Here is a 57,671-nt window from a genome sequence, read left to right on the forward strand (position 1 = left end):
CGCAGGATGTACGTATCCTCTACCTTTTCGCACTGAAGCTCAGGCATTGGAACAGGATCCATCTTAGGTGGCGCAGGCTCTCCGTTTTTCAACAACTTACGGGTATTTTTACACTCAGTGCAACCGAAGTATTTACCAAAGCGACCGGTTTTAAGTTGCATCTCAGCTGAGCATTTATCACACTCTAGAACAGGCCCATCATATCCTTTGATACGATATTCACCCTTCTCAACTTCAAAACCGGAACAATCAGGGTTATTACCACATACGTGTAATTTACGATTCTCATCGATCAGATAAGAATCCATTGCTGAGCCGCATAGGTTACAACGGTGCTTCTTACGAAGAATGCGAGATTCTTCTTCATCATCGCCATCAGCACTAACAACTTCGTCACCAGAGACTAGGTTGATCGTACACTTACAACGCTCTTTGGGTGGCAAGCTATAGCCAGAACAGCCTAAGAACACACCTGTACTACCGGTGCGGATCATCATATCTCGGCCACAATCTGGGCAAGAGATATCTGTCTCTGTAGGAGAATTCGGGCGCATACCATTCTCAGCATCCTGCGCCTCTTCCAGCTTCTTAGAGAAATCAGCGTAAAACTGATCTAAAAGCGCTTTCCAATCAGCACTGCCTTCAGCCACATCATCAAGGCTTTCTTCCATACGTGCTGTAAAGCTGTAATCCATCAGGTCAGAGAAGTTCTCACCTAGACGCTCTGTAACAATATCGCCCATTTTTTGAGCATAGAAACGTCGGTTCTGAACTTCTACATAACCACGATCTTGGATCGTCGAAATAATCGCTGCGTATGTCGATGGACGACCAATACCTCGTTTCTCAAGCTCTTTAACTAGGCTTGCTTCGGTGAAACGAGGAGCCGGTTTCGTAAAATGTTGCTTAGGCAACAGATCGACTAAATTTAGATTATCGCCAGCTTGAACATCAGGCAGGATAATATCTTCTTCACCTTTGCCCTTCGCTGGCATAACGCGTGTGTAACCATCAAACTGTAGGATTCGACCTTTGGTAACTAATTCAAAGTCACCGGCAGACACAGTTACACGCGTGCTTAGGAATTTCGCAGGTGTCATCTGACAAGCTAAGAATTGACGACGAATAAGCTCGTATAAGCGCTCAGCGTCTCTGTCCATGTTTTTAAGAGCAGTCGCTTCAACATTAACATCAGATGGGCGAATCGCCTCGTGGGCCTCTTGAGCGCCCTCTTTGCTGCTATAGCTGTTAGGTGTATCAGGTAGGTATTTACTACCGAAATGATTACCAATGTACTCACGGCAGTTCGCAACGGCTTCTGCACTTAAGTTTGTAGAGTCCGTACGCATATAGGTGATATAACCTGCTTCGTACAAACGCTGCGCCATCATCATGGTTTTCTTAACACCAAAACCAAGGCGCGTACTCGCAGCCTGCTGCAGAGTTGATGTGATAAATGGAGCTGAAGGTTTACTGCTGGTCGGTCTATCTTTACGACTGATTACTTCAAATGAAGCCGAACGAAGCTGCTCTAAATGTGCATTAGTTTCATCTTCTGAACTTGGACGGAAAGTTTCGCCATTTATGCGATGCACCTGCAGTTTTAGTGGATCTTTCCCTTTCGTTAGCGTATCAGCCTGCACTTCCCAAAATTCTTCAGGAATAAATGCTCGAATCTCTTTTTCTCGCTCTACGACCAATTTAACAGCCACCGACTGAACTCGACCTGCAGATAAACCGCGTGCCACTTTTTCCCAAAGTAGTGGAGAGACCATATAGCCAACTACACGATCAAGGAATCGACGCGCCTGCTGGGCATTAACGCGATCCATGTCTAGCGCTGAAGGCTGTTCAAACGCTTCAGATATGGCTTTCTTGGTTATCTCATTAAAGACAACACGACGGTAACGCGTATCATCACCACCAATCGCTTCACGCAAGTGCCATGCAATCGCTTCCCCTTCGCGGTCCAAATCGGTTGCGAGATAGATTTCGTCAGCATTCTTAGCTAGACGTTTAAGTTCATCAACAACCTTCTCTTTTCCAGGAAGAATTTCGTAATGCGGATCCCATCCTTTGTCAGGATCGATCCCCATACGTCCAATAAGCTGTTCACGCGCCTTCTTCTTTTTATGTACAGCCTTTTGTTCAGGCGACATTTTACGCGTCAAAGCCGCTTGGCGAGCCCGTTCTTTAGGATCGCTCTTTTTAGTACTGCCACTGGTTGGCAGGTCGCGAATATGACCCACACTGGATTTTACAACGTACTGATTACCCAGATATTTGTTAATGGTCTTCGCTTTCGCGGGTGATTCCACGATTACCAGGGATTTTCCCATAGCGTCCTTCTTTCCTCGGGCTACATGGTTAAACGCTGACGAACTATCTATTTTTGCAACTTATAACGGTGTTTCTGTGCAAAAACTGCTCACATTTGAGTTTAGCGCTCAACTAACAATAATATTTGGGAGCATATATAAGTGTTGAGAATGCTATGGTCAAGCAGCAATTGCGATAAAAGTAGACCAATGGATCAACAAGAACTTTACCTATCAGCACTTACAAGCCACAATATTCACCATAATTAACAATAATTTAATCGTCCAGAAATTACTGATGCTTAACGATAATCTTTTATTTGTAATTCTTATCGCAGTGGTCGGCCTAGTCGCCATTACTGTGAATTTTGTAATTACGACTCGAGAGCAGCAGGAAGAAGCTAAAGATCAGCGTCTTACTTGGCTTAAAGGACAGGCAGAACACATTCTGCAGGCTATTGCTGTGCTGCGTGAAGCAGACTGCAAACCAGAAATTATTCAAAAGATTAATGAGCACGCCACCTCTCTTCTTGAAGAGGTTGCTATGCTGGCACCGGACTCAGAACTATTTAACTCTCTCACTCAGCAGAAAGATACCGCTGATAAAGCATTTGCTTCTGCAGACGTATTCGATAGTGATAAGGCTCTAAAGCGCGCTCAGATCTATATTAACTTCGCCGAAAAGCTCGTAGTTCAGCTGGCAAGAGGAGGAAAGATTACTCCCACCCTAGCTCAGAGCTATAAACAGGAACTTTATTGGTTACGCATTACAGTGGTTGCAGACGCTCATGTAAGCCAAGGCAATCGTTTTTTGCAGAACGAAGACTCCATGACGGCAGTTTCCCATTACCGTCACGCCAAAGCTTTACTAGTAAGGGCCAATATCCCTCATACGGTTAAAAAACCACGTCTTGATACAGTAGATAAACTAATTGAAGAGATCCAACCTAGAAAACCTCGCTCGCAAGGCACTCTAGCTGATTCAATGGATCGTCTTCTTTAATCGATCTTCTTAAATCGAGGAACAACTGAGCCGTCTTTTAGGGATACTGTCTCAACAAACATCTCTAAAGGGCGTACCCAAGTAGATTCATCCCCGTAACCCAGCTTGTAGACCACCAGCCACTCTTCAGTTTCAGAATGTCGCGCTACATCTAGAACAACGTATTCTGGCCCTTTGTAGTGCTGGTAACGACCTGCAGGTACTTCAACCGGTGGTAACATCAAAAATTGCCCTCACTAAATTCTTTAAGCTGTTGATAAAGAGATTCCATAATCTCTTCACCTTTATCACTATTTCCAGCCTCATCCCAATGAACACCGACATAAGCTGGCGTTGATTCTAAAGAGAAAACCCCCTTTGGAAGCTCCTCTAACAGCGTATTTAATTTATCTAATTGCAGCTCAGATAAAGTGCGCTCACCTTTAGCCCAGCACCACCCAGCATTTAAACCGATATTTGCGATGGACTCGACCCGGAACACTTGCCAAGTGTTGAAGCTATTTTTCTGCTCACGACTTAAACCTTCGCGCAAAATACGATAAGCAGTCATATTGCGCTCATCTGGTTCCATTTCGCCCTGCGCTCTAGGAGGCTGCATTTTTTCGAGTTGTATTTGGAAGCCAAGTGCTTTTGCCTTGAGCCTCAGAGATGCTTGGTATTTTTGCTTCTTGGTGGGCATAACCCACATCATCGAGCCTAACAAAGACATCATGATCAGGACGATTACCATCCACTCCATTACTAAACCCTCAGCCCTAATACCGTAAAGCACGGAATCGTTGAAAAAAGACTGTGCACGACTGCAGAAAAACACTCAGACGTAACACAACCTATTAAAATATTGATAGAAATCATCTGCCGCGATTTTACCAGAGTACGTACAGCAACGCTCTATGCTAATCTGTTAAAAGAGTCTGTAAGTCACTCTCAACAGCCTTAAACACTTTGCTAGTGGAGATGCAGTGATGGGAACTTATTCCAAGATACTTTTAGCCTTAGACCTCTCAAGCGAATCTGACCAGCTCAAAAGTAAAGCCTATGAACTTGCAAAAGCGAACGACGCGCAGCTCTATGCAGTTCACGTTATTGAACCACTCAGTTTTGCTTATGGGGGCGATGTTCCGATGGATCTAACCTCAATACAGGAACAACTAGATAAACACGCCCAGCAGAAGCTCAAGCGCTATTGTGAGACCCTAGACTATCCAGTCACTGAACAGTTAGTGGTCACAGGTCAAACCGAATCAGAGATCCACCGCCTTGCCGACGATTATGATATAGATCTGGTTATTGTAGGCAGCCACGGTCGTCACGGTATCGCCCTTCTACTAGGTTCAACCGCTAACGGCGTTTTACATGGTGCTAAGTGTGATGTTTTAGCAGTTAGAATTCTGGATCAAGACTAGGAAGGGGTTACTCCCCTTCCTGCAGCGCTTCTAACTCAACCCAACGGTCCATCAGCTGCTCGACCAGTGATTCCTGATCCTGTAACTCACTGAGTTTTTGACTCACGAATTCATGATCCTGCTGATAAAAGTCAGGAGCAGCTGTTTCCGTTTGCAACGTTTCCAGAGCCGCTTCCGCTTGTTCTAACTGAGCTGGGAGTTCATCTAATTCACGCTGCAGTTTGTAACTTAGTTTTTTCTTCTTCGCAGGCTGAGAAGGCGCTGCTTCTTTGACTTGAGGCTTTTCAACCTTAGACTGTTTACTCTCCTGTTTTACAGGTTCCGGGCGCTGCCTCAGCCAATCTTGATAACCACCAACATATTCATTCAGTTCGCCGTCACCTTCGAATACCAAGGTGCTAGTCACGACATTATCCAAGAAGGAACGGTCATGGCTTACTAGAAGAATAGTTCCATCAAAATCGAGAATAATCTCTTCGAGCAACTCTAGAGTTTCAATATCCAGATCGTTGGTTGGTTCATCGAGCACTAACAGATTTGCTGGCTGACTAAAGAGCTTGGCTAGCAATACCCTGTTTGTCTCTCCACCGGATAATGCTTTTACAGGCGTCCGCGCTCTTTCAGGCGCAAACATAAAGTCATTCAAGTAACTAATCAGGTGACGATCACGGCCATTAATACTGATACTCTCTCGACCTTCAGCGATGTTATCCATCACTGTTTTTTCAGGATCAACTTGAGCACGTAACTGATCAAAGTATGCAATTTTGAGATTCGTACCAAGCTTCACTTCACCTTGATCTGGAGATTGCTTACCTAAAAGCACACTTAGCAAACTACTCTTTCCGGCACCATTTGGCCCGATAAGACCAATACGATCACCGCGTTGTAAGACAAAATCAAAGTTACTAAACAATGGTTTGCCAGCATAACCCAACGACACATCTTTAAGTTCAGCAACTAGCTTGCCACTGCGAGCCGCTTCTTCTAAAGAGAACTTAGCCTTACCGCCTCGTTCACGGCGGTCCGCTCGTTCATTACGCATCTTTTTAAGGGCACGAACACGCCCTTCATTTCGGGTTCGACGTGCTTTAATACCTTGACGAATCCAAGTTTCTTCTTGCGCCAGACGCTTATCGAATAGAGCATTCTGCTTCTCTTCATCCTCAAGCATCTTCTGCTTTAAATCCATGTAAGCAGAATAGCTACCCGGGAACGATGACAGCACACCACGATCAAGCTCTACGATACGAGTCGCCAAGCGATCCACCAACGCTCTATCGTGAGAGATAATCAACAGGCCACCTTTAAATTCAAGCAGTTGCTGCTCTAGCCATTCGATAGTCTCGATATCTAAATGGTTGGTAGGTTCATCGAGTAATAAAAGATCAGGATTCTGAACTAAAGCAGCGCCTAACGCGGTACGACGACGCCAACCTCCTGACAACTCAGACATTAACTTGTCGCCAGGCAGATCCAACTGCTCAATCACGCGCTGAACACGCTGCTCTAAATGCCACCCATCAACCGCTTCAATCTGATGCTGAAGCTTATCCAGCACCTTCATGTCTGCATTTTCAGATGCAGCAAGCTCATCATAATCCTGACGTAGCTTTTGGATATCACCCAAACCTGCAGTAACTACATCACGTACTAAACGCTCATCTGCCGCTGGCATAGCCTGAGGTAATTCTGCGATTCGACACGTTGGCGAAACCCAAAACTCACCACCATCAGCTTTGTGGTGACCTGCAACCAGCTTTAATAGTGTTGATTTACCAGCACCATTCATGCCGACCAAAGCGACCCTTTCACCGGGATCAATTTGGAAATCAACGTTATCTAGTAGAGGTTTGGCACCAAAGGCCATGGATATTTTATCGAGTCGAATCAGAGGCATGGTAGGTCAGCTTTTGTTCATTGAGGCCGCTATTCTACTCATTTTCGACAGATATGCATGAAAATGCTGCATTCAGGTAAATTATTATTTAATTAAGCCGTTAATCTATCGTATAAAGTGGTAATGGATTATTCATAGGACTTGAAGATGAAACCTTTTTGGCAAACAACAACCGGTGTGTTCACTTTAACATCGCTACTTATTACAGCACCGATTTCTTACGCATCCATAGAACAACAACGCAAACAATTTTTGCAAGCTGAAACCTACTTAAAACAGAACAAAACCCAGTCTTTTAAGAAGGCTCGAAAAGCACTTAATGATTACCCTTTAGCACCTTATTTAGATTATCAATACGAGCTAAAACGGCTTTACAAATCCAATTCTGGGAACGTATCTGCATTTATCGAAAAATATCCAGAACTACCGATCGCTAACCGACTCAACCGCACTTGGTTAAATCACCTAGCGAAAAACAAAAAATGGACGACCTATCGTAAGCATTTTAGTAACCACCCAGTTACTAACGTGCGCTACGAGTGCCAACAACAAACAGCGCTACTCAATGGCAATTCTAAGCAGAAAAAAGCTGCACTGTATAAAGCGCGTGAGCTATGGATGGTAGGCAAATCCCAACCTAAAGCATGCGACCCACTGTTTAAAGCTTGGATGGCAACCGGTCGACCAACAACGAATGAAGCTTCCCAGCGTTTTTGGATGAGCGTTGAACAAAATGAGATCAAACTCGCTCGTTACCTAACCAAGCAGGTCAAAGATAAAAAACAGAAACAACAAGCTGAGCTTTTCTGGAAACTTTACAATTCTCCAGAACTGGTTGATGGCTCAACTATAAATAAAATTGATAAAGTTCAACGTCCTATAGCGGCATCTATCGCGTATAAACGCTGGTATCGTAAACAACCAATAACAGCCACTCAGTCTTGGCTTAAAAAGCGCGACGGGCTGATGCCACAGGTTGATCAAGACAAAGTTAGCCTATACATGGGCGAACGTCTGAATTGGACCTATAACAGCCAAGCGATCAAACTGAGTAAGCAGCTTGACCCTGAATACCGCATTGAAGAACTAACAGAGCGACGTATTCGTAATGCCTTAGCTAAACAGGATTGGAAGACGGTTGTAGAAGCAATTAGCCATCTCAGTGAAGAAGAGAAAAAAGATTCTAAATGGCAATATTGGTCTCTCATTGCTGAAAGGCACCTCAAGCCCAAAACCGACCAAAAAGAGAAAATCGCCGAAGTCGCTAAAGACCGGAGTTTTTATGGTTTCTTAGCAGCTGAGTTAAATCAAAGCCCTTTCCAACTAAACGCTAAATCAGATGCTGTAACTCAAGAGCAACTGGATGAGTTAGCCAAATTACCTGCTGCAGCCCGCGCAGGTGAGTTATTCAAACTAGGTCGATTGACCGAAGCGAATCGAGAATGGCGCCTCGCTCTATCTCAGATGGATGAACAGCAAAAGAACCTTGCAGGTTATCTAGCTAACTCTTGGGGTTGGCACCTACAAGCGATCATCAATGCTGCCAAAACAGAGCGTTGGGACCATATAGATCTTCGGTTCCCTTACCCTCATGCAAAACTATTTAAAGAGCATGCGGTTAAAAACGATCTCGATCTAAGCTTCCCTGTTGCTATAGCCCGCCAAGAAAGTGCGTTCCTATTCAACGCCACATCCCGTGTTGGCGCACGAGGACTAATGCAGTTAATGCCACAAACAGCCAAACTTACAGCTAAAAAGCATGAAGTGCCGTATAAGAAAAATGCAGAGTTAGATAAACCAGAGATCAATATTACCCTGGGTTCCGCCTACTTAGGTGATATGTTGAAGAAATTCGATAACAATCCAGCCTATGCAGCAGCAGCTTACAATGCGGGCCCTCACCGTGTAACTAAGTGGCTCAAACAACGAGGCGATCTGCCTTTAGACATCTGGATTGAAACGATTCCGTTTAAAGAAACGCGCAAATATGTTCAAAGTGTATTAGCATTCCGCGTCATTTATGATCGCCTAGAAGGTCGGCAAGCAAGCTTACTTAACGATAAGCAAATCGCCTTATTAGCCGTTAACCAAAGCAAAAAAACTGCTTTATAAACAAATAGTAAAAGAAGATATCTGTATGACTAATCCTTGCTGGATTGATATTGGCGTTAACCTTACCGACAGTAGTTTTAATAAAGATAGGGAAGATGTAATCCAGCAAGCATTAGAACAGGGTGTTGAACGTCTAATCATTACAGGCACAACACTCGAAGAGAGCCTCCAAGCTATCGAGTTATGCCAAAAATATCCTGAACATCTCTACTGCACAGCGGGAGTTCATCCCCATTACGCAAAAGATCACGCAGGCAATCAACTACAAGAGTTAAACGTACTGTTAAAACAGGACTGTGTCGTTGCAGCAGGTGAGATGGGATTAGACTTCAATCGAAACTTCTCTACACCAGAACAACAAGTCAATGCGTTTGACAAGCAACTTGAAATCGCATGCACGCACAAACAACCTCTATTTCTACATGAACGAGAGGCCCACAAAAAACAGTTGGAAATGCTATATAGCTACCGAGACCATATTCCAAACGCCGTAGCGCATTGCTTCACCGGCAGCAAAGAAGAGCTGTATAACTATCTAGATCTTGATATGCACATAGGCATTACAGGTTGGATCTGTGATGAAAGACGCGGATTAGATTTACAAAAGCTGGTCAAAGACATTCCTACCGATCGTTTGATGTTAGAGACAGATGCACCCTACCTTCTTCCTCGAGATATAAAACCGAAACCAAAATCTCGCCGCAACCTTCCTATCTATCTTCCGCATATAGCGAGAAAGGTTGCAGAACTAAGAGGCGTAGAGCTGGAACAGCTACAACAGGATGCTTATCAAACTACCTGCAAGTTCTTTGGACTCATTTAGATACGCGCTGAAGAAATTCTAGAAGTTGAGATTGGTCAAAAGGCCATTCCAGCTCTTCTTTACTCTCCAAATCCAACAACACTGGAATTTTCACACCATAGCGTTCAACTAAATCGTCGTCATCAGCAATATCAACCTGATAGATCGCATACTTCTGCATATCCACTGAAGACGCTATCAATTGCTCTGCCACATCACACAAATGGCAACCGACGGTTCCCATCAATTCCAACTCTCTCACTCTATTTACCCTTGCTAACTCGCTTTTTCAGACCGTTCGACCGGAGACCTGAGCTAGATCACAGAATGTCTTCAATCTGCATGCTAGAGTCCGCAGCCAATTAATCGCAACCATCAATTTATATAGCGAATGAAAAACCAGATCATACCGAAAAACGCCGAAGTTCGTTTAAACAATGATGAATTTATCGTGTCAAAAACCGACACAAAAGGACGTATCACCTACATCAATCGCGTCTTTATGCAGATTGCCGGCTACAACGAAGCTGAACTTTTAGGCAAACAACACAACATTATTCGCCACCCTGATATGCCACGCGGTGTATTTAAATTCATGTGGCAAACATTACAGCAAGAAAAAGAGTTTTTTGGTTACGTAAAAAACCTCTGCCGAGATGGCTCTTTTTACTGGGTCTTTGCCAACGTAACCCCCGATTACGATGCTCAAGGGCAGCTAACAGGTTACTACTCTGTACGCCGCAAACCTAGCCAACAAGCCATAAATACCCTTACCCCTATTTATGCTGAGATGCTAGCGCTAGAAAAACGCACGCCTGCTAGCCAAGCAGCCGAAAAATCTATCGAATTGCTCAATTCTAAACTGCAATCCTTAGGTAAAGGCTATTTCGAACTTGTTATGGGGCTGGACCAAGAATAATGCGAATGTCAGACAAACAATTTTCCAACGGCACCAGTCGCGGCGTTCCATTTTTACGGGCTCGCGCTAAGCGCTTAGTTATATGCTGGAACATATTATTGCTCGGCTCTTTAGTGGGCAGCATTTTTATTGCTGATACCCCCTATTGGCAAATCATCCCAGTTATCGCGGCAATAGCCTTAACCGTCTACACATTAAAATCTAATGCCTATGCAATAAATGCCTTGGAGCGAATCAACACTACATTGATAAAAGCCAATGATGGCGATTTTAGCACTCGTATCACATCTGTATCTGGGCTCGGCGAAGTAGGTAAAGTTGCCTGGGAACTAAATGATCTATTGGATCGAGTGGAATCCTACTTCAAAGAGGTCGACGCCTGCTTTAGCTATGTTGCTGAAGGTCGTTATGATCGAAAGGCCCTGTACAAGGGGATGCCTGGGCGCTTAAGGAAATCACTATCCCAAATCAACGCTTCTTTAGAGAAGATGGAGGAAGGTGCCAAATTCCTAGTCTCCAACCAACTTAAATCAGAGCTACATAATCTAAATACAAGTCATTTGATTGAAAACCTCCGACGAAACCAGTCCGATTTAGTCAAAATTTCTGAAGAGATGGAGCAAGTAGAGTCCATCGCGGCCAAAAATGGTCAGGCCGCTGCCAATAGTCAAAGCAGCGTCGATAATATGAGCGGCGCGCTCGCAAGTATTACGGCAAACATCACCAGTGTATCCGAGGTAACTAAAGCCTTAGAGGCCGACAGCACTAAGGTTTCATCATCCTTATCGATCATTACCGAAATCGCTGATCAAACCAGCCTCCTCGCGCTTAACGCTGCTATTGAGGCTGCTAGAGCGGGCGAACAAGGTCGTGGATTTGCTGTCGTTGCGGATGAGGTAAAAGCCCTATCCAATCGTACAAAAGAAGCTGCGATTGAAGTAACAGAAACCATCAATAGCTTCAGTGAACGGGTTGCTGACATGGTTCAGCAAGCCGAAATTTCCTCACAAGCAGCAGAAGAGATCAACACTCAAGTTCAGCAATTTCGAGAGCAGTTTGCAGACATTGCGACCTCCGCAGAGGATACTCAACGTTATATTGCCTATGCCAAAGACTGCACTTTTGGCTCCCTGATAAAAGCCGACCACGTTATTTTTAAACAAAATGGTTATGTTGCTCTAGATGACACAAAAGACCGCTCTGAAGAGTTAGAGGCAGTAAGTGTTTGCCATACTGATTGCCGTTTAGGTCAGTGGTATTTCGAAGGGGAAGGTTTTGAATCCTTTAAAAACACTAAAGCTTATAAATTAATGGATGCACCTCATGCAGCCGTGCATCAATCTGTTTTAAAAGCAGTTTCTTACCGTGACCAGAACTGGAAGAAAGACAAATCGATCCGCCAAGAGATTGTAGAGCAGATGCGAAATGCTGAAGAAGAGAGCTATAAAATTCTGCAACATATCGACGATATGATTGATGAACGTCATCGGATGACTAGTTAAAAGAACTACAGAAAACATGTGTTTTATCTACAATCGGTATGACATTTATTGAACCAAGGCCTTAACACCTTAGTGTGATCGACCAAGGAATACCTTGATACATTGCACCGCACAAGAATATGCTGGACAGATATATTCATAAAAACGCAATTAAAAGTTGCGATATTGTGAGTTAAACCGTAAAACTTGTATTTCCACGATTCCATAATCGTTACGAATATGTGAAGCACGCAAGATGGAAGGACGGATATGACAAAGAAAGGCGACCCTATGGACAACAATAGCAACCTACTTTCCAACCCTCAGGAGTTTATCGACTACCTGAATTCCGAAACCAAGAAAGTATTGGATATGTTCTCAGCTTCAGGCTGTGATGATATTTTCAGTAAGTTCACACAATCCTGGACAGAGTTAGCTAACCGCTCCTGGGAAGACCCTACTGTTTGGATCCGTGCAATTACTGATTATCAGCAGAGCCAAATGAGCCTTTGGACTAACTTGCTGACAGGTAAAAACAGCGAATCAGTTGCTGAACCTGCACGCGGTGACCGTCGTTTCCAAGCTGAAGAGTGGTCTCAGAACCCTGTTTTCGATTACATCAAGCAATCTTACCTACTAAGCTCTAAGCTTCTTCAGGAAATGGCTGCTAATGCAAATCTTTCTGACCAAGAACAGAAGAAACTTGAGTTTTACACGCAGCAATATATCGATGCGATGTCTCCAACCAACTTTGCAATCACTAACCCTGAAGTGCTTCAACAAGCGTTGGAAACTAAAGGTCAGAGCTTAGTTGATGGCCTTAAAAACCTTCTAGGTGATGCAGAGAAAGGCCGCATCTCTATGACTGACGAGTCTGCATTTGTTCTAGGTGAGAACATTGCAACGACTGAAGGTTCTGTCGTATTTGAAAACGAGATGTTCCAGCTTATTCAGTACAAACCAACGACTGAAGAGACTTACGCTCGTCCAACAATGATCGTGCCTCCTTGCATCAACAAGTTCTACATTCTTGACCTGCAAGAAAGCAACTCATACGTAAAATACTGCGTTGACCAAGGTCAAACTACGTTCATGGTTTCTTGGTTGAACCCATCGATCGAACAAGGTCACATCACTTGGGACGACTACGTAGAGAAAGGCATCCTTAAAGCGACACAAGTTATCCAAGATATTACTAAGAGCGACAAAGTTAACGCAGTAGCATGGTGTGTAGGTGGTACTCTACTAACAACTGCTCTAGCGGTAATGGCAGCGCGTAAAGATACATCTATCGCTTCTGCAACGTTCTTCACTACGCTTCTAGACTTCACTGATCCTGGTGATCTATGTGTATTCATTGACGAACAGCAGATTAAGAAGCTGGAAGACAAAGTAAATAATCAGGGCTACCTAAGTGGTCGTGAACTTGCTACGTCTTTCAACATGTTGCGTTCAAACGATCTAATCTGGTCCTATGTTGTTAACAACTACCTTAAAGGTCAGACGCCTCCTCCGTTCGATATCCTGTACTGGAACAGTGACTCTACTAACCTACCAGCAGGCATGTACACGTACTACATTAACAACATGTACATGGAAAACGGTCTAACTAAGAAAGACCAGTTAACTATCTGCGGTGAAAAGATCGATCTTGGCAAGATCAAGATCCCTTGCTACTTCCTATCTACAATCGAAGATCACATTGCTCCATGGAAAGGTACTTTCGAAGGGACTGAACTGCTTAAAGGCAAAAACGAGTTCGTTCTAGGTGCTAGCGGTCACGTTGCGGGGGTTATCAACCCAGCTTCTAAGAACCGTCGTAACTACTGGATCAACGGTGAACTAGGTAACGGTGCAGATAGCTGGTTAGAATCAGCTGAGCGTCAGGAAGGCTCATGGTGGCCTCACTGGGCTGAGTGGTTGAAGCGTCGTGCTGGTAAGAAAGTTGCGGCTCCAGCTGCACCAGGTAACGATGAGCACAGCGTTATCGAAGCAGCACCTGGTCGTTATGTCGCTGTACGTATCGACTAAGTTGGATTAGAAATAAAAAACGGAGCATCTGCTCCGTTTTTTTGTTTTAGTCAGTTATGCACATTAGACCGTGAAGATTATTCAACCTCAGAACGTAGCTGCTGGATATCTGCTTGAAGCTCCTGATCCTCAGTGAACCCCGCAAATTTTTCCGCTTTAGACAAAGCTTCAAGTGCATCCTCTTTTTGACCTTCTTCAAACAGGCGCTGAGCTAAAGAGTATTGAATTGAAGCCTTATACTCTGTCTCTTTTAAGTTATCGGCCACTTGATAAGCTTGCTGATAGAGCTTGATCGCATCTTGGTTTTCTTCTGAGAAATCAGCTAGTGTTTCCCAAAACACAGGGTGATCGTTCTTCTTGCCTTTATACTGCTCAGCTAAAGTTTCCAATTCAGCATAAACCGAATAAAACTCTTTTTCGTTATCCGCTTCAGCTGCTTTCATCATCGACTCAGCAAAAGCTTCAATTTGTTGAAAAATCTGTCTGTTCATTTATTAACTCTCCAACCAGACATCTTTGGCCCAGTTCCAGATCGATGGCCACTCATCTTCTATAGTGTCGCCGTGCTGCCAGAGCAAGATGGCTGCATCTTGAGTAATGCAATAGTAACCATTCGCATGCTCACAAATCGGAATGTACTCACGAGGCATACCAATATCCCAAGCGGTAGCGGCTAATTCAGGTAAAAACGTGTGCGAACTTGGATCAGCCACAGTCGCCGGTTCGATGGAGCCACAGACGATATCACTTACTTCAAGCAAAAAATGTTTATATTCATCTGGCAGCGAGATCAGAATCTGTTCTTCGATCTCAACAAGATCGTCTTCATCAGGTAGATCTAAAGGTACAGGAACTTCGACATTACGCTCTTGTAGTAATTCAATAATATCTTCCATATAGGCGCTCCTGTATTAGGCTTTTCAGATTCGCAGGCAGACTAGTCGAGCAGACCGGAGAAGTAAATAAAAGAGATCAGTTATATCCATCTTTAATAACTTTAGAGAATATTTATATACACAAAAACCGCAAACATTACTTCATACGACAGTAGCTATGCCAAAATATGTAATACTTTAGAATTAATCTAATCCGAATTGCTAACTCCTTTGGCCTTATTTCCCAAGACATTAGCGACAGAATCCGTATAATTCGCGCCAAACATCCTGCAACCTCCAGAAAATGTCATAAAATTATGTTCTAGGTGTTGCAGAACAAAGAAGTCTCGGGTGATAACAGCTGACTCACCAAAGTCATGACTGTTGCGGCCACAAGCCCCCATCCCCGCAGCTACTTCACAAACCATTATTATTATTAAAATGGCGAAGTTCCTATGACCACAAAATCAGTAGACGTATTGCTAGTCGGCGCGGGAGCTATGAGTACGACCCTTGGCGTCATGCTCAAGCAGCTAGATCCTTCCCTGAAAATCAGCATGATCGAGCGCCTAGATCATGTCGCCCATGAAAGTACAGATGGCATGAACAATGCCGGTACGGGCCACGCGGCATATTGTGAATTGAACTACACGCCACAAATGCCAGACGGCACGATCAATGCCACTAAAGCTTTCGCGATTAACGCCTCTTTCGAAGTTAGCTTGCAATTCTGGTCATACCTCGTAGAACAAAACGCCCTTCCTGAACCTTCTCAATTTATTAACCCTGTACCACACCAAAGCTTTGTATGGGGTGAGAAGAACGTAGAATTCCTTCGCAATCGTTATGAGACATTGAGTGCTACGCACCAGTTTGCGGACATGGAATACAGCGAAGATCACGCAGTATTGAAAGAGTGGATGCCACTGGTCATGGAAAACCGTGACCCAAGCGAGAAAGTTGCAGCCACTCGTGTTGCTTACGGTTCCGACGTAAACTTTGGTTCGCTTGCACGTAACATGGTGAACTTCCTAGAAGCTCAAGATGATTTCGAACTTCTACTAAGCCGTACAGTAAAGGATCTTAAGCAAGACCAAGATAAAAACTGGACTATTACGCTAAAGAATGACCAAACTGGCGATAAAGAAGTTATCAACGCTAAGTTTGTATTCCTTGGTGCGGGTGGTGGCGCGCTACCGCTTCTACAGAAAGCAGGCATCTCTGAAGGTAAAGGTTATGGCGGCTTCCCTGTAAGTGGTCAATGGTTAGTTTGCCGCAAACCAGAAATCGTTAAAAAGCACTTGGCTAAAGTTTATGGTACAGCACCTATCGGTGCCCCACCGATGTCCGTACCTCACTTGGATACTCGAGTCATCGGCGGTGAACAAGCCCTACTGTTTGGCCCATTTGCTGGATTTACGACTAAGTTCTTGAAGAAAGGTTCTATCTTCGACATGCCACTAAGCATCAACCTTGGCAACATCAAGCCGATGCTTTCTGTAGGCATGAATAACATGGACCTTACTAAGTATCTAATCAGCGAAGTAATGCAGTCTCACAGCTCGCGTGTAGACGCACTCAGAAACTTCTTCCCTGATGCAAAAGATGAAGACTGGGAGCTTTCCTACGCAGGCCAGCGCGTGCAGATCATCAAAGAAGATGAAAACGGAAAAGGTAAACTAGAATTCGGTACCGAAGTAATCTCGGCTGAAGACGGTACACTTGCGGCTCTTCTAGGTGCTTCACCAGGTGCTTCAACTGCAGTCCAGACAATGATTAACATCGTAGAGACATGCTTCGCGGATAAACTTGCTACACCAGAGTGGCAAGACAAAATTCATGCGATGATCCCATCTTACGGTCAGGATCTGACTAAAGATGCAGCGTTACTGAATAGCGTGCGTGAGCGCACTTTATCTACGCTGGGGCTTGATACTATAAAAAAGACTGAACTGCAGGCTGATAGCAGCCTGCAAGATCAAGGCACAGCAGCCTAGTCGAATACAACTATAATGATAAAGAGCCAATTCCAAAGCCGGTCTTATGACCGGCTTTTTTATTTCACCGCCCTTTTCGCTACAATAACCTTTTAACCTTTCCTGCCATTACTATGCAATGTAGAGAAAACTGCGGTGCCTGCTGTATTGCACCGAGCATCACCAGCTTGAACAAACCTGCAGGCGAACGTTGTAAGCATTTAGATCAGCAAAATCGATGTAAAATCTTTGGTACAGATCAAAGACCAAAAGCTTGTGCTAACTTTGCACCTGAAGAAGAATTTTGTGGTCAAAATAGAGAAGAAGCACTGCAGATTCTAACCCTTCTGGAAAGCAGCACTCATTAATCGATACAGCTTTTAGGTAATAAAAAAGCAAGCCCTAGGCTTGCCTTTCTATCGTGTGCAGGACGGGACTTTAACCCCGTAGCAACAGCTTAAACTTTAACGATGTTTTCAGCTTGTGGGCCTTTTTGACCTTGAGTCACAGTAAACTCTACTTTTTGGCCTTCAGCTAAGCTTTTGAAGCCTTCACCCTGAATTGCACTGAAATGTGCAAATACGTCTGGACCACCTTCCTGCTCAATAAAACCAAAGCCTTTTTCGTCGTTAAACCACTTAACTGTTCCAGTTGTTGCCATCTTTCAAAACCCTATTTTGGATAATTAAAATCAGCCGAAGCAACGAAAGATTTCCTGCTTAAAGCTGTTAAATAGAAAAAACCGACCGCATTGAAAGAGTTAGGCCAAGAGTTTCCTTGCCGCAACATTAAAGCAGCCATGTCTTTTCCGATCATCTGATCATAGCGCTGCTTTGTGTTAATTCAATTCCATTTGTGCGTTTTTTGATGTTTTTTTAACCAAAAAGGACTCTACAATAGTCTAAGACTCGACTAATCGGTAAGTGTTCTGCTGTCATATCCGCCTTTTTACACAACTTGTTAGCGCGATTAAGCTCTTAATTTTTAACATAAGATTTAATCTATCTGCGCTTCATCGCGGTATACTTAAAATCAATACAGGTTCGAGAAGAGCTATAACAACTTAACTCTGCCTCTTTCAGTTTTATCTAAGGATCATCCCCTGAAACGCCTAGAAGAAATCAAAATAATTCTTGCACTTGGCTTCCCTATAGCGATCGCTCAAGTCGCACAAACCTCTATGGGTTTTGTCGATACGCTGATGGCCGGACGTTACAGCGCAACAGATCTAGCCGCTGTGGCATTAGGGTCAAGTATCTGGCTACCCATTTTTATTGCTAGCCAAGGCATCTTAATGGCCACCACGCCTATGGTTGCGCATCTTGTAGGTGCCAATAAAGAAAATGCGAGCTCGGAAACACTGCATCAGGGCGTGATTATAGTCGCGATTTTAAGCTTACTTGCGATATTTACCCTGCATAACTGCGATCCAGTTCTTACCTTCATGGGCGTAGAAGAGGAGCTAGCAAGCTTAACCACACAATACCTAGCTGCTATAAGCTGGGGATTCCCTGCCCTTCTACTTTATCAACTTATCCGCAGCTATATTGAAGGTTTTGGTAAAACACAACCTGCGATGAAAATTTCCATCCTTGGACTTTTATGTAACATCCCACTTAACTATGCACTTATCTATGGCGAGTTTGGTTTTCCAGAACTAGGAGGCGTAGGTTGCGGCTGGGCAACAGCTATTGTTATGTGGATTATGTTCATTAGCGCGTTTATCTATCTGGCCAAATCACCAACCTTTATAACAATCAAGCCTTTCTCTGGCTGGTCTTTACCTGACCTGCCAGCACTTAAAAACTTTTTAAAGTTAGGACTACCTATAGGTATCGCTCTTTTAATCGAAGTCAGTATGTTTTCAGTAATTGCCTTGCTTTTGGCGGATCTTGGCGAAGTAATGATCGCCTCTCACCAAATCACAATCAGCTTTACTGGCCTGATCTTTATGCTGCCTTTAAGTATATCTCTGGCGCTCACTATACGCGTTGGCCATCAACTCGGGGCGCAAAAACCTGAAGCTGCGAAATTCAGTGCAGTTACAGGCTTGATTATCACTTTAACCCTAGCGATCTTCAGTTCTTCATTGATGGCACTATTTGCAACATCTATTGCCGAACTCTATACCCAAGAGCTTCAGATCATTGAAATCGCCAGCACTTTGATCATTATTGCGGCTCTTTTCCAGTTCTCAGATGCCATCCAGATAACATGCTCAGGCGCTCTTAGGGGTTACAAAGATACCGTAGTTCCTCTCATGCTTGTATTTATCGCCTATTGGCTGATTGGTCTACCTTCTGGTTATATCTTAGGTAAAACAGAGTTAATCACTGAAGCGATGGGCCCTAAAGGGTTCTGGGTTGGTTTACTTATTGGCTTAACCATTGGCGCTATACTGTTAATTACTCGATTACATTGGAAAAGCAACCAATTGCTCAGCCAAGCCCAACATCGTTAACCTAGTTATGCTAAAACGGCTCTCTATTCTTATCGTCCTACTTATATCCCTAAGCGGATGTAGCCGAGATACACCTGAACTGGTATTGGGGAATTACCTTTACCGCCTGAGTAACACCCTCGATCTAAACCAACCTCAGTCATACATCCCTGAAGCAAGGATACAATTCCCTCTTAAACGCGATCGAATACTTAAAACCACAGAGATCCGTGAAGGCCTTTTAGATGTATTGAAATTAAAACGTTGTGACCTGCTACCTTTAATCGCAGAACGCAATAGCTCTCTTGGCAAGGTCGCCAAGCCATCAGCAAAATTACAATATGAGCTAAATTTCTATTATTTATTAACTCAGTGCCGAGAATCTTTGCGCAATGCCAGCGCTATTGATACCGAACTACTAAAAAGAGTAAACGAAATCCATCGCGTTAAACGCGACAATTTACCTGCAGAATTATGGAATGGGATTTTTACTGCTTCAGAAATGGAAGCCAACTTCAGCCGTTCGCAAACTGCCCTACCTCTAGTTGATAACAGCAGTACTCAACAGAGCATCGAAGCCTTGCGAACCCTTGTAAATTTAACCGCAAATAACCTTGATCAATTTGGTTTGACAAAACCTAATGAAGATCGCTTAAATCAAGCATTCAAAGTCTTGCATAGCAATCGATCTGGCCCTGCAATTATTAGCTCACTTGAAATCCTGACTTACCATCTTGATCAAGCCGCGAACTTGTTAGATAAGCGAAATTCGCCTAATACCCCTCTATGTAGAAACGAAAGCCCAAATAAAACGGCACGCATCTTAGAAAACGTTTTTTATAAGTTTTATATAGGTGAAGTTCTACCTTATTTAGCACAAACTGACCGATATGCCTCCCAGTGGCTCGACCTTAATCAGCAATTACTGCAAAATTACACAACACTTTCTATAAGCATCCCACAATCAATGGAAACTTATTCAACCACAATACTGTCCAAAACAGCACCTCATAGTGTTTGGTTGAGTTATCAACGCGCTAGGGATAAACATACAGAAGCTTGGCAAAAAACCTTAAAAAATTGCGGCATGATGCCGACACAGAAAGACTAACCGCTTTTTGAGCTACGGATTGGACATTGAACCCAGCCTTTAAATCAAAACAGCACTGTAACAATTTATCGTTTAATACGGTATTTTTTGTATTGTTACTGTTTGCTTCAGCCCTTCTGCTTACCCAAGTAGATGCTGAAAGCGTGCGCCTGAGTAAAGCTGATATTGAAAAGCTAGGGAACAAATACGGCGCAAAAGCGAAGCGCAGACTCGAAACCTGGCAGAATCTTCTAACTGAATTAGCCAATGAGAGCGAAAGTAACAAGCTGGAACGCGTAAACGACTTTTTTAACCAAGTGCGATTTATCGATGACATCAAGCACTGGAAAAAGAAGGATTACTGGGCCACACCCGTAGAATTTCTAATCACCAACGGCGGTGACTGCGAAGATTTTAGCATCGCAAAATACTACACACTCAAAGAGCTGGGTGTACCCGTAGAAAAAATGAATTTAGCCTACGTTAAAGCCTTAGAGTATAACCAAGCCCACATGGTTTTAACGTACTACCCCAAACCACGTGCAACTCCTTTAGTTCTGGACAACATTAACGGCGAAATTTTGCCCGCGTCAAAGCGTACAGACCTGTTACACGTTTATAGCTTTAATGGTGATAAACTATGGCTCTCCAAAATGGGCCGCAGAACTACATTAGTAGGAACATCAGACAGATTAAAGCCTTGGGTAAAACTGCAATCTCGTATTGAAAACAATGACATTAACCTAAGGTAGGTTTAATGATGAGGAGTATCTATTATGTCACTGGTTAACCAACTTATCGCCGCGATCTTTGCGGTACTTATAGGTTTGGTTTCTGGCACCCTTTACATAATGTCAGAAAGCTCGCGCTCTGTTCTTCAGGATCAACTGGAGTCACATGCGCAGGATTCTGCCACCCATTTAGGCCTTTACCTTGCCCCTTATATGGCTGAAAACGATAGCGCGACTATTGAAACAGCCGTCAATGCTATTTTTGACAGTGGCTTCTACCAACGCATTATCGTTACCAATGCGGATGAAGAGATTCTGTTTGAGAAAAAAACTAAAGAAACCATCAGCGAAGAAGTGCCTGAGTGGTTCAGATCGATGGTGCAGATAACACCACCATCCATGTTCAGGGAAGTAACTCACCAGTGGCAACAAGTGGGTAAAATCTACGTACAAAGTAGCGCGGGTTATGCTTACGACAAGCTTTGGAAAGGTGCACAAGATAGTATCATTCTGTTTATCTCTTTATCGATTCTATGCCTACTCGCTATAAGCTCACTGATTAGATACCTACTAAGACCATTACACTCTGTAGAGCAGCAAGCTATCGCTCTTTCTGAAAAACGCTATCTAGAGCAAGAAAAGTTGCCGGGCACACGTGAACTTAAGCGTGTAGTACAAGCAATGAACCGCATGGTTAAGCAAGTGCAGGTAATGTTCGATGAGCAAGCCCGCAATATTGAAGAGTTACGTCGAAACGCCTATCAAGACAGTTTAACAGGCTTATCTAATCAACGCGCAACTGAAGCACAACTAGCCGAACGCCTTGATTACCGTAAAGATTTTGGTAGAGGCACTCTATTCAATATCCACCTATGCAATCTGCAAGAGACTAACCAGCAGATAGGCATGGATAAGACCAACAACCTACTGAAACACCTAGCCAGCCATCTAGAAGAATTTGCACGTGGCTCTGATCAAAGTGTACTTGGCCGTGTGACTGGTGCCGACTTCATACTGCTGGTTAATACAATCGATACCGACCAGTTGAAACTCAAACTGGAACAACTTGACCAAGAAATTCGGAAACACCTTGCTCAATTGATGGGACAAGATATCGAAGACTCAATCATCAGTATCGGTAGCTGCGAATGCAGTGATGAGAGTAATAGTTCACAACTATTGTCCGAAGCACGTATCGCCAGCAATGAAGCTGAGCAATCGAAAGTACTGTGGAAACAGTTCAACACATCAGAAAAAACCGCAACTCAGCCACAGCAATCTGACTGGAAACAACACGTTGCTAACACGATCAATCAGCGCCAAATCTTTTTACAGATTCAGAGCGTGTTTAGCAAAAAGCCTGGCTCTATGCCGATTCAAGATGAGATCTTTGCACGTATTCTTAATCAGGAAAACCAACCCGCTTCTGCCGGAGAGTTCATCAGCGTAGTAAAAGAGCTTGGCTTAATGCCTGAAATGGACCGAGCTGTAATCGAACTAGCGCTAGAACAACATGAGAAGATCGCCTGCCCGCTGACTATTAACTTGAGCCATGAGGCCGTCAGTAGCGAGAACTTTAGAACATGGTTACTTGATAAGCTAAAGACCATCAGCCCTAGCGTTAAAGTTCTGTTCGAGTTGGATGAAACCAGTGTACTGAACAACATTGAAGGCATTCTAGAGTTCCGTAAGGCTCTAAAGTCTATTGGCGCAGAGTTTGGTGTCGACCATTTCGGTATTCACCCTAGCGGCTTCTCTTACCTGTACTCAATACAACCTGATTACATCAAGATTGATGGGGCTCTAATCCGTAATATCGATCAGAACGATGAAGACCGCTTCTTTGTCAGCAGCCTGATCAGCGTAGCCCATAGCCTTGAGATCAAAGCTTACGCCGAGCATGTAGAAAGAGAAAGTCAGCTACAGATCCTTGAAGCGCTAAATGTGGATGGTAGCCAAGGTTATCTTCACGGCACGCCAAAACCCTTAAGCAAAGCTTAGGGGTTTGATAACCATACTCCAAACATAAAAAAACGGCGGTATAACCGCCGTTTTTTTGTATCTAGCTTAGGACTATGGCTTATTTACGACCCACTAGCATTTCAAGCTTTTTACTCATACGCTCTTCACGCTCTTGCTCTTTGCGCTTCTCTTGACGTACTTTGTTGATCTCTTTCAACTTGCCTTTTGCGTGATCTGACTCTTCTTTAGTCACTACACCAGCTGGCTCACCATTGATATCAATACGCTCAGCACCTTCACGCAGGGAGCGGTAGTAGTTCAGTGAACGAACATAACTCGCAAGAGCACGTTTGATTTTGTTCTTAGCGACTTTTTCGTCAGCAACAAGATCTTCTTGGATGCCTATTTTTAGAGGCCTAACGTTTTTACGATCAAAGGTTTTCGGATACGCTTCCATCAACTGCTGCAGAGCAGCCATATTTGCAGCACGGTTTTTGGATTTCGCCTTTGGCGTTTTGTTTACTACGTCATTCACCTGATTAGCCTCTGATTGGAAAACTTGCTTTGACTGAGTCAGATTCGCCTCCGCAGAATCTAGCATATTTTCCAATTGATCAATTAATTGCCTAGTTTTAGTACTTATCTGCTCAACATCCACAGACATCATTCACCCTTACGAATGTAATACCCGTAAAGGTCGTCTTCTACATACTGCTCAACCAATTCATGTCCTAAAAACGTACAGAACTTAGGAACATCGCGCTGAGTAGAGGGATCAGTTGCCAAAATATGCAGCACTTCCCCTGCCAGCATATCCCTAACATGATTATGCAACATCATAACAGGCTCAGGGCAGTATAGGCCCTTTGCATCAAGAATATGGTCGGCTTTGATGTCCGTCATGTTTTATCTCTTGCAGAAAGATGCGTATTGTCTCAAATTACCTATGACAGCAAAAGTCATTTAATCAGTAATTAAGCAACTAAAGTCGCTTTTAAAATAAAAATAATCCATTCTATATGTGTGGAACGTAGTTTTAGATGGAGAGATCATATGATTCGAGTACTAATCGAACGACATATTGCCGATGACTTAGGCGCACACTATGAAAAAGCTGCCCGTGAAACGCTTCAATTAGCAATGCAAGCGCACGGTTTCATTTCTGGCGAAGCACTGAAAAACACCAGAGATCCAAACCACCGTTTAGTCGTAGCAAACTACCGGACCTTACAAGACTGGCAGCGCTGGTCGACATCGTCAGAACGCCAAGAAATGATGGCGACAATTAACCCCATGTTGGAAACAGAAGAAAAAGTCACCGTTTTTGAACACTAAGTTGCTGAACTGCCATCTTAACGCTGTATTTTTACAGCACTCTAAGGTGGCAGGTTATCTCTTCACGGTCATGATAAAGGTGTTTAGCCGATAACTCATACGCTAAGCCCTCCTGCATAAACCTTTCAGCAATCAGATTTAAACAAGATACAACCTCTTGATAACGTTGCTTCATTGGTAGCTTAAGATTAAAGATAGCTTCATCGCACCAACCATTAATCACCCAATCAGCCGCCATCCCAGCCGTTTTAATCGGTTTATCCACAACATCACACACCATCATATTGACAGGCTGCACTGGTATAAATTTGTATGCATCTTCTTGGACGTGGGTCACTTGCCCGGATTCCATCAACTGATCTTGCATCGGCCCATTATCAACTGCAGTAACAAACATACTGCGCTGAACCAACTGCCAGGTCCAACCGCCCGGTGCGGCCCCCAGATCTACTGCTGTTGAACCATGAGGGATTCGCTGATCCCAATCATCACGTGGAATAAACCAGTGCCATGCCTCTTCCAATTTCAACGTTGAGCGGCTTGGAGCTTGTTTGGGAAATTTAAGACGGGGTACACCTAGTGGCCAAGGCGCTGAATTATTCACAGGCGCATAACCTACGAACATTTCACTACCAGACAGTACGAACAGCAACAAACGATTCCCTTTGCTATTCGCTTTTTTCTTCAAACGTCCGCTCTTACGCAACTTCTGAGCCAAAGCTGAGCTAAACTTCTTCGAAAAGGTCGCTAACTCGCGGCCATCTGTTGTATCGGGGTACTCTGCCCAAAGATCAGTACAATCAGGAAAATCAGCAAGAATCTGTTGTAGCTGCGAAATACGATCATCACGCTCAAGCTCCTGACAATCACCACAAACCATCCACTGCCTTACAAAAATCAAACTATTAAAATCAATTTCAGCAATAGCCCGCTCTGCATCACCTGGAGTTTGCAAATGAAACTCTACATAACCCTGACCAGACTCTAAGGTGCAGTATCCGTATAGGCCGATAGTAGAGCACTGATCTGCAATCTCCCCTGCGACCTCTTTCTCGAAGCCTGAGCGGCACTGTAGGACTAATCGATTAAAATATGTCAACTTAGCTGTTTCCCGATAATCTGAGCGATATGGTCCATATGCTGAATTTGCGTAAAACCTGAAGCCTTACGTGGTTTGATGTCATGATCACCATCCTCAAACCAATACACATGAACAGATGACGGCAAATTGTACTCTGTAACTTCAGGAAGTGAACCCATTGGATCCCTTTCGCCTTGAAATATATGCAAAGGCTTTGGTAAATCTTTTAAATGATCAACACGTAACGAATCGGGCTTTCCACGTGGATGAAAAGGATAACCGAATACAAATCCAGCACTCACGGCTGGATGACTAAGTAGCATTGAAGCAGCACGCCCCCCCATAGATTTTCCCGCCAAATACAGTGGCTGACCATCCACTACTTGCTCTTCAATCAATTGTGTAAAGTAATCCAGCAATTTAGGCATTCTATCTGGAGGGCGTCGCTTGCCCGTTTCTCTAATGGTCTGCATATATGGAAATTCAAAACGAACAACCTGCAATCCAAGTTTAGCTAAGCGCAGAGCCATCTGTTGCATAAAGTCACTGTCCATTGGCGCACCCGCACCATGCGCAAATAACACTTTCCCCGTTTTCAATTCACCATCAATTAACATAAACAGCCCCTTAATCAGTCAAAAAATGAGTTTTACCGCTGTTTCAAAGTTGACTTGAATCAACAAACGCTGAGAAAAGCCTTACTGTGCAGCACAAAATGCGACGTTTTTTACGACAAAAAACGCCAAAATTATATCTCTTTTTAAAACAAAGGATTACAACCTATAAAAAATATTCCTTATATTTCATTAAGTTAAAAAACACCCCAACCTAAAAGTATAAAGCAAACAATACCTAGGTAGAAATTTCGCAACTGCGACAAAATGCCTCATTGAATGACCTAAACACATTGAAAATAAGGCCCTATTCCAAGATAATTGCCTGCGAAACTCAAAATTTCCATAAATAGCTTGTTGATGAGAGCCTGACATGAGCACAGCAACTGAACACCCCACCTACAATTATAAAGTGGTGCGCCAGTTCGCCATCATGACAGTAATTTGGGGTATCGTCGGTATGACCGTCGGTGTCCTAATTGCTGCACAGTTGGTTTGGCCAGCACTAAACTTTGATACAGCGTGGCTGACTTACGGTCGTCTACGTCCACTGCACACTAACGCAGTTATCTTTGCATTCGGCGGCTGTGCCCTGTTTGCAACATCTTACTATGTAGTTCAACGCACCAGCCAACGCCGCCTGATCTCTGATGGCCTTGCAGCGTTTACATTCTGGGGCTGGCAAGCAGTTATCCTTGCAGCAGCAATTACTCTGCCGCTAGGTCTAACTTCTTCCAAAGAATATGCTGAGCTAGAATGGCCAATCGACCTGCTAATCACTATCGTGTGGGTTGCATACGCTATTGTATTCCTAGGTACTGTGAAGATGCGTAAGACATCTCACATCTACGTAGGTAACTGGTTCTACATGGCATTCATCATCACTGTAGCTGTTCTACACATCGTTAACAGCATGGCTATCCCTGTTTCTATGTGGAAGTCTTACTCCATCTACTCCGGTACTGTAGATGCGATGATCCAGTGGTGGTACGGTCATAACGCTGTAGGTTTCTTCCTGACAGCTGGCTTCCTAGGTATGATGTACTACTTCGTACCAAAACAAGCTGAACGTCCAATCTACTCTTACCGTCTATCTATCGTTCACTTCTGGGCGTTGATTGCGACATACATCTGGGCTGGTGGTCACCACCTTCACTACACAGCGCTTCCTGACTGGACTCAGTCTGTAGCGATGGTTATGTCTCTGATCCTTCTTGCTCCATCTTGGGGTGGTATGATCAACGGTATGATGACTCTATCTGGTGCTTGGCATAAGCTTCGCACGGATCCAGTTCTTCGTTTCCTTGTTGTATCTCTTTCCTTCTACGGTATGTCTACGTTCGAAGGTCCAATGATGTCTATTAAGACAGTAAACGCACTGTCTCACTACACTGACTGGACTGTTGGTCACGTACACGCTGGTGCATTGGGTTGGGTTGCAATGATCTCTATCGGTGCGGTTTACCACATGATCCCTCGCCTATTCGGTAAAGCTCAGATGTACAGCGTTGGTCTTATCAACACTCACTTCTGGCTAGCGACAGTAGGTACGGTTCTATACATCTGCGCGATGTGGGTTAACGGTATCCTACAGGGTCTAATGTGGCGTGCAGTTAACGCTGACGGTACTTTGACTTACAGCTTCGTAGAAGCACTAGAAGCTTCTCACCCTGGTTACTTTGTTCGTTGGTTGGGCGGTATGTTCTTCCTGACTGGTATGATTCTGATGGCCTACAACACTTGGCAGACTGTTCGTAAAGGCAGCACTGCACCAGAAGCTCAAGCTTCTGCACAGGCAGCTTAAGGTCATAGGAGCAGATAGAAATGATCAAACACGAAACGATAGAAAAGAACATTGGCCTGATGATTCTGCTTATCATCATCGTAATCAGCGGTGGTGGCCTAGCAGAGATCGTTCCTCTGTTCTTCCAAACTTCTACTACTAAGCCAATTGAAGGCCTACGTACTTACACTCCGCTTGAGTTTGAAGGCCGTGACATCTACATCCGTGAAGGTTGTAACACTTGTCACAGTCAGATGATCCGTCCTTTCCGTGCTGAAACGGAACGTTACGGTCACTTCTCAACTGCGAATGAGCACGTTTGGGAACACCCATTCCTATGGGGTTCTAAGCGTACAGGTCCAGACCTAGCTCGTGTAGGTGGTCGTTACTCTGATGATTGGCACCGCGCTCACTTGTACAACCCTCGTGACGTTGTACCTGAGTCTAAGATGCCTTCTTACCCATGGTTGTTTGAAAACAAACTAACCGGTGCAGACACTGCTAAGAAGCTTGAAGCACAACGCGCTGTTGGTGTTCCTTTCACTGACGAGCAGATCGCTAATGCCCAGAAAGAAGTTCAGGGCAAATACGAGATCGATGCTGTTGTAGCTTACCTACAAGCACTGGGTAAAATGCATTCTGAATACACTAACAAGCGGTAGTAACGCGTGAGTTACGAAGTTTATGGCCCTTATATACCGGTAATCATGCTGATTACGTTCTTGGCGCTATTTGTTTGGGTGCTTAATCCAAAGAATAAAGACAAGTACGACGATGCAGCCAATATGCCTCTGAACGAACCTGATGAGGCAGACGAGATGAAACCGGACAATACAGAGGCCAGTGACGGGAGAATTGAAAAATGAGTGCTTTTTGGAGCGCATGGGTAGCAGTGATTACCCTAGCTGTAATTCTTGGTTGTGCTTGGCTATTGATTGCTACTCGCAAAAGTCAGCCGCACCAAGATACAACTGAAGAAACATTAGGCCATGAATTTGATGGCATTGCTGAATACGATAACCCTCTGCCAAAATGGTGGTTCCAGATGTTTATGGGCACCGTTGTTTTCGGCATTGTTTATCTTATTCTTTACCCAGGTTTAGGTAGTTTCCCAGGTCTCTTGAACTGGACTTCTACTGGCCAGTGGGAAGAAGAAATGGCTCACGCTGAAGAGACGTACAAGCCGATCTTTGCAAAATACGCAGCTATGTCTGCAGAAGAGCTACAGCACCCAGACAACGCACTAGGCCTAAAAATGGGTCAGCGTATGTTTGCGAACAACTGTTCTCTATGTCACGGCACAGCAGCAACAGGTGCACACGGTTTCCCTAACCTAACGGACAACGATTGGTTGTACGGTGGTGACGAGAAGACTATCAAGACATCTATTGCTAACGGTCGTAACGGCGGCATGCCACCTTGGGGCGCTGTACTAGGCGAAGAAGGCGTACGTGACGTAACTAACTACGTACTATCTCTAAGCGGTGCAGAAGCTGATGCAGAAGGCGCAGCTCGCGGTAAAGGTCAATTCCAAGCACTATGTACTGCTTGTCACGGTACTGACGGTAAAGGTCTACCTATCCTAGGTGCACCTAACCTAACTGATGACATCTGGTTGTACGGTGGTAGCTTCGAAAAAGTGGCTCACTCTATCCGCGTTGGTCGTAATGGTGTAATGCCAGCTCATAAAGACCTACTAAGCGATGAGAAGATTCACCTGATCACTGCATACGTTTACAGCCTATCTAAAAAGTAATTAGATAGTTGAACTAAAATAAAGGCGATATGATGTAGATCATGTCGCCTTTTTTTTTGAGGATCTATTATAATATTCAACTTTGCTAATACATGGTGAGCGTATTAGTTCTGATGAGTTTAACTTTCACTGGTGAGTATGTGAGCAACGATATGAATCAGATCCCGGTTCAAGATGTCACACCCAAGAGCAAGAAAAAATCCCAAGAGTACGACCTATATGCCAAACGCGAGCATATTTATGTAAAGAATTACAAAGGTATCTTTAAAACCTTACGCCAAGGCTCTAGCTTTATCATGCTATTGATGTTCTTTGGCTTCTCATGGATCACATGGGATGGCAGACAAGCCGTTCTGTTTGACCTGCCCAACAGACAATTCCATGTATTTGGTAGCACCTTCTGGCCACAAGACTTTATGTTACTGTCTTGGCTACTGATTATTCTTGCCTTTGCCCTGTTCTTCTTTACCGTATTTGCCGGTCGATTATGGTGTGGCTACGCTTGCCCGCAATTCGTTTGGACTTGGATCTATATCTGGATAGAGAACTTCACCGAAGGTGATCGCAACAAGCGAATGAAGCTGGATAAATCTAAAGGCTGGAGCAAAGAAAAATTACTTAGAAAAAGCGCAAAACACTTCCTATGGGTCGCCTTCTCTATTATTTCCGCTATCGCGTTTGTTGGTTACTTCACTCCAATTCGCGAGCTTATCCCAAGCATCTTTAGTTTTGAACTTGGCCCTTGGGAGATGTGGTGGTTAGGCTTTCTTGCCGTAGCAACCTATGGCAACGCTGGCTGGTTACGTGAGCAGGTATGTATCTACATGTGCCCTTACGCTCGCTTCCAATCAGTTATGTTCGACCAAGACACTTTGATCATTTCTTACGACGAGAAACGCGGTGAAAGCCGAGGCAAACGTAAAAAAGGCTCTGACTATAAAGCAGAAGGCTTAGGCGACTGTATTGATTGCTACAACTGTGTTTATGTTTGCCCAGTGGGAATCGACATTCGCGACGGTCTGCAGTATGAGTGTGTAGCCTGCGGCGCTTGCGTTGATGCCTGCGACGACATTATGGAACGCGTCGGTTACGAAAAAGGCCTTGTACGCTACACAACTGAACATCAGCTCGAAGGCAATAAAACGCATATTATGCGTCCTAAACTGATCGGTTACTTTGTTGTCCTATGTGCTATGTGTGTTGTTTTTGCCTACACAGTCTACAGCCGTATCCCGCTCGAAGTTGACATATTACGAGACCGTGGACAGCTATATAACGAAGTCACTTCAGGCGTCATCGAGAACGTATATACACTGAAACTTGCCAATAAAGAGCAAGTTGATCATAGCTACACTATTTCAGTCACTGGCCTTGAAGGCCTTGAATATATTGGTAAGTCAGAAGTCACTATTAAAGCTGGCGAACTGATCGATTTACCAATTAGATTGAATATCAAGAAAAAATACCTAAGCAAAGCCAATAACAATATCACCTTCAAAGTAATGGCAACGGACAATTCCGATATCCTAATTGAAGAGGAAAACCGCTTTATTGGTCCTGCACCTAAGCGCTAGGTCAAAAGAAGGGTCGATAAGAAGAAATTCTAGGCCCCTTCTTTTAGAAATAAGGTAGAATAGCTGTCGGTCTGAAACTGGGTGTTCCAGTTTTGGATACGACAGTTTTTTTTTGGGTATTGATACATGAGTGACAGCGACAACAACATCCCCGGCCCATGGTACAAACAACCTTGGCTTTGGTTTATTTTATCACCAATTATTGCCGTAGTTTTTTACGGAACTTTTTACCTTTACCTATCCATCGTTACACATGACGGTTTGGTAAAAGATGACTACTACAAAGTAGCCCGCGGCCATTTTGTAGATAAAAGTCAGTCTCAAGAAGCGATCGACCTTGGCGTTAGTGGACAGTTAAATCTCGATAATACAACTGGCGACCTAATGCTGAAATTTAAGAGCAAAGGCGATTACCTTCCAGAGTTCCTTAACCTCAGTATCATTCACCCTACTCACCAGCAATACGATCAGAGTATTCTGCTTAAGCAAGTTCCTGGCACTGAAGCCTATACAGGCAGCTTAAAGAGCCTGCTACAAGGTAAGCGTTATCTGATCTTGAAGGATGAAGCCCGCAACTGGAACCTCCGTGCAGAGGCACATCCACCATACGATCAGAATACAATTGAGTTTAAACCTGCCCACGAACAATGAGCAGCAACCTTAACTCAGTAAAGTCTGCTGACTGTTACCACTGCGGCCTTACTATCCCCCCGGGTAGTAACTATAGTGCTGTAATTAACGGTGAAAGTAGAGATATGTGTTGTCCAGGCTGCCAAGCAGTCGCACAGACTATTGTAGATAGTGGCTTGGACAATTATTACAAACATCGTACTGAAGCAGCCTACTCGCCGGAGCTTAACACTAAGGACCTTCCGGAAACACTGCTTCTTGAACTTGAGCTTTACGATGACGAAAATGTGCAAAGCAATTTCGTCAAAGTTAATGAATCTAGCTCCGAAGCCACACTGGTTATCGAAGGTATTACCTGTGCAGCTTGCGTGTGGTTACTCGATCACCACATCAGTAATATCGAGGGCGTAAGTAAAGCTAAGGTCAACCTGACTAACCACCGCGCTCGTATCACTTGGGATAAATCCCAAGCAAAACTCAGCAAAATCATGGCTGAGATATACCGAATTGGTTATCAAGCCCACCCTTACCACCCTGACAAAGAAGAGCAGCTCTTAGAGCAGGAACGTAAGCGTGCAACTCGCCGTCTAGGTGTTGCCGGCATCGGCATGATGCAGACAATGATGTTTGCTATCGCGCTTTATGGCGGTGCTCTACAGGGCATGGAAGATAAGTATGTCAGCTTTATCCGCTGGGCTAGCTTAGTCATTGCAACCCCAGTAATCCTTTATTCTGCACGTCCTTTCTTTATTGCAGCGCTAAGGGATCTTAAAACTCGACACTTAACCATGGACTTCCCTGTCTCTATCGCAATCGGTGGAGCTTATTTAGCCAGTGTCTGGGCAACCATCACGAATAGTGGTGAGGTCTATTACGACTCCGTTACTATGTTCACCTTCTTCCTGTTAATTGGCCGCTACCTTGAAATGCAGGCCCGTCATAGAACAGGCAAAGCGGGTAATGCACTCCTCAACTTACTACCGGCTAGTGCTATCAAACTAGTCGATGGTGAAGAACAATTAGTACCCGCTCAAGAGCTTAAGCTAGACGATATTGTTTTGGTCAAACCAGGCCATACGATTCCTGCTGATGGCATCATCATTGCTGGTAGCAGCTCAGTAGACGAAGCTGCGCTAACGGGTGAATACCTACCTATTCGCAAAGATATCGATGACAAGGTTGTTGGCGGCACGATTAATGTCGAAAACCCGATCACGATTAAAATCACTCAGGTGGGTGACGAGACCAAACTATCAGCCATTGTTCGTTTGCTCGATCGTGCTCAAGAAGACAAACCTAAAGTTGCTCAGATTGCTGATAAAGTTGCTAGCTACTTTGTAGCGGCGGTCTTAGTCACCGCAACCGTTGTAGCGACAGGTTGGTACTTCGTAGAGCCTGCTCATGCATTCTGGATTACCCTATCTGTACTGGTAGTCACTTGTCCTTGTGCGCTTTCATTGGCCACTCCGACAGCACTCACTGCTGCCACAGGAACACTGCGCCAAAACGGTTTATTAATTACCCGAGGCCATGTTCTTGAAAGCCTTTCGACGGCAACTCATGTTGTTTTCGATAAAACAGGCACGCTAACCGAGGGTAACCTCAGTCTTCAAGAAGTGGTTCCTCTAGCGGATCATGATCAAGACGCCTGTACCAAGTTTGCTGCTGCGCTTGAAAAGCACAGTGAACATCCAATTGCACAAGCGTTCCACGATCAACAAGGTGATCTAGTAGCAACCGAGATCAAAGCAACACTTGGTCAAGGCATCGAAGGAGTGATCGACAATCAAAGATACCGTATTGGTAAACCTGATTACGCGAGCGAGATCCTAACGCAAAGCCAGCCATCGCTACCTGAAACAAGTGGGCAGTGGTTGCTACTGTGTAATGAGACTCAAGCACTAGCATGGTTCCGTCTGAATGACCAGATTCGCCGTGAAGCGAAACAGACAATTGAGATCCTTCACTCGATGGGGCTTAACTGTCAGATGCTGACGGGCGATAACTCTTCAGCGGTAGCGGAAGTAGCAAGCCAACTAGGGATAGATACCACTATCTCTGGCGTATCACCTGCAGAGAAGCTTGCTCATGTTAATAAGCTGCAAGAAGATGGTGCACATGTAATTATGGTAGGTGACGGTATTAACGACATCCCTGTACTTGCAGGCGCTCAAACGTCTATCGCTATGGGCGGCGCTTCTGATCTTGCTAAAACCAATGCGGATGGCGTACTGATCAGCCACGATCTATTGCGTCTGGCTGATGGTATTTTGCTCGCGAGAAAGACTCAAAGAATCATTAAGCAGAACCTAGCTTGGTCACTTTGCTATAACCTAAGCGCTTTACCATTAGCGGCCTTTGGCTTCATTGCTCCCTATATGGCAGCGATCGGTATGTCGGCAAGTTCATTGGTCGTAGTCGGTAATGCGATGCGCCTGAACAAATTAACCCGAGGTTCTGTCCATTCCCATGACAGAGATCAGGGTACTCAGTCGGCTAAGCCTGACGCGGTTATGCAAAATCAGGTAGAATAAGCACATTTGAAAATTAGGGTTATGTAGTTTCAATGGATATAATTTTCCTGCTGATCCCCATTGCCATCTTGTTAATTGGCTTTGCTATCTGGGCTTTCTTCTGGAACGTTAACAACGGCCAGTACGACGATCTAGACAGCCCTGCACATAGCATTCTCTATGATGATGACGAAGATCTGATTCCGGATGATGCAAAAGTAAAACCGACTGACAAAGGCAATGACTGAAGCACTTGTCATACCTACAGCATTCTTATTAGGTTTGCTTGGCGGTACGCATTGTCTAGGTATGTGCGGTGGCATAGCTGCCACCGTTTCCCTTAGCTCCCCTAAGGGAGGTCAGGGCTTCCTACTTTTACTCGGCTATAACTCTGGGCGCATTATTAGCTATGCAACTGCAGGCGCCATTTTAGGTAGCCTGAGTTGGTTATTAACCGATCCTATACTACAACTCGTACTTCGCAGCTTTGCCGGATTGATGCTTATTTTCATGGGCCTCTACATTGCCCAGTGGTGGAAAGGTTTAACTCACCTAGAAAAAGCAGGCGGTGTACTGTGGAAACAGATTAGTCCCGCTGCGAGTAAGCTTCTACCGGTTAGAAATATCGGACAAGCAATCATGCTGGGTGGCCTATGGGGTTGGCTGCCATGCGGTTTGGTTTATAGCACTTTAATTTGGGCTTCAGCAGCATCCGACTGGCTAACCAGCGCACAATTGATGGCGGCATTTGGCGTAGGCACTTTGCCTGCCATGCTGTTAACCGGTGTACTGGCCCAACAAGTTAAACAAATTCTTCAGAAGCGTCTGACCCAACATATCTCGGGCGCAATCATTATTGGAATGGGCTTATACAGCATCCCTTGGATGGGAATATTCCAACAATAACTGAGCACTTTTCGCAAGAAACTGATTACAGAGGAAGACAAACGTGGATAACAATCTGATTAAATGGGATCTGGACTTGATCAAACGATACGACCTATCGGGTCCTCGTTATACATCCTACCCTACTGCTGTTCAGTTTGACCCAGAGTTGTCTCCTAGTGATCTAGTAACAACCGGACAAAACTCTGCGGACATCAATGATCCACTTTCGCTGTATGTTCACATCCCATTCTGTGCGCATGTTTGCTACTACTGCGCATGTAATAAAGTGATCACGCGCAACCGCAAAAAAGCACAGCCTTATCTGGATACACTTTATAAAGAGATGGCTCAGCTATCTAAGTGGTACAGCAATGACCGCAAAGTAACTCAGCTACATTGGGGGGGCGGTACTCCAACATTCATTAGCCACGAGCAGATGGTCGAGCTAATGGCTGAAATGCGCAAAAACTTTAACCTTCTTGATGACGATAGCGGTGATTACTCCATCGAAATTGATCCTCGTGAAGCAAGCCTAGAAACAATCAAAGTCCTACGAGAGATCGGTTTTAACCGTATCAGTCTAGGTCTACAGGATATCGATCCAAAAGTTCAGGAAGCAGTAAACCGCGTTCAGTCAGTAGAACAAACAGCAACAATTCTAGAAGAAGCTCGCAGATTAGGTTTCCGTTCCCTGAACCTAGATTTGATCTACGGACTTCCTTACCAAACATTCGAAGGTTTTAACGCAACACTCGATACTGTGATCGAAATGAATCCAGATCGTCTTTCAGTATTCAACTACGCTCATCTTCCAGACCGTTTCCGTCCGCAGCGTCATATTCAGGAAGAAACACTGCCTAGCCCAGAGACTAAGCTTGCGATTCTAGAATCCACCATTAATAAGCTGCTTGATGCAGGTTATGTTTATATAGGTATGGACCACTTTGCTAAGCCTGATGATGAGCTAGCCATTGCTCAGCGCACAGGTAAATTACATCGTAATTTCCAAGGCTATACGACTCATTCAGAGTGCGACCTTGTCGCTATGGGCGTTTCGTCAATTAGCCAAATCGGCTCTGTTTATTATCAAAATGAGCATGACATGCCTTATTACAGTGCTGCAGTAGATAGTAACGCTCATGCAATTAAGCGCGGTGTAAGCCTGACGCAAGATGACATCATCCGTCGTCATGTAATCACACAGCTAATCTGCCACTTTGAGCTAGACAAAACAGCGGTTGAATCAAAATTTGATATTGCTTTCGACGACTATTTCGCAACTTCCATTGCTGAGCTAGAAGCATTTACTAAAGATGGCTTAATCAGCATGAATGCAAATGAGATTGTAGTCTCTCCTGCTGGTCGCCTATTGATTCGTCGTATATGTATGGCATTTGATGCATATATACCAAAAGATCAGAGTTCACAGCGTTTCTCGAAGATTATTTAACTTTCCGTATTTACGGAAATATTACATAATCAGTGGGTAGCCATTCGATATAACCACGACAGGATCGCACTATGAGTGATAACAAGGCAACTGATGGAAAACTACGTAGTCTACAGCAGGTAAGCTGCAACACTTGTAGTCTGAGCTCTTTGTGTCTGCCCGTATCTCTGGATATGACAGAGATGGAACGCCTGGACAACATTATCGACAAAAGCCGCCCACTGAAAAAAGGCGAGCATCTTTTCCACCAAGGCGAAGAATTTGCGAGTGTTTATGCCATCCGCGTCGGCACAGTAAAAACTTACACAATCACAAATGAAGGTGAAGAGCAGATCACCGGGTTCTACTTCCCAGGTGAACTGGTTGGTATGAGCGGTTTTGATAACAACGAATACCCTGTATCTGCAAAAATCCTCGAAACAACTACGGTTTGTGAAATTCCGTTCGAGCGTTTGGACGAACTTTCCGGTCAGTTACCTGAATTACGCCGCCAACTGCTGCGTACGATGAGTAAAGAGATCCGTGAAGAGCAACAGATGATGCTGCTCCTATCGAAGAAGAATGCTGAAGAACGTGTTGCAACATTCCTTGTGAAATTATCGATGCGTTTTAAAGCACGTGGTTATTCTGAAACAAGTTTCCGTTTATCGATGTCGCGTAACGAGATCGGTAACTATCTAGGCCTTGCAGTTGAAACCGTAAGTCGAATTTTTACCCGCTTCCAGAAGTCCGAACTATTACAAGTTGAAGGTAAAGAGGTTCATATCCAGGATCTGGATAAACTTTACGAACTATCTGGCGAGTGTCCAGCTAAGGACGCTGAAGAGCCTGTAACTGCTCAATGTGGCAAAGGCACTTGCAGTTAGCCCCTACACATAAAAAAGCACCGATCGCTTTCGCAACCGGTGCTTATTTAGTCGCACAATTAAGTAGCCATCTCAATGTGTAACCCAACGCATTTATTAAAGCTTTTGCTGCGTAATAAAACATTGAGCTGTGTCAAAACCTGCTGTTTCTAAGGAGTTCTTCATGTCATATGACGAATGTTATGTGAAATCCGTAATTCGTACGATCCCAGACTGGCCGGAGCCAGGCGTTCAATTCCGCGATATCACTCCACTATTTAAAGATCCTAAAGCGCTTCGCATGATCTCTGATGCATTTATCCAGCGCTATATCGACAGTGACATCACGCATATTGCGAGTATTGATGCTCGTGGTTTTTTGATCAGCTCCATCATGTCTTACCACCTGAACATTCCTTTGGTACTCGTCCGTAAAAAAGGCAAACTACCGGGTGAAACCATTCATCAGGAATACCAGCTTGAATACGGTACTGCAGCTGTAGAGATGCAGACTGATGCTGTGAAGGAAGGCGATCGCGTTTTGGTATTTGATGACCTGATTGCTACAGGTGGCACTATCTTAGCAGCGTGCAGTCTCATCAAAGAACTTGGTGCGGAAGTGTCAGAAGCAGCAGCACTAATCGATCTGCCAGACCTACAAGGTTCTAGCAAAATCCAAGATGCAGGTGTACCAGTACATACCCTTCTTGCTTACGCTGGCATCTAATTAAAACCTGACGGCAGCCCAATCTAATCGCTGCCGTCAGTTTTATCCCTTTCTTACTTATCCCGCTAGCTAATTCTTCACCTCTCTTTTATTTCAGCCAATTGCAGATTTTCTCTTCCATCGCGTACAAATCTTGCCTACCATGCTCTGCCAATTTTTTCGTTTTCTGGAGCTGCTATGTGGTTTAAAAATGTAATTTTCTATCGCCTAACTGAAGCGTTTGAATACACTCAAGAGCAGCTGCAAGAAAAACTTATCGAACACGCTTTTCATCCATGTAAAAGCCAAGAACTTAGCCGTTATGGCTGGGTATCGCCATGTCACTTATTAGATGATGTTCACGCGCATCAGGTACACGGTATGTTTATGGTGGCTGCACGCAAGGAAGAAAAGATCCTTCCCGGCGCCGTTATTAAAGACGCCGTTGGCGAAAAAGTTGCGGTCATCGAACATGAACAAGCACGCAAAGTGTACAAGAAAGAACGCGACCAACTGAAAGATGAAGTGATTCTTGATCTATTGCCTCGTGCCTTCAGTAAATTCCAGCAGACCACCGCTCTGATCAACCCTGCAGCTGGCTGGATTGCAGTAGATGCTTCTAGCCATAAACGCGCAGAAGAGCTACTAAGTCATCTTCGTGGCACATTAGGCAGTCTGCCAATCACACTGCCTGATGTAAACCAATCACCTTCTGCCGTTATGTCACATTGGTTGGAGCAACACGACAGCATCCCACAAGGCTTTGAAGTACTAGATGAATGTGAGCTACGTGATAACGTTTTAGAAGGCGGCGTAATTCGAATCAAAGGCCAACAACTAGAAGATGAAGAGTTTGTTGCTCACCTAGAAGCAGGCAAGCGTGTAGTTAAGCTCGCTCTAGAATGGGATGAGCAACTCAAGATTACTCTGCAAGAAGATCTGTCTATCAAACGTCTAAAACTGAGCGAACAGCTACAGGAGAAAATGGCCGACGAAGCAGCGGAAGACGAAATCGCTCAATTCGATGCCGATATGGTTCAAATGGGTCTAGAGTTCAGCAAGCTATTCCCTGCTCTAATTGAAGCCTTTGGCGGCGAAGCACAACGCCCTTAATTATTAACTGACTGTCCAAGCTTAATTTATAACTCGGCGCGACAAGTGGTAAGGTTATAAATTAAGCTTTCATCTCCAATATGGGCAGGGCAGACCAGATGGATTACGCACCGGAATACACAAAGCGCGAGAAGATAAAGCTCATAATCCTGTTTATGGGATTAGGCGCTGTTCTCATAGCCGCTGGCGAGCTTTGGCTATTCCCATCTATCACCCGACTTGCAGAACAGCCTCACTGTTACAGTCTGTTTGGCCTAAACGGGGCTGATTATCTTTGGCACCTTTTACTGATTGGAATACCTATTTCGATCTTCCTAATCCTTGCCATAACGATGCTCCCCATGGCTTTCAAAGGGTTAATACAAGCGCAATTCCCACCTAAGGGCTACAAAGTTTTTAAACCGACACCGATTCGCAAAGGGATGAGAGGGCAGTTGATGGCTGGCTTCCTAGTGTTCGTAATTGCTTCTCCCCTGCTTATCGCAATATATGGAGCTAATCAGTTGGATAAGATGCCTGAAATAGAGGCTCCTAAAAAATCTAAAGATCTTTGCCCAGCCATCATAAAACCGTCTAGTCATTAAGCACGTATACACCTTTGATTTTTATACTTCTAAGTAATAATGTTTCACAACACCCACAAATGATTTAATAATCATTATTATTTTCATTACCAGATAGAGAGAATACATACGATGAATATTAAAACTTTAAGCGCGGGCCTAGCTCTAGCTGTATGTGCCAATTTTGCTAATGCTGCTGATCATACAGTCATGATGAAAAATTCAGGTCCTGACGGCTCCATGGTTTTTGAGCCTGCCATTTTAAATGTAGAAGTAGGTGATACCGTTACATTCCAACCTACAGATCCAGGTCACAACTCTGAATCAATCAGCAGCCTAATCCCTGCGGGTTCGACAGGCTGGAAAGGAAAAATGATGAAAGAAGTTTCTTTCACCGTCGATAAGGAAGGCGTGTACGTATACAAATGCCGTCCACACGCGATGATGGCAATGGTGGGGGTCGTTGTAGCAGGTAAACCAACAAACCTAGAAGAAGTAAAAACCAATGCGGCTGAGCTAAGCGCTACGTTTGTGATGAATAAGGATCGCTTAACTAACTACCTAAACCAAATTAAATAGACACCTTATTCTCAGATAGTAGGGGGTACAATAAAACTCCCTACTATTCCAGATAATAATCCCCTACCGTAGTCAGCCCTAAGCTTGTCCAAGCTTGCATACCACCTCGATAGTAATTCAACTTTTCCTCAGGGTAATCTAGCTCTAGTAACGCCCATATAAAGGTAGGCGTCTGTCCACACCAATAGCCGTTACAAAAAGCAGCAAGTGTTTTTGCCCGACTGAAATCCCAAACGCCATCTTTGTTGATTGCTCCCAACTCTTCCAACGTATCGGAAATAGTTTCAGGATCTTTTAACAAGGTGTATGGAATATTGGTGCTGCCCGGTATGGTCAGTCGGTAATGCCAGCCCTCAGTGCGAGTATCGACAATTAAAGTAGAGCTATCTGTTTGAGCTTGTTGTAGATACTCAATAAATTCCCTCTCGCCAATGGTTTCCACTTCATAAGGTTCGAATGGAAACATAGGTTGCGGTGTGCCACGAGAGGTCGTTAGATAAAGCTCATGGATAGTATTATCAGACTCTTGGTTGCGCTTAATCTCAACAGACTCACCTTCATGCTCAACCACAAAAGAGAAAAGTTCTGGGGTAATCATCACCCTCTTACTCTGCTCAGCAACGAGATACGGCGAAAACAAGAAAACCATCCATACCAGAATAGATCGCTTAAATTGACTAAGCATCGTAAAACCTCAACTCTTGATATCAGACACAAAAAAGGAGCCTTAGGCTCCTTAGTAATATCAATTTTTCGCAAAAATAAATAGCGCGTTATTTCATATCCAACAGCATATCGATCGAATATTTAGATGCATCAGGGTCTAAGGACAGCTTCTCACATTCAACCAAAAACTTATTTTCACGCTCTTTACTGTCGCTATAGCCGAATTCGTTACCATCTAAGCTTTGCAGTTGCAGCGTAGCTTTATGATAGAAAGCGAGAACAATCGCCGCCGTTGTATCACCTTCTTTCAGACGCTCTTCCCAACGATGGCGATGGTTTTGAATCTTAAGCGCCTGTTTCTTAAGGTTCCAGCCGTACCGAAGCTCATCAAAATACGGCTTTTTAGCCACTTGGGTAAAGATAATAATGGAGATAGCTAAGCCAATTAGCACCCCAGTTAGGTTCACCATCATATTCTCGCCTTCAGCATTACCATAGTAATGACGTAATACGGCGCTCAACCCTAAACCTATTACAGCAAAAATCAGACTAAAAACGATACCTACCTTGCGCTGCTTTTGCTTATAAACAACTTTATCAATTTCTCTAAGTTCCACGAATGTACCCTATAACACTAGTTAACCTGTAGATTACCTTACAGGCTTAATATGAACCGAATTAACTTGCAGTCAAAATCTGCCAGTGTAGACTTATCGCCTCGATTTTAAAGGCCCTTTCTACCACAATCTGATGTATTCCGTAAAAGAGATTTTCTATAGCTTGCAAGGTGAAGGTGCGCAAAGTGGACGCGCATCAATTTTTTGTCGTTTTTCTGGCTGTAATCTTTGGTCAGGACGCGAGCAAGACCGTGAAAAAGCTATCTGCGATTTTTGCGATACTGACTTTATCGGTACCGATGGCCAGAACGGTGGCAAGTTCGCTACCGCAGCTGAACTTTGCCAGTTCCTCAAAAGCTTCTGGCCCGAGCGGAACAATGAAAAGCCTTACATCATCTTCACGGGTGGTGAACCTGCGCTACAACTTGATCAAATTTTGGTGGATGAATGCCACGCGAACGGTTTTGAACTTGCCATCGAAACCAATGGTACGAAGCCACTACCCGATAATATCGATTGGATCTGTGTGAGCCCTAAAGCCGATGCCGAAGTAATTATCACCCAAGGTGATGAACTTAAATTGGTTTACCCGCAACCGCTAGCGCAGCCTGACCAGTTCGAACAACTTAGTTTCGCGCACTTCTACCTACAGCCAATGGACGGCCCTGCACGTTCAATCTACACAAAAGAAGTGATCGACTATTGCTTAGCCCATCCACAATGGAAGCTAAGCTTACAGAACCATAAAGTGCTAGGCATAGACTAATCCTCTAAAACTGAATGCTAATTTTCGAATTTAATACCTTAATACGGTTAGATTCATTCAAGCCAATTTGAATCGATGCAAAAACAATTTTCTAGACCAAAGTCTATACCCATTAATAAGCGCTCAATAGCGCCTTTGAATGTGGAAAAACAAAACTCCCTTAAAATATAGGGCCTTGCAACGGCTACTCACATTAGCTGTGGATAACTTTGTGAATTAAGACTTTAAAACGTCATGAAACGCCCATAAATCAAGGCAACCCAATAAACTGGTTATTTTTTAACCAGCTTGTTTTTACCTCTTAGAAATCAATATGTTACATAAGTCAACATAACAATATTAATTTTTATTGTTGTTTGTAGCACCTATTTAGTGCGCCTGTTTGCCCCACAGTGAACAACCTTTTTCTGTAATTAAACAGAACACCGGCTACAGCCTAGTAATTACGGTAACCATCAAGGCAAATTCAAACAAGGTAATTGCACCAAATATGGACTGAGCCAGATCTATAGCTCAGTAAAATTATCCCTATCTTCAAGATATGGATTATCCAAACTAGATCAAATTTTTTAAGCTCTAACCTGCTAGGCTTTACAACAATAATCTAAACCGAGTTTATATAGTCGTTATGCAAAGAACAGAACAGGAAAATAAAGCAGCAAACAAAGTGACCTGGATCGGCGCTGCAGTAAACGCCGTACTTGGTTTACTTAAGATCATTTTTGGACTGCTCTTTCATTCAGCCGCCCTAGTCGCAGACGGTATCCATTCCCTATCTGATCTTATTACCGATGTGATGGTCGTACTGATATTAAAAATATCGGCTAAAGGTCCCGATGAAGATCACCCTTGGGGTCATGGGCATTTTGAAGCCTTAGGAACCGTAATTCTTGGCAGTATATTAATTGCTGTCGCTGGTGCTATGGCTTACGACAGTACATTAAACCTAATTGAAGCCTCCGAACTGCTTCTTCCCGAATGGCCAGTTTTAGTAATTGCAGCACTATCCATCGCGGCCAAAGAGTGGATCTATCGTTATACACTGCAGATAGGTAAACAGATCGATTCAGCGCTCTTGATTGCTAACGCATGGCATAGCCGCACCGATGCCCTCTCATCAATTGTCGTATTTATTGGTGTCGCCGGCGCTATGGCTGGTTTTATTTGGTTAGATGCTGTCGCTGCAATGATTGTCGCGGCCATGGTCGCAAAGATCGGTTGGGATTTAAGTTGGAGCAATCTAAAACAGCTACTCGGAACATCCATCCCAAAAGAAGATATCAACCGTTACAAAGAACAGATCCTATCGATAGAAGGCATTATAAATGTCCATAGTTTCAAAACCCGAACTATGGGTAATAAGCATGTCATGGAACTTCATATTCAAGTTGCGCCTCACTTAAGCGCCTCTGAAGGACATTATATTGGCAACAAAGCTTGCCAGCGCCTGCAAGATAATCAGGAGATAGGGCATATCATTTTCCACATCGATACTTATGATGATGAAGACCTCGATATTGATGCACCGGAAACAGAATTGCCTTCAAGGGGGCAAATCACCTTATCAATAGATCATTTTTTTAACTCAATTAGCCAAGAAGCAGTGCCATATAAGCTCTCACTTTATTATTATGGCCGCCATATTGATTTAGAAATATTACTAAACCTTGAGCAACTCCAGTTTCTTCGCCAGAACGGTCACGACGAGGCGACTCTGGTTGATGGACTAAAAATAGAATTAACTAAAACTGGAACTCCATGGCTTGGGACAATCTACCTAGCAGGCGGCATTAAGCAATGACAGAGTTTTACCCTCAAAAGCCCTACCACAGTCACGAAATTGAGATAAAACACAGCCGCTTTATTACCCATGTCGCCCACACACCTGATTTAGAGTGTGCCCGAAACTTTATCGCTGAGATTCAACAGCAACATCCAAAAGCCAACCATAATTGCTGGGCATATATTGCAGGTACACGCAGTTTTCTTCAGTGTTGGAACAGTAGTGACGATGGCGAACCTAAAGGCACTGCAGGTAAGCCAATGCTGAACGTACTGGAACACAGCGACCTATGCGAAATCACAGTCGTAGTAACTCGCTATTTTGGCGGAATTAAACTGGGTGCAGGAGGACTTGTTAGGGCGTATAGCCAAGCTGTACAGGAAGCACTCAAAGTTTTACCGACAGAGGAACGCATTCCTCTATTTCCATTCGACCTCTATCTCCCCCATCACTTAGTAGGGGATATAGAGCAGTTATTAAATCAAGATCAGATTACTATTCTTGATCGCCACTGGAGTGAAGAACTGCACATTCAAGGGGAAGCCAGTGCAACCGCATTAGATCAGCTTAAGCAACGGCTGACTTCGTTTAAGCATTTAACCCGTTACAAAGACGCTGATAGCCGATGGTAAGCTGTAGATCCTTATTGTGTACGCCAATCACTTTGCTCAAATTATTCAATTTGATATCAACGGTTCCAGTTACGAATCTAGCTCGAGCATTCCCCTTTTTAAACTTTGTTTATATATCAGCCACTTAGTACTCAATACCAGAGTACATAGGCAATCCCCACCAATAGAAAAAAGAAATAAATTTAAATTTGCCGCAGAATTTCTTGAAGATTTAATAACCTCTGCCGATACTACTTTCAAAGGAATTAGGCCTCAGTAAGGGATTTTTTCTTCCTCAGCGGTTCCCAAATTCAAACAGTTGTTTTAAAGTTACTGAGTTGCCGATCAAAATATGAATTGTATTGATTATCATTTACAATCATGTATGTAGTAGCGTTCGTTCAACCAGATAAAGCGATAGGGGAAGTATGAAGTTCGCTGAAAATAACAATCAAGCTGCCGAGTATCTTCGCCAGGCAGTGCCATTAATGGTTAAGCACAATATACCGCCAAACCCGCTTAATTATGCTCTGTGGTATACCTACGTAAGTGATCGTGTACCTGAGCTAAATGTGCAACTTGATAAGACCCTAACGACATACGGAACGTGTCCTACTATGCTCAGCGAACAGTTGTTCCGCGAGCATATGATCAAAGATGATATTAATGGTGCTGAGGATATTCAGGCCAATCTGATCAGCCTTATTAACGACCTTCATGAGCATGCAGGTAATGCTGCAGAGAAAACTGAAGATTTCAGTAATGTTCTTGAAGAAAGCTTAGAAGCACTCCACCAGCAAGAAGATGGTGAAGCTAGCCTACCAATTGAATCCATTATTCATGCTCTTTCTGACCATACGAAATCGGTTAGCGAAACAGCTCGTCTATTTCAAGAAAGAATGAATGAAGCACAAGCTGAGATTCAATCGCTAAAAGAAGAGCTAAACAAGACCCGTCAAGACGCAAGAGTTGACCCACTCACGAACTTATTCAACCGCCGCGCATTTGATGCAGAGATAAGTCAATTAGTGGGTGTGAATGATCAAAGTTTAGTGCACTCCTTTATTCTTGTTGATATAGATCACTTTAAACGCTTTAACGACACTTACGGTCACCTCATGGGCGATAAAGTGTTGCAGTATGTTGGTAAACTACTAAAAGAAGTTTGCCCAGAGCCAATGTTGCCAGTTCGCTTTGGTGGTGAAGAGTTTGCAGTATTAATGCCTCAAACCGATAAAGAAACTGCGGCTGAGCTTGCTGAACAAGTACGCCAAAAAATTCAAGCGATCCGAATTAAGCAGAAAAAGTCTGGTGAAATTATCAGCTCTATTACTGCATCATTTGGTGTTTCCCAACTTACCGTTGGCGAAACCTCTGAGCAACTGATTGAACGTACCGATAAAGCGCTTTACCAAGCAAAAGATAGCGGCCGTAACCAGGTTGTTATCTCCTCGTAAGATTTGAGTACACCTCATTCGCTGGAAAAAAGGTAAGTAGGAGCTACGTTGTAGCTCCGAAACCCCCAGCCTCTAAATTATCTTCCAATCCATCATTCTGCATTTTGATTCACTAATTTTTAGCTGTTTATCCGATAATTCAGCTGCAAAAGCTAAAATCAATGACCGTTCAAAAGTATTTTAGCCTTATGCACAATTAGAAAAATAGCAATCAAAATCAAATTTCTACATAAGCTTGGTAAATTAAGATTAAACAAAACTCCATATATATAAATCAGTCATTTTAAAATTGTATAATTTCATACCTTCGCTTTATCTCAGCCCCGCAGTTGTATAGCATATTCCCCATCTTCCTAAGCTTGGTTAGTCTTGGATACGCCTTAATGAAGTCTAAGGTTTTATTTTTCTTATCTTGTTTTTACTTCACATCAGTTCAAGCAGAAGACAGAATTCACATTTTTGCAGCTACTTCTCTAACAGCACCATTAGAAGAGCTGTCCGTCAATTTCAGAGATAAATACCAGCACCTTCCAGCATTGACCTTTGCTTCTTCCTCGGTACTGGCAAGACAAATTACTCAAGGCGCCCCTGCTCATCTGTATATTGCAGCCAATAAACGCTGGATGGATTATGTTGAACAACAAGGCTCAATCCAGCCAAGCACTCGGCAGGCTCTAATCAGCAACAGGCTTGTTATTGTTGGAAACAAAGATCACGTAATTGCTCCGTTCCAATTCTCCGAAACAATTAAAATTGATCATCTGATTGATAAACATTCACGCATTGCTATTGGCGATACTAACCACGTCCCTGTGGGTATCTATGCCAAAGAGGCTCTGAAATCTGCGAACCTCTGGCAAGAGTGGCAAAGCTATTTTGCCCCCACTAACAGCGCGCGTTCAGCACTGGCTTTGACTGAACGAGGTGAGACACCGATGGGAATTCACTACAAATCCGACATTGTAGATAAACCTCAACTCAACATCTTGAGTGAGATCCCAGAGGTAATGCACAGCCCAATAGTCTATGAGATTGCTAAAATTAAGGGTAAAGATAATGCTAGCATCTCATTATTTTATGAATTTCTATTTAGCGAAGAGGCAAGCAAAGTTTTTAAACGTTACGGTTTCAAAACGCTGCAAGAAAACTAATCCATGTTCATAACAGAATACGAGTGGGCCGCCCTATTACTGAGTTTAAAAGTATCACTCACTTCTGTTCTGTTTAGCTTACCCGTTGCTATTGGCGTTGCTTGGATACTTGCTCGGAAAAAATTCCCGGGTAAGACCTTATTAGATGGTATTGTTCATCTGCCCTTAGTACTGCCGCCTGTCGTTATTGGTTATCTCTTACTAATTGGTTTTGGCCGCCAAGGCTGGCTTGGCAAACCACTTTATGAACTGACAGGACTAAGTTTCAGCTTTAGTTGGCAAGGTGCAGCATTGGCCGCTGCCGTCGTTGCATTCCCGTTGATGGTGAGAGCTATAAGGCAAGGCTTCGAAGCAGTTAATCCGAAGCTTGAATATGCAGCCAGAACCTTAGGTTCCTCACCCATTAAAGTCTTTTTTACCATCACGCTGCCATTAACACTGCCCGGCATTTTAACGGGAATCATTCTGGGGTTTGCCCGTTCGCTGGGTGAGTTTGGGGCCACAATCACGTTTGTATCCAATATCCCCGAAATTACACGAACGATCCCTCTGGCAATGTACTCCTTTATTGAAACGCCAGGGGCGGAAGTCCAAGCGGCTCGATTATGTGCCATCGCTATATTCATCGCCCTAGCATCCCTCTTAGCTTCTGAATGGCTAACTAGAAAAGCGAAACAGAAACTAGGGGGATCGCATGCTTAAAGTTGCCTTAGACACCCAATTGGGTGATCTCAATATGGAATGTGACTTTGAACTGCCTCGCAGCGGTGTGACCGTCATTTTTGGGCGATCAGGCGCGGGAAAAACCAGTCTGATTAACTATATATCGGGCTTACTTAAACCCCATAAAGGCCGTATTTCCTTAAACGGGCGTGACCTTACCAATACTGAAACCAAACGTTTCCTTCCACCTGAGAAGCGAAGTATCGGCTATGTATTCCAAGAAGCCCTCCTATTCCCGCACTACAGTGTTCAAGGCAATCTACAGTACGGTTCGGAATACACTCCAGAAGATGAGAAATTCCAAAGCGTAGTTGAGATGCTGGATATTCAAGCGCTACTGCGACGCTTGCCTAACACCTTGTCTGGCGGTGAGAAGCAGCGTGTTGCAATCGGGCGTGCCCTGCTTTCCGATCCAGGCTTACTGTTGATGGATGAACCTTTAGCCTCACTCGATCTACCACGTAAGAAAGAGCTATTACCCTACTTGGCAAAACTAGCGAAAGAGGTCGAGTTACCCATTCTGTATGTCACTCATAGCCTAGAAGAGATTATCCAGCTAGCTGATTACTTGGTTTTGCTAGAACAAGGGAAGATTCTGCAGTTTGGTAACGTTGAAGAGGTTTGGTCGTCGGAACAGATGCGTCCGTGGCTATCCGGTGATACCCGCAGCTCTCTATTCAACGCTACCCTAGACCATCATCACCCTAAGCATGCAATGTCTTGCTTGAACATATCCCACAGTACTCAGCTGTGGATGCGAGCCTTAGATATACCTCCAGGTACGGCCTTACGTGTACGTATTAAAGCTAACGATGTGTCTTTATCTAAAGAGCAACCCCAGCAAACCAGTATTCGTAACATACTACCCGCTACAATCATGCAGATTGATGAAGAGTCGTCGCATCAGATAGAGGTGGTACTCAATATAGGAGGCTGCAAGCTATGGTCACATATAACTTGTTGGGCGTTAACGGAACTTAATCTCAAGGTTGGGGACAAAGTATATGCTCAAATCAAAGGTATTAGCGTAACCCAAGAAGATTGGTCTGGACTGTGACGGATTAATTTTTAACGCTCACTCAATATTACGACGTGATGTTAATTTTATTGTCTTATCAATTTCGTGTTTAATGGACTGATGACTACAACAAAGCGCACCATAATCCACTACTTGATCGCAATGACGCTGTTCTCCATCTATGGCGTTCAGGTATGTCCGTTCTTAGATTCTCTAACCACCGCGCAACTGCTCTTGCCCATATTAGTGACGTTTATTATACAGGGCAGCCTTAGATACCTGCTTGAAGGGCAGATTCAAAAGCAGCCGTTAAAAACCAAAGTTAGCTTCCAGTTCAAAGTCGATCTTGGTTTATTCATCGGTTGCTCAATTCTACTTGGCCTGTTCAACACACTGATTTATGAATTTCCGTTTGAAAGCGCGGGCAAAGTGTTAGTCGGCATGGGCGTACTGGGTTACCTAATCTCTTGTGATTTAGCCCTATTCAAAGAACATAAGCTAGCTCAATGCTTACAAGCACAGAAAGAACATTTAGAGCCTGATAGCTCGCCCTACCCGCTCACAAAAAAATTCACTTGGTTTGCCACTATCTGTGCTATCTCAGTGATTGGCGTAGTTTTCTTGGTAATTAATAAAGACTTGGAGTGGCTAATCCACACAGGTGATAGCATTCCTCTAGAAACCTCTCAGCGCTACATCCTGACGGAGATAGTGTTTGTCGTCGGTGTAGTCATGGCATATATCTTAACTATCATTTTAGGCTACGCGCGTAACCTCAAGTTCTTTATTCAAGCCGAAAACAGTACGCTCGAACAGGTATCCCTAGGCGAGTTAAATACAGAAGTGCCGGTTACCACCAATGATGAATTTGGTTTGATGGCACTGCATACCAACCAGATGATCAGCTCACTTGCGCAACGTACACGCGAGCTAAACGTGACACGTGATGCCAGTATCTTAGGTTTAGCCAGCTTAGCTGAAACCCGCGATAACGAAACCGGCGGGCATATATTACGTACCCAAAACTATGTGCGCGCTTTAGCCATTAAGTTACGCCAAAATCCTAAGCACACTGATTATCTAACGTCAGAAACAATCGATCTTCTATACAAATCAGCACCACTACACGATGTTGGTAAAGTTGGTATTCCAGATAGCATCCTACTAAAACCAGGTAAGCTGACTGATGAAGAGTTCGACATTATGAAGCAGCACCCGCAGATTGGGGCAGATGCTTTAGAAGTCGCTGAGAACCAATTGGGTAGTAACTCTTTCTTAAGGATTGCTCGTGAAATTAGCTTAACCCATCACGAGAAGTGGGACGGCAAAGGCTACCCTAACGGCTTACAGGGCGAGGAGATCCCACTCTCAGGTCGCCTAATGGCCGTAGCTGATGTCTATGATGCCCTTATATCTAAACGCGTCTACAAACCTGCATTCAGTCACGAAAAGGCTAGAGATATTATCGTTGAAGGTAAAGGCAATCACTTTGATCCAGAAGTGGTCGAAGCCTTCTTAGACTTAGAAACCGAGTTTAAAGAGATTGCCGCACAATATAGCGATGAGAATACCGTTGCCGCATAAGCTCTACATAAGCTTATGCGTGTAACGAAAACTGCTTGTGCTGTTGGTCCCACAGCCATAGGTTATCATCCGTGATCTCGACACCTCCTCGCCATAATCCATAATGATTTCCTTGCTGCCAGTGCCTTATACCTTGTAGCGCCTCAGCACCTGCGGCAGTCAGGGAATAAACCGCTGGCTCACCTTCAGTCACACTCACGTAAGGTTCTTCCGCCCTGATCAAGCGATCCAGCTCATGTTTGACCGATAAGTCCCCCATAAATGGATCCACTTCTAATCGCTGTAGATGATGGAAAATTCGCTGAAAAGTCGCCGGGCCTGACAGTATTTCGTAATAACGACTTTGCGCTGTCACACCTTCTGGTAGTCTGCCATGCTGTTCCAGCAAAGCTAGGTGTACTTCCAAGGCGGGCAGCTCATCCGGCGCTTTTAAAAGCGTCAGAAGAAGATAGGTCTGAGTTAAAGTTAAACCCGTTTCTAAAGCTGGAAACTCGCAGCAAAAGCGCCTTAATGCCTTTTGCATATAAGGCCAGCCTGCAACTGGTTCAGCTGCATATTCGGCTAATCGTTCAGGGCTAGCAGCGGTTAGAGCAGACCAGATATCAGTAGCTAATTTGAGTTGCTCTATTGTGAGTGGCTTTCGACCCGGATAGAGGCCAACCAACATCTCCGGGGTGAGATTACCGAAGCCATGAAAGAAAGGAACTAAAGGGTGATCATCAATACAGATGATAGAAAGCTTCTGTAATTGATCGAACTGTGAATAGAGGTGCTGACAAACATCTAACAACTGCAGTTGATCGTAGAGATCATGCTCGAACCAGAGAACAATTTCATCGAAATCTGCTACACGCGCTAAAACTTGATCACGCTCGTTAAAGTCTTTGGTCACAAGCGCTTTGGGATCATCAAGTTCCAGATCACTGTTAACTAATAGCTCGGCTAAAAAATTAATCCGCGCCTCGCGATTTAAGGTAGGTTGGCTTAAAACTGGGCCATCATGTAACAGGTCTCGCCAACACAATACTTCGCCATCAATGCCTTCTGCTTCCTGCAGCATATCCCCGGCGCAATCGCCATTTGTGATATGTAACTTCACTCTCTACTCCTTGAATGCTTAATCAGTGCCCCTAAACCTGATTTACAGCATAAGCGATTTTAACCTATAACGTTAGGCTTCTGGGATAACCGCAAGTAGATCAGTAACCGCCAGATCGAGCCCCTTTTGGCTCAGCATCGTACTCACCTGCCCGCGGTGATGGGTTTGATGGTTAAAGAAATGCTGCATTAGATAGCCAAAACGCTTTTCAAACTTATTACCCTGCATATTGCAGTAAACCAAGGAGTGATTCAGATCATACACTTCGATCTCATCGCATAATTCGACAATGGCACGATCAAGCAAGTAACGCGCATCACGCAGTTCTTCAAAATCGGAATAAACGACCGTGCTTAGTTTGGCTGGGCGCTCCATCGCTCTTACTTCTTCTAAACTTTTGTAAGCTGATGGGTGATCGGCAAAACGTTTTAACCAGATAATATCGCCCACCAAAATATGGTTAAGCGTAGCTAAAATAGACCCAAAAAAAGCTCCCTGATCTTTACTAACTTCTCCCTCTTCAAGCTCGCTTGCGGCTTCGTAGATACTTTCATTCATCCATTGGTTATAACGAGCCATCAGCTCAAACTGGTCTTTCAGTGTCATAGTTCCTCCTTAGAATTCATCCATTTAAACAGCAAAAGATGACAACTTATAGAAACCTTACAAATAAAAGGTAGAATGCTGTTTTTTCTTTTCAGGTTAATCTTATGCTTAACGTTCTAGTGATCGGCTATGTCTGGCCAGAACCCAATTCTTCTGCTGCCGGAACGCATATGCTTTCACTGTTACGCCTTTACAAACAGCAAGGCTGGGAGGTCACCTTTGCCAGCCCAGCACAAACTACAGAGCATATGATCAACCTAGATGATGAAGGCATTGCTCACTGTAACATCCAACTTAACAGTGACTGCTTCGATCAGTTCGTCAGTGACCTCAATCCCGATATCGTGATGTTCGACCGTTTTATGATGGAAGAACAGTTTGGCTGGCGAGTGGAAAAAAACTGCCCTAATGCCCTACGCATTTTGGATACTGAAGATCTGCAATGTCTGCGTAATGCTCGTCATCAAGCCGTTAAGCAAAACCGCGAGATGACGCTAACAGATCTATACTCTGATCTAGCCAAACGAGAGATCGCAGCGATCTATCGTTCCGATCTTTCGCTCATCATCTCCGATTACGAAATAGAGCTTTTAAAAAACCAGTTCTCGGTACCAGAGCAACAGTTCCATCATCTGCCTTTTATGCTTGATCTGGATAAGCTGCCACATCAGGTTCCATGCTTTGAAGAGCGCGCTCACTTTATGATGATTGGAAACTTCCGCCATGCGCCTAATTGGGATTCTGTGCTGGAGATGCAAAGACTGTGGCCGCAGATACGCCAGCGCCTAAAAGAACGCGGCGAAACTGATGCTGAGCTGCATATATGGGGATCTTACCCACCACCTAAAGCCACAGCGTTAAACAACCCTAAAACTGGCTTCCTTATCAAAGGGTGGGCAGAAGATGCCTACGATACATTTAAGTCAGCCCGCGTTTGCCTTGCCCCGCTACGTTTTGGCGCTGGTATAAAAGGTAAGTTACTGGATGCAATGGTCTGCGGCACGCCAAGCATAACTACATCTATAGGTAGTGAAGGAATGCTATCCGATCCGAGCCAATGGCCAGGAGCGATTGCTGATAACGATGACGCCTTTATCGAAGCCGCGGTAGAGCTATATCTAGATCAGCAAGCATGGCAATGCGTTCAGCAAAATAATAAAGCACTGCTACAAGATAGATACGATGGTAACCAAACTGGACCTGCTCTGATTTCACGTGTTAAAGCGCTGTTGGAAAACCTAGCGCAACATCGCCTACAAAATTTCACTGGGGCCATGCTTAATCATCACAGCCTTAAAAGCACCCAATATATGTCCCAATGGATAACGGCGAAAAATAAGCTGGAAAGTACGCTAGACAATCAAGAAAAGTCATAAACTTGTCACAGTGCTGCTTTATTCTGCTAAGATTTTTTAGATGAGTAAAGGACAGAATATGGACAAGGTTTGGGAAGTCTTTTGGCGATTCCTATTATTGGGCTGCACCAGCTTTGGCGGCCCTGCTGCACATATCGGTTACTTTCAAAAAGCCTTTGTACAAGAAAAAAAATGGATCGATCAGGATTCCTACGCAAGGTTGGTTGCCCTTAGTCAATTTCTACCTGGGCCAGGTTCAAGCCAAGTGGGGTTTGCTTTGGGCCTAAGACAAGCGGGCCTTTACGGCGGTATTGCTGCATTCCTTGGTTTTACGTTGCCCTCGTTCCTGATTCTCTATCTGCTTGCCACAACCGATACACAAAATAGCGGTAGCTTTCTTACCGGTGCCGTTCATGGCCTCAAACTATTAGCTGTTATTGTGGTTGCTGATGCAACGCTGAGTATGCAACGCAATTTCTGCAAAGATAACCAATCACTCAGCATTGCTATCTTCACCGCTGCGGCTCTTCTCATCGCCCCCTCATTGTGGACGCAAATGGCCGTACTGCTTATTGCGGCGGCTGTAGGTATCTACCTCAAAAAGGCGGAACTGACTTCAACTGATAAAAAATCAGAAGAAGAAATTAACAAAACAGAACAACCGGCAAAACTGCCGTTAATCATCTTCGGCCTACTGTTTATTCTGATGCCTCTATTTGCCCTTGTTTCTGACTGGGCAGCCCTGTTTAACGCGTTTTACCAAGCAGGCAGTTTAGTATTTGGTGGCGGCCATGTTGTCTTGCCACTTCTGCAACAAACCCTTGGCGAAGCAGTAGATCCAGACCGTTTTGTCGTCGGTTATGCTGCAGCTCAAGCGATCCCCGGCCCGATGTTTACCCTTGCAACTTTCCTTGGTGCGGATATGCAGAGTAATGCAGCACTTCTGGGTGCTATCGTTGCAACACTCGCTGTTTTTCTACCGGGTTTTTTACTGGTACTGAGCTTACAAGGTGCATGGGAGTCATTAGCGGCGAAACCTAAAATTGCAGGTGCCGTTTGGGGTATCAATGCAGCCGTTGTAGGTTTGCTGCTTTCGGCTTTGTATCAACCAGTCTTTGTCACCAGCGTAACTTCTGGATTAGATATGGCATTGGTGATTATTGGCTTCTTTACCTTACAAAAATTTAAGCCGCCGATACTGGCGCTAGTCGCAGGGTTTGCAATGGCTGGATGGGCTTTCTTCTAACTAGCATCTTTGTAAACAAAAGATTATTCGATATACGGCTGGCTTTTAGAGGGTAAAGCTCAGCCTAAATCAAAATTGTTTCTCCACCTCAAGTTCGTATGTCATAAATTTACTTCCCATAAGCTCGCTCTCGTATACATTTTTCGACAACTTCTTTAAAAATTTATATTCAGGTCGCGTGTGAAGGAAATGAATAAAGATCGTTTTATGGCCAAGCTCTTTAGCCCAGCGCATGATTTCACGAAATATCTGTTTTCCTATACCCCAAAAGCTATCGTCGATGACGATAGCTATCTCATATTTGCCTTCTTCCAACTGAATGCCACACCATCCTGCTAGCGTGTTCTTAACTTTAATCGCTCTAACCCTGCAACCTTCAGCAGCATCAACCTCAATTTTGCCCTGAATCCAATCAGTCACCATCTCAAGATCAAACAGCTCATGACCAATAAGATGCTCCCGCGTCGATCGCTTATTTAACACCGGCAAAAACTCTAGCGGCTCAATATCGGTGAATTTTACGTATTCCAAATAATGCATATGACCTTCAATTTTCAACCAACTCGGTGAAGCTGACACAGTTTAATCTTTCGAAAAGTTAGATGAAGTTCTTCAATGATTCTATGTAATACAGTTTAGTTACAAAAAAGCCGATGTATTTAACATCGGCTTTGGTTTTTTCCGTAGAGGGGAAATTTAGTTTGAACTTGGTTCACGCATAGTGACAAACTCTTCAGCAGCGGTTGGGTGGATACCAATCGTGCTATCGAAGACCTCTTTAGTTGCACCTGCTTTAAGAGCGATACCGATACCTTGGATGATCTCACCCGCATCTGGGCCAACCATGTGAACACCTAGTACCTTACGGCTATCTGCATCCACCAGCATCTTCATAAAGGTACGCTCTTCGCTGCCGCTGATGGTATGTTTCATCGCGCGGAATTCAGATTTGTACACTTCAATATTGTCGTACTGTTCACGTGCTTGCTCTTCGCTTAAGCCGACAGTGCCGATATTAGGCTGACAGAACACAGCAGTTGGGATTAGATCGTAATCTACTTTCTGGTTTGCACCGGCATATAGGTTACGTACTAGCGCCATACCCTCTGCAAGCGCAACCGGCGTTAGCTGAACACGGTCGATTACATCACCTACAGCGTAAACAGATGGCACATTAGTCTGGAACTCATCGTTAACCACGATAGCGCCGTTTTTGCCTTGTTCGATGCCCAGCTCTTCAAGACCCAAGCCCTGAACCTTAGGGTTACGGCCTGTTGCATACATGATCTGATCTGCTTCAATTACAGAGCCATCAGTCATGGTCGCAAGCAGTGAACCATCGGCTTGTTTCTCAATCGATTCAATGTTGTTGTTAAACTGTAAATCCACGCCTTTCTTCGCTACTTCTTTGGCAGTGAATTCACGGATCTCGTTATCGAAACCACGTAGGAACAGATCACCACGGTAAGCCAAAGTTGTTTGCGCACCTAAGCCTGCAAAGATGCCAGCAAACTCAACTGCGATATAACCACCACCTACAATCAATGCGCGCTTAGGAAACTCTTCTAAATAGAACACTTCGTTAGAGCTAATGATGTGCTCTTTACCCGGAATATCCGGAATATTCGGCCAGCCACCTACAGCAACCAGAATACGCTCAGCAGTGTATTGCTTATCACCAACAGCAACCGTGTGCGCATCGACCAACGTTGCGCGACCGTTAATCAACTCACAACCCGAGTTCACCAATAGTTTTTGGTAGATACCGTTTAGACGCTCAATCTCTTTAGTTTTATTGTCACGAAGGGTTGGCCAATCAAACTCCATACCTTTGTGAGTTAAACCAAAACCAGCCGCTTCTTCAAAGCTTTCTGCGTAGTGAGATGCGTATACAAATAGCTTTTTAGGTACACAACCTACGTTTACACAAGTGCCGCCAAGGTGGCGATCTTCTGCAATGGCAACTTTAACACCCATGCCTGCTGCCATACGTGCCGCACGTACACCGCCTGAACCCGCACCAATTACAAATAGATCAAAATCGTATTCCGCCACAATCGGCTCCTTTTCTTGTGTCAATCTTTAATGTGCTCACTGTACTTAAACCAGTATATGAAGGCTAATAAAGAAAGTTAAACATCCCAATAGAATTTACTAATTCATTATGAGTATCCATCCGGCAAAATGTTCACTAAAATCCATTTTTATTTTTGTTCAGGATTGCGGCCTTATGAAACTGATTTGCTTTAACGTTAACGGACTACGTTCCCGCCTTCACCAGCTACAAGCGGTTATCGATAAGTATCAGCCAGACGTTATTGGCCTGCAGGAAACTAAAGTGCACGACGAAGCCTTCCCAATGTCAGATGTTGAAGCGATGGGTTATCACGTAGAGATCCACGGACAAAAAGGTCACTACGGTGTTTGCCTGATCTCAAAAAAGCCATTAAGCAATGTCCAAAAAGGCTTCTTAACTGACGAAGAAGACGCTCAGCGCCGCATGATCATGGGTG

58 protein-coding genes (2 of these 58 cut by a window edge) are annotated in these 57,671 nt (G+C 44.1%); 40 read left to right on the forward strand and 18 right to left on the reverse strand.

Features of this window, described 5'->3' with window-relative positions; all coding sequences use genetic code 11:
- Window positions 1-2,339, reverse strand: the 5' portion of a protein-coding gene (gene topA, locus ACMXYT_RS10610) for a type I DNA topoisomerase (RefSeq protein WP_415898631.1). 301 nt of this gene lie to the left of the window's left edge; only the first 2,339 of its 2,640 coding nucleotides appear in the window; its start codon is at window positions 2,337-2,339; its stop codon lies off the left edge, out of view.
- 277 nt (window positions 2,340-2,616) lie between these two features.
- Between topA and ACMXYT_RS10615 the strand changes: the two genes are divergently transcribed.
- On the forward strand, window positions 2,617-3,321 hold the full coding sequence (locus ACMXYT_RS10615) for a DNA topoisomerase I (RefSeq protein WP_415898632.1): 705 nt from the start codon (window positions 2,617-2,619) through the stop codon (window positions 3,319-3,321).
- Here ACMXYT_RS10615 and ACMXYT_RS10620 read toward each other — a convergent pair.
- Both ACMXYT_RS10620 and ACMXYT_RS10625 read right to left on the reverse strand, forming a co-directional pair.
- A complete protein-coding gene (locus tag ACMXYT_RS10620; protein ID WP_415898633.1) occupies window positions 3,318-3,542 on the reverse strand; it encodes a DUF1653 domain-containing protein in 225 nt (74 codons plus the stop codon). The genes ACMXYT_RS10615 and ACMXYT_RS10620 overlap by 4 nt on opposite strands.
- Window positions 3,542-4,060 carry a hypothetical protein gene (locus ACMXYT_RS10625; RefSeq protein WP_415898634.1) on the reverse strand — a complete coding sequence of 173 codons (519 nt, stop codon included), beginning with the start codon at window positions 4,058-4,060 and terminating at the stop codon, window positions 3,542-3,544. Before ACMXYT_RS10625 ends, ACMXYT_RS10620 begins: the two co-directional genes overlap by 1 nt.
- Window positions 4,061-4,286: 226 nt before the next feature.
- On the opposite strand from ACMXYT_RS10625, the gene ACMXYT_RS10630 reads away from it, so the two are divergent.
- Window positions 4,287-4,727 carry a universal stress protein gene (locus tag ACMXYT_RS10630; protein ID WP_415898635.1) on the forward strand — a complete coding sequence of 147 codons (441 nt, stop codon included), beginning with the start codon at window positions 4,287-4,289 and terminating at the stop codon, window positions 4,725-4,727.
- Between the two features lie 7 nt (window positions 4,728-4,734).
- Here ACMXYT_RS10630 and ACMXYT_RS10635 read toward each other — a convergent pair whose 3' ends face one another.
- Window positions 4,735-6,627, reverse strand: coding sequence for an ATP-binding cassette domain-containing protein (locus ACMXYT_RS10635; RefSeq protein WP_415911411.1), 1,893 nt, complete (start codon window positions 6,625-6,627; stop codon window positions 4,735-4,737).
- 147 nt (window positions 6,628-6,774) lie between these two features.
- Between ACMXYT_RS10635 and ACMXYT_RS10640 the strand changes: the two genes are divergently transcribed.
- Both ACMXYT_RS10640 and ACMXYT_RS10645 read left to right on the forward strand, forming a co-directional pair.
- Entirely contained in the window at window positions 6,775-8,739 is a 1,965-nt protein-coding gene (locus ACMXYT_RS10640; RefSeq protein WP_415898637.1) for a transglycosylase SLT domain-containing protein, read from the forward strand.
- Window positions 8,740-8,764: 25 nt separating this feature from the next.
- Window positions 8,765-9,562 carry a TatD family hydrolase gene (locus ACMXYT_RS10645; protein WP_415898638.1) on the forward strand — a complete coding sequence of 266 codons (798 nt, stop codon included), beginning with the start codon at window positions 8,765-8,767 and terminating at the stop codon, window positions 9,560-9,562.
- Here the strand turns inward: ACMXYT_RS10645 and ACMXYT_RS10650 are convergent.
- Window positions 9,555-9,803: a glutaredoxin family protein gene (locus ACMXYT_RS10650; protein WP_415898639.1), complete on the reverse strand. Its 249-nt coding sequence runs from the start codon at window positions 9,801-9,803 to the stop codon at window positions 9,555-9,557. The two genes, ACMXYT_RS10645 and ACMXYT_RS10650, sit on opposite strands and share 8 nt — an antisense overlap.
- Before the next feature lie 129 nt (window positions 9,804-9,932).
- On the opposite strand from ACMXYT_RS10650, the gene ACMXYT_RS10655 reads away from it, so the two are divergent.
- From ACMXYT_RS10655 to ACMXYT_RS10665, 3 genes are all read left to right on the forward strand, one after another.
- Window positions 9,933-10,460, forward strand: coding sequence for a PAS domain-containing protein (locus ACMXYT_RS10655; protein WP_415898640.1), 528 nt, complete (start codon window positions 9,933-9,935; stop codon window positions 10,458-10,460).
- A gap of 5 nt (window positions 10,461-10,465) precedes the next feature.
- Complete coding sequence (locus ACMXYT_RS10660) at window positions 10,466-11,962, forward strand: methyl-accepting chemotaxis protein (protein WP_415898641.1); 1,497 nt, start codon at window positions 10,466-10,468, stop codon at window positions 11,960-11,962.
- Window positions 11,963-12,211: 249 nt separating this feature from the next.
- Window positions 12,212-13,972 carry a PHA/PHB synthase family protein gene (locus ACMXYT_RS10665; protein WP_415898642.1) on the forward strand — a complete coding sequence of 587 codons (1,761 nt, stop codon included), beginning with the start codon at window positions 12,212-12,214 and terminating at the stop codon, window positions 13,970-13,972.
- Window positions 13,973-14,049: 77 nt separating this feature from the next.
- Here the strand turns inward: ACMXYT_RS10665 and ACMXYT_RS10670 are convergent, their stop codons facing one another.
- Both ACMXYT_RS10670 and ACMXYT_RS10675 read right to left on the reverse strand, forming a co-directional pair.
- Window positions 14,050-14,463 carry a tetratricopeptide repeat protein gene (locus tag ACMXYT_RS10670; protein WP_415898643.1) on the reverse strand — a complete coding sequence of 138 codons (414 nt, stop codon included), beginning with the start codon at window positions 14,461-14,463 and terminating at the stop codon, window positions 14,050-14,052.
- A 3-nt stretch (window positions 14,464-14,466) separates the two neighbouring features.
- Window positions 14,467-14,868 (reverse strand): SMI1/KNR4 family protein, encoded by a 402-nt coding sequence (locus tag ACMXYT_RS10675; protein ID WP_415884081.1) that lies wholly within the window; start codon window positions 14,866-14,868, stop codon window positions 14,467-14,469.
- Between the two features lie 434 nt (window positions 14,869-15,302).
- Here ACMXYT_RS10675 and mqo point away from each other — a divergent pair, with 434 nt between their 5' ends.
- Together mqo and ACMXYT_RS10685 are read left to right on the forward strand one after the other, a co-directional pair.
- Window positions 15,303-16,844: a malate dehydrogenase (quinone) gene (gene mqo / locus ACMXYT_RS10680; RefSeq protein WP_415911412.1), complete on the forward strand. Its 1,542-nt coding sequence runs from the start codon at window positions 15,303-15,305 to the stop codon at window positions 16,842-16,844.
- A gap of 167 nt (window positions 16,845-17,011) precedes the next feature.
- Window positions 17,012-17,191: a Fe-S-cluster oxidoreductase gene (locus ACMXYT_RS10685; protein WP_415891894.1), complete on the forward strand. Its 180-nt coding sequence runs from the start codon at window positions 17,012-17,014 to the stop codon at window positions 17,189-17,191.
- An 89-nt stretch (window positions 17,192-17,280) separates the two neighbouring features.
- Here the strand turns inward: ACMXYT_RS10685 and ACMXYT_RS10690 are convergent, their stop codons facing one another.
- Window positions 17,281-17,484 carry a cold-shock protein gene (locus ACMXYT_RS10690; RefSeq protein WP_415884078.1) on the reverse strand — a complete coding sequence of 68 codons (204 nt, stop codon included), beginning with the start codon at window positions 17,482-17,484 and terminating at the stop codon, window positions 17,281-17,283.
- Between the two features lie 519 nt (window positions 17,485-18,003).
- Here ACMXYT_RS10690 and ACMXYT_RS10695 point away from each other — a divergent pair.
- From ACMXYT_RS10695 to ACMXYT_RS10710, 4 genes are all read left to right on the forward strand, one after another.
- A complete protein-coding gene (locus ACMXYT_RS10695; protein ID WP_415911413.1) occupies window positions 18,004-19,284 on the forward strand; it encodes an MATE family efflux transporter in 1,281 nt (426 codons plus the stop codon).
- A 7-nt stretch (window positions 19,285-19,291) separates the two neighbouring features.
- Complete coding sequence (locus ACMXYT_RS10700; RefSeq protein WP_415911414.1) at window positions 19,292-20,374, forward strand: DUF3080 family protein; 1,083 nt, start codon at window positions 19,292-19,294, stop codon at window positions 20,372-20,374.
- Between the two features lie 92 nt (window positions 20,375-20,466).
- Window positions 20,467-21,105, forward strand: coding sequence for a transglutaminase-like cysteine peptidase (locus tag ACMXYT_RS10705; protein WP_415912201.1), 639 nt, complete (start codon window positions 20,467-20,469; stop codon window positions 21,103-21,105).
- A gap of 24 nt (window positions 21,106-21,129) precedes the next feature.
- Complete coding sequence (locus ACMXYT_RS10710; RefSeq protein ID WP_415911415.1) at window positions 21,130-23,085, forward strand: EAL domain-containing protein; 1,956 nt, start codon at window positions 21,130-21,132, stop codon at window positions 23,083-23,085.
- 79 nt (window positions 23,086-23,164) lie between these two features.
- Here the strand turns inward: ACMXYT_RS10710 and ACMXYT_RS10715 are convergent, their stop codons facing one another.
- Together ACMXYT_RS10715 and tusA are read right to left on the reverse strand one after the other, a co-directional pair.
- A complete protein-coding gene (locus ACMXYT_RS10715; protein ID WP_415884072.1) occupies window positions 23,165-23,710 on the reverse strand; it encodes a ProQ/FINO family protein in 546 nt (181 codons plus the stop codon).
- Window positions 23,710-23,949: a sulfurtransferase TusA gene (gene tusA, locus ACMXYT_RS10720; RefSeq protein WP_415911416.1), complete on the reverse strand. Its 240-nt coding sequence runs from the start codon at window positions 23,947-23,949 to the stop codon at window positions 23,710-23,712. The genes ACMXYT_RS10715 and tusA overlap by 1 nt, the downstream gene beginning before the upstream one ends.
- A 150-nt stretch (window positions 23,950-24,099) precedes the next feature.
- Here tusA and ACMXYT_RS10725 point away from each other — a divergent pair, with 150 nt between their 5' ends.
- Complete coding sequence (locus ACMXYT_RS10725) at window positions 24,100-24,381, forward strand: antibiotic biosynthesis monooxygenase family protein (RefSeq protein ID WP_415890830.1); 282 nt, start codon at window positions 24,100-24,102, stop codon at window positions 24,379-24,381.
- Window positions 24,382-24,412: 31 nt separating this feature from the next.
- Here the strand turns inward: ACMXYT_RS10725 and rlmM are convergent, their stop codons facing one another.
- Together rlmM and ACMXYT_RS10735 are read right to left on the reverse strand one after the other, a co-directional pair.
- Window positions 24,413-25,480 carry a 23S rRNA (cytidine(2498)-2'-O)-methyltransferase RlmM gene (rlmM, locus tag ACMXYT_RS10730; protein WP_415911417.1) on the reverse strand — a complete coding sequence of 356 codons (1,068 nt, stop codon included), beginning with the start codon at window positions 25,478-25,480 and terminating at the stop codon, window positions 24,413-24,415.
- A complete protein-coding gene (locus ACMXYT_RS10735; protein ID WP_415911418.1) occupies window positions 25,477-26,079 on the reverse strand; it encodes an alpha/beta family hydrolase in 603 nt (200 codons plus the stop codon). Before ACMXYT_RS10735 ends, rlmM begins: the two co-directional genes overlap by 4 nt.
- 370 nt (window positions 26,080-26,449) lie before the next feature.
- Between ACMXYT_RS10735 and ccoN the strand changes: the two genes are divergently transcribed.
- The 15 genes from ccoN (at window position 26,450) to ACMXYT_RS10810 (ending at window position 40,476) form a co-directional block, all read left to right on the forward strand.
- Window positions 26,450-27,880 (forward strand): cytochrome-c oxidase, cbb3-type subunit I, encoded by a 1,431-nt coding sequence (ccoN, locus tag ACMXYT_RS10740; RefSeq protein WP_415884066.1) that lies wholly within the window; start codon window positions 26,450-26,452, stop codon window positions 27,878-27,880.
- 23 nt (window positions 27,881-27,903) lie between these two features.
- Window positions 27,904-28,521: a cytochrome-c oxidase, cbb3-type subunit II gene (gene ccoO / locus ACMXYT_RS10745; RefSeq protein ID WP_415884648.1), complete on the forward strand. Its 618-nt coding sequence runs from the start codon at window positions 27,904-27,906 to the stop codon at window positions 28,519-28,521.
- Between the two features lie 6 nt (window positions 28,522-28,527).
- The gene (locus ACMXYT_RS10750) at window positions 28,528-28,725 is read left to right on the forward strand and encodes a cbb3-type cytochrome oxidase subunit 3 (protein WP_415884065.1); all 198 of its coding nucleotides are present in this window, start codon (window positions 28,528-28,530) and stop codon (window positions 28,723-28,725) included.
- Window positions 28,722-29,615 (forward strand): cytochrome-c oxidase, cbb3-type subunit III, encoded by an 894-nt coding sequence (gene ccoP / locus ACMXYT_RS10755; protein WP_415884064.1) that lies wholly within the window; start codon window positions 28,722-28,724, stop codon window positions 29,613-29,615. Before ACMXYT_RS10750 ends, ccoP begins: the two co-directional genes overlap by 4 nt.
- A 152-nt stretch (window positions 29,616-29,767) precedes the next feature.
- Entirely contained in the window at window positions 29,768-31,189 is a 1,422-nt protein-coding gene (ccoG, locus tag ACMXYT_RS10760; RefSeq protein WP_415912202.1) for a cytochrome c oxidase accessory protein CcoG, read from the forward strand.
- A 126-nt stretch (window positions 31,190-31,315) separates the two neighbouring features.
- Window positions 31,316-31,840, forward strand: a complete 525-nt coding sequence (locus ACMXYT_RS10765) for a FixH family protein (protein ID WP_415884063.1) — start codon at window positions 31,316-31,318, stop codon at window positions 31,838-31,840.
- Window positions 31,837-34,353, forward strand: coding sequence for a heavy metal translocating P-type ATPase (locus ACMXYT_RS10770; protein ID WP_415911419.1), 2,517 nt, complete (start codon window positions 31,837-31,839; stop codon window positions 34,351-34,353). Before ACMXYT_RS10765 ends, ACMXYT_RS10770 begins: the two co-directional genes overlap by 4 nt.
- 32 nt (window positions 34,354-34,385) lie before the next feature.
- On the forward strand, window positions 34,386-34,580 hold the full coding sequence (gene ccoS, locus ACMXYT_RS10775; protein WP_415884061.1) for a cbb3-type cytochrome oxidase assembly protein CcoS: 195 nt from the start codon (window positions 34,386-34,388) through the stop codon (window positions 34,578-34,580).
- Complete coding sequence (locus ACMXYT_RS10780; protein WP_415898653.1) at window positions 34,573-35,238, forward strand: sulfite exporter TauE/SafE family protein; 666 nt, start codon at window positions 34,573-34,575, stop codon at window positions 35,236-35,238. The genes ccoS and ACMXYT_RS10780 overlap by 8 nt, the downstream gene beginning before the upstream one ends.
- 43 nt (window positions 35,239-35,281) lie before the next feature.
- Entirely contained in the window at window positions 35,282-36,670 is a 1,389-nt protein-coding gene (hemN, locus tag ACMXYT_RS10785) for an oxygen-independent coproporphyrinogen III oxidase (protein ID WP_415911420.1), read from the forward strand.
- A gap of 71 nt (window positions 36,671-36,741) precedes the next feature.
- Window positions 36,742-37,536 carry a fumarate/nitrate reduction transcriptional regulator Fnr gene (fnr, locus tag ACMXYT_RS10790; RefSeq protein ID WP_415884058.1) on the forward strand — a complete coding sequence of 265 codons (795 nt, stop codon included), beginning with the start codon at window positions 36,742-36,744 and terminating at the stop codon, window positions 37,534-37,536.
- A 163-nt stretch (window positions 37,537-37,699) separates the two neighbouring features.
- Entirely contained in the window at window positions 37,700-38,242 is a 543-nt protein-coding gene (locus tag ACMXYT_RS10795; protein ID WP_415887636.1) for an adenine phosphoribosyltransferase, read from the forward strand.
- 177 nt (window positions 38,243-38,419) lie between these two features.
- On the forward strand, window positions 38,420-39,334 hold the full coding sequence (gene rdgC / locus ACMXYT_RS10800; RefSeq protein WP_415898655.1) for a recombination-associated protein RdgC: 915 nt from the start codon (window positions 38,420-38,422) through the stop codon (window positions 39,332-39,334).
- Between the two features lie 98 nt (window positions 39,335-39,432).
- Window positions 39,433-39,918 carry a hypothetical protein gene (locus tag ACMXYT_RS10805; protein WP_415898656.1) on the forward strand — a complete coding sequence of 162 codons (486 nt, stop codon included), beginning with the start codon at window positions 39,433-39,435 and terminating at the stop codon, window positions 39,916-39,918.
- A gap of 111 nt (window positions 39,919-40,029) precedes the next feature.
- Entirely contained in the window at window positions 40,030-40,476 is a 447-nt protein-coding gene (locus ACMXYT_RS10810) for a pseudoazurin (RefSeq protein ID WP_415898657.1), read from the forward strand.
- A gap of 43 nt (window positions 40,477-40,519) precedes the next feature.
- Here the strand turns inward: ACMXYT_RS10810 and ACMXYT_RS10815 are convergent, their stop codons facing one another.
- Together ACMXYT_RS10815 and ACMXYT_RS10820 are read right to left on the reverse strand one after the other, a co-directional pair.
- On the reverse strand, window positions 40,520-41,161 hold the full coding sequence (locus ACMXYT_RS10815) for a rhodanese-like domain-containing protein (RefSeq protein ID WP_415898658.1): 642 nt from the start codon (window positions 41,159-41,161) through the stop codon (window positions 40,520-40,522).
- Window positions 41,162-41,249: 88 nt separating this feature from the next.
- Window positions 41,250-41,759 carry a DUF3087 family protein gene (locus ACMXYT_RS10820; RefSeq protein WP_415898659.1) on the reverse strand — a complete coding sequence of 170 codons (510 nt, stop codon included), beginning with the start codon at window positions 41,757-41,759 and terminating at the stop codon, window positions 41,250-41,252.
- A 133-nt stretch (window positions 41,760-41,892) separates the two neighbouring features.
- On the opposite strand from ACMXYT_RS10820, the gene queE reads away from it, so the two are divergent.
- The 8 genes from queE to ACMXYT_RS10860 all read left to right on the forward strand — a co-directional run bounded on the left by queE (window position 41,893) and on the right by ACMXYT_RS10860 (window position 50,852).
- Window positions 41,893-42,525 carry a 7-carboxy-7-deazaguanine synthase gene (gene queE, locus ACMXYT_RS10825; protein ID WP_415898660.1) on the forward strand — a complete coding sequence of 211 codons (633 nt, stop codon included), beginning with the start codon at window positions 41,893-41,895 and terminating at the stop codon, window positions 42,523-42,525.
- Between the two features lie 628 nt (window positions 42,526-43,153).
- Complete coding sequence (locus tag ACMXYT_RS10830; protein WP_415898661.1) at window positions 43,154-44,326, forward strand: cation diffusion facilitator family transporter; 1,173 nt, start codon at window positions 43,154-43,156, stop codon at window positions 44,324-44,326.
- Window positions 44,323-44,940, forward strand: coding sequence for a YigZ family protein (locus ACMXYT_RS10835; RefSeq protein WP_415898662.1), 618 nt, complete (start codon window positions 44,323-44,325; stop codon window positions 44,938-44,940). The genes ACMXYT_RS10830 and ACMXYT_RS10835 overlap by 4 nt, the downstream gene beginning before the upstream one ends.
- A gap of 407 nt (window positions 44,941-45,347) precedes the next feature.
- Complete coding sequence (locus tag ACMXYT_RS10840) at window positions 45,348-46,376, forward strand: GGDEF domain-containing protein (protein WP_415898663.1); 1,029 nt, start codon at window positions 45,348-45,350, stop codon at window positions 46,374-46,376.
- Window positions 46,377-46,759: 383 nt separating this feature from the next.
- A complete protein-coding gene (gene modA, locus ACMXYT_RS10845; RefSeq protein WP_415898664.1) occupies window positions 46,760-47,527 on the forward strand; it encodes a molybdate ABC transporter substrate-binding protein in 768 nt (255 codons plus the stop codon).
- 3 nt (window positions 47,528-47,530) lie between these two features.
- Window positions 47,531-48,229 carry a molybdate ABC transporter permease subunit gene (gene modB, locus ACMXYT_RS10850; RefSeq protein WP_415898665.1) on the forward strand — a complete coding sequence of 233 codons (699 nt, stop codon included), beginning with the start codon at window positions 47,531-47,533 and terminating at the stop codon, window positions 48,227-48,229.
- Complete coding sequence (gene modC, locus ACMXYT_RS10855) at window positions 48,222-49,307, forward strand: molybdenum ABC transporter ATP-binding protein ModC (RefSeq protein ID WP_415911421.1); 1,086 nt, start codon at window positions 48,222-48,224, stop codon at window positions 49,305-49,307. The genes modB and modC overlap by 8 nt, the downstream gene beginning before the upstream one ends.
- An 81-nt stretch (window positions 49,308-49,388) precedes the next feature.
- On the forward strand, window positions 49,389-50,852 hold the full coding sequence (locus ACMXYT_RS10860; RefSeq protein ID WP_415898667.1) for an HD-GYP domain-containing protein: 1,464 nt from the start codon (window positions 49,389-49,391) through the stop codon (window positions 50,850-50,852).
- A 13-nt stretch (window positions 50,853-50,865) separates the two neighbouring features.
- Here the strand turns inward: ACMXYT_RS10860 and ACMXYT_RS10865 are convergent, their stop codons facing one another.
- A complete protein-coding gene (locus ACMXYT_RS10865) occupies window positions 50,866-51,951 on the reverse strand; it encodes a DUF1835 domain-containing protein (RefSeq protein ID WP_415898668.1) in 1,086 nt (361 codons plus the stop codon).
- A 72-nt stretch (window positions 51,952-52,023) separates the two neighbouring features.
- Entirely contained in the window at window positions 52,024-52,557 is a 534-nt protein-coding gene (locus ACMXYT_RS10870) for a DinB family protein (RefSeq protein WP_415898669.1), read from the reverse strand.
- Window positions 52,558-52,661: 104 nt separating this feature from the next.
- On the opposite strand from ACMXYT_RS10870, the gene ACMXYT_RS10875 reads away from it, so the two are divergent.
- Together ACMXYT_RS10875 and chrA are read left to right on the forward strand one after the other, a co-directional pair.
- Entirely contained in the window at window positions 52,662-53,933 is a 1,272-nt protein-coding gene (locus ACMXYT_RS10875) for a glycosyltransferase (RefSeq protein WP_415898670.1), read from the forward strand.
- A 58-nt stretch (window positions 53,934-53,991) separates the two neighbouring features.
- The gene (gene chrA / locus ACMXYT_RS10880) at window positions 53,992-55,158 is read left to right on the forward strand and encodes a chromate efflux transporter (RefSeq protein ID WP_415898671.1); all 1,167 of its coding nucleotides are present in this window, start codon (window positions 53,992-53,994) and stop codon (window positions 55,156-55,158) included.
- Between the two features lie 69 nt (window positions 55,159-55,227).
- On the opposite strand, the gene ACMXYT_RS10885 is transcribed toward chrA, so the two are convergent.
- Window positions 55,228-55,737 (reverse strand): GNAT family N-acetyltransferase, encoded by a 510-nt coding sequence (locus ACMXYT_RS10885; RefSeq protein WP_415898672.1) that lies wholly within the window; start codon window positions 55,735-55,737, stop codon window positions 55,228-55,230.
- A gap of 117 nt (window positions 55,738-55,854) precedes the next feature.
- Entirely contained in the window at window positions 55,855-57,213 is a 1,359-nt protein-coding gene (gene gorA / locus ACMXYT_RS10890) for a glutathione-disulfide reductase (RefSeq protein WP_415898673.1), read from the reverse strand.
- Between the two features lie 175 nt (window positions 57,214-57,388).
- Here gorA and xthA point away from each other — a divergent pair, with 175 nt between their 5' ends.
- Window positions 57,389-57,671, forward strand: partial view of an exodeoxyribonuclease III gene (xthA, locus tag ACMXYT_RS10895; protein WP_415898674.1) — the beginning only. Its footprint extends 533 nt past the window's final position; the window shows 283 of its 816 coding nt (coding positions 1-283); its start codon is at window positions 57,389-57,391; its stop codon lies beyond the right edge, outside the window.

It is taken from the genome of Neptuniibacter sp. QD37_11 (genome assembly GCF_047778105.1).
Taxonomy (GTDB): Bacteria; Pseudomonadota; Gammaproteobacteria; order Pseudomonadales; family Balneatricaceae; genus Neptuniibacter.

What these genes read in the sequence shown, in the direction of transcription:
- ACMXYT_RS10860 (WP_415898667.1), top strand. Translation starts at nt 49,389, where the DNA reads ATGACTACAACAAAGCGCACCATAATCCACTACTTGATCGCAATGACG.
- ACMXYT_RS10770 (WP_415911419.1), top strand. Translation starts at nt 31,837, where the DNA reads ATGAGCAGCAACCTTAACTCAGTAAAGTCTGCTGACTGTTACCACTGC.
- rdgC (WP_415898655.1), top strand. Translation starts at nt 38,420, where the DNA reads ATGTGGTTTAAAAATGTAATTTTCTATCGCCTAACTGAAGCGTTTGAA.
- ACMXYT_RS10690 (WP_415884078.1), bottom strand. Translation starts at nt 17,484, where the DNA reads ATGGCAACAACTGGAACAGTTAAGTGGTTTAACGACGAAAAAGGCTTT.
- ACMXYT_RS10670 (WP_415898643.1), bottom strand. Translation starts at nt 14,463, where the DNA reads ATGAACAGACAGATTTTTCAACAAATTGAAGCTTTTGCTGAGTCGATG.
- ACMXYT_RS10710 (WP_415911415.1), top strand. Translation starts at nt 21,130, where the DNA reads ATGTCACTGGTTAACCAACTTATCGCCGCGATCTTTGCGGTACTTATA.
- ACMXYT_RS10645 (WP_415898638.1), top strand. Translation starts at nt 8,765, where the DNA reads ATGACTAATCCTTGCTGGATTGATATTGGCGTTAACCTTACCGACAGT.
- fnr (WP_415884058.1), top strand. Translation starts at nt 36,742, where the DNA reads ATGAGTGATAACAAGGCAACTGATGGAAAACTACGTAGTCTACAGCAG.
- ACMXYT_RS10810 (WP_415898657.1), top strand. Translation starts at nt 40,030, where the DNA reads ATGAATATTAAAACTTTAAGCGCGGGCCTAGCTCTAGCTGTATGTGCC.
- ACMXYT_RS10700 (WP_415911414.1), top strand. Translation starts at nt 19,292, where the DNA reads ATGCTAAAACGGCTCTCTATTCTTATCGTCCTACTTATATCCCTAAGC.
- ccoP (WP_415884064.1), top strand. Translation starts at nt 28,722, where the DNA reads ATGAGTGCTTTTTGGAGCGCATGGGTAGCAGTGATTACCCTAGCTGTA.
- ACMXYT_RS10765 (WP_415884063.1), top strand. Translation starts at nt 31,316, where the DNA reads ATGAGTGACAGCGACAACAACATCCCCGGCCCATGGTACAAACAACCT.
- ACMXYT_RS10725 (WP_415890830.1), top strand. Translation starts at nt 24,100, where the DNA reads ATGATTCGAGTACTAATCGAACGACATATTGCCGATGACTTAGGCGCA.
- ACMXYT_RS10830 (WP_415898661.1), top strand. Translation starts at nt 43,154, where the DNA reads ATGCAAAGAACAGAACAGGAAAATAAAGCAGCAAACAAAGTGACCTGG.
- ACMXYT_RS10660 (WP_415898641.1), top strand. Translation starts at nt 10,466, where the DNA reads ATGTCAGACAAACAATTTTCCAACGGCACCAGTCGCGGCGTTCCATTT.
- ACMXYT_RS10655 (WP_415898640.1), top strand. Translation starts at nt 9,933, where the DNA reads ATGAAAAACCAGATCATACCGAAAAACGCCGAAGTTCGTTTAAACAAT.
- ACMXYT_RS10665 (WP_415898642.1), top strand. Translation starts at nt 12,212, where the DNA reads ATGACAAAGAAAGGCGACCCTATGGACAACAATAGCAACCTACTTTCC.
- ACMXYT_RS10875 (WP_415898670.1), top strand. Translation starts at nt 52,662, where the DNA reads ATGCTTAACGTTCTAGTGATCGGCTATGTCTGGCCAGAACCCAATTCT.
- ACMXYT_RS10795 (WP_415887636.1), top strand. Translation starts at nt 37,700, where the DNA reads ATGTCATATGACGAATGTTATGTGAAATCCGTAATTCGTACGATCCCA.
- ACMXYT_RS10615 (WP_415898632.1), top strand. Translation starts at nt 2,617, where the DNA reads ATGCTTAACGATAATCTTTTATTTGTAATTCTTATCGCAGTGGTCGGC.
- chrA (WP_415898671.1), top strand. Translation starts at nt 53,992, where the DNA reads ATGGACAAGGTTTGGGAAGTCTTTTGGCGATTCCTATTATTGGGCTGC.
- modB (WP_415898665.1), top strand. Translation starts at nt 47,531, where the DNA reads ATGTTCATAACAGAATACGAGTGGGCCGCCCTATTACTGAGTTTAAAA.
- modC (WP_415911421.1), top strand. Translation starts at nt 48,222, where the DNA reads ATGCTTAAAGTTGCCTTAGACACCCAATTGGGTGATCTCAATATGGAA.
- tusA (WP_415911416.1), bottom strand. Translation starts at nt 23,949, where the DNA reads ATGACGGACATCAAAGCCGACCATATTCTTGATGCAAAGGGCCTATAC.
- ACMXYT_RS10805 (WP_415898656.1), top strand. Translation starts at nt 39,433, where the DNA reads ATGGATTACGCACCGGAATACACAAAGCGCGAGAAGATAAAGCTCATA.
- ACMXYT_RS10780 (WP_415898653.1), top strand. Translation starts at nt 34,573, where the DNA reads ATGACTGAAGCACTTGTCATACCTACAGCATTCTTATTAGGTTTGCTT.
- mqo (WP_415911412.1), top strand. Translation starts at nt 15,303, where the DNA reads ATGACCACAAAATCAGTAGACGTATTGCTAGTCGGCGCGGGAGCTATG.
- modA (WP_415898664.1), top strand. Translation starts at nt 46,760, where the DNA reads ATGAAGTCTAAGGTTTTATTTTTCTTATCTTGTTTTTACTTCACATCA.
- ACMXYT_RS10815 (WP_415898658.1), bottom strand. Translation starts at nt 41,161, where the DNA reads ATGCTTAGTCAATTTAAGCGATCTATTCTGGTATGGATGGTTTTCTTG.
- ACMXYT_RS10620 (WP_415898633.1), bottom strand. Translation starts at nt 3,542, where the DNA reads ATGTTACCACCGGTTGAAGTACCTGCAGGTCGTTACCAGCACTACAAA.
- ccoS (WP_415884061.1), top strand. Translation starts at nt 34,386, where the DNA reads ATGGATATAATTTTCCTGCTGATCCCCATTGCCATCTTGTTAATTGGC.
- ACMXYT_RS10840 (WP_415898663.1), top strand. Translation starts at nt 45,348, where the DNA reads ATGAAGTTCGCTGAAAATAACAATCAAGCTGCCGAGTATCTTCGCCAG.
- queE (WP_415898660.1), top strand. Translation starts at nt 41,893, where the DNA reads ATGTATTCCGTAAAAGAGATTTTCTATAGCTTGCAAGGTGAAGGTGCG.
- ACMXYT_RS10635 (WP_415911411.1), bottom strand. Translation starts at nt 6,627, where the DNA reads ATGCCTCTGATTCGACTCGATAAAATATCCATGGCCTTTGGTGCCAAA.
- ACMXYT_RS10640 (WP_415898637.1), top strand. Translation starts at nt 6,775, where the DNA reads ATGAAACCTTTTTGGCAAACAACAACCGGTGTGTTCACTTTAACATCG.
- ACMXYT_RS10625 (WP_415898634.1), bottom strand. Translation starts at nt 4,060, where the DNA reads ATGGAGTGGATGGTAATCGTCCTGATCATGATGTCTTTGTTAGGCTCG.
- ACMXYT_RS10675 (WP_415884081.1), bottom strand. Translation starts at nt 14,868, where the DNA reads ATGGAAGATATTATTGAATTACTACAAGAGCGTAATGTCGAAGTTCCT.
- ACMXYT_RS10835 (WP_415898662.1), top strand. Translation starts at nt 44,323, where the DNA reads ATGACAGAGTTTTACCCTCAAAAGCCCTACCACAGTCACGAAATTGAG.
- ACMXYT_RS10630 (WP_415898635.1), top strand. Translation starts at nt 4,287, where the DNA reads ATGGGAACTTATTCCAAGATACTTTTAGCCTTAGACCTCTCAAGCGAA.
- ACMXYT_RS10715 (WP_415884072.1), bottom strand. Translation starts at nt 23,710, where the DNA reads ATGTCTGTGGATGTTGAGCAGATAAGTACTAAAACTAGGCAATTAATT.
- ACMXYT_RS10695 (WP_415911413.1), top strand. Translation starts at nt 18,004, where the DNA reads ATGGGTTTTGTCGATACGCTGATGGCCGGACGTTACAGCGCAACAGAT.
- ACMXYT_RS10870 (WP_415898669.1), bottom strand. Translation starts at nt 52,557, where the DNA reads ATGACACTGAAAGACCAGTTTGAGCTGATGGCTCGTTATAACCAATGG.
- ACMXYT_RS10735 (WP_415911418.1), bottom strand. Translation starts at nt 26,079, where the DNA reads ATGTTAATTGATGGTGAATTGAAAACGGGGAAAGTGTTATTTGCGCAT.
- ccoG (WP_415912202.1), top strand. Translation starts at nt 29,768, where the DNA reads ATGAATCAGATCCCGGTTCAAGATGTCACACCCAAGAGCAAGAAAAAA.
- ccoN (WP_415884066.1), top strand. Translation starts at nt 26,450, where the DNA reads ATGAGCACAGCAACTGAACACCCCACCTACAATTATAAAGTGGTGCGC.